The organism is Streptosporangium sp. NPDC050148 (assembly GCF_055586505.1).
This window is the reverse complement of sequence record NZ_JBVJIA010000025.1, coordinates 57,672-112,980: the sequence shown is the minus strand read 5'-3', so window position 1 is coordinate 112,980 and position 55,309 is coordinate 57,672. Positions and strand designations below refer to the sequence as shown.

Annotated in this window: 55 protein-coding genes, 2 tRNA genes and 1 other RNA gene (1 of these 58 running past the window's edge); 33 read left to right on the top strand and 25 right to left on the bottom strand. The window is 71.7% G+C overall.

What is annotated here, in order from left to right; all coding sequences use genetic code 11:
* Positions 1-1,133, top strand: the 3' portion of a protein-coding gene (locus tag ACZ6RT_RS26520; protein ID WP_399190286.1) for a glycosyltransferase family 87 protein. The gene continues 175 nt to the left of window position 1, outside the view; only the last 1,133 of its 1,308 coding nucleotides appear in the window; the start codon falls outside the window, past its left edge; it ends in the stop codon at positions 1,131-1,133.
* Positions 1,134-1,335: 202 nt separating this feature from the next.
* Positions 1,336-2,475 (top strand): hypothetical protein, encoded by a 1,140-nt coding sequence (locus tag ACZ6RT_RS26515; protein WP_399190285.1) that lies wholly within the window; start codon positions 1,336-1,338, stop codon positions 2,473-2,475.
* 109 nt (positions 2,476-2,584) lie between these two features.
* Here the strand turns inward: ACZ6RT_RS26515 and ACZ6RT_RS26510 are convergent, their stop codons facing one another.
* Positions 2,585-3,343 (bottom strand): deoxyribonuclease IV, encoded by a 759-nt coding sequence (locus ACZ6RT_RS26510; RefSeq protein ID WP_399190284.1) that lies wholly within the window; start codon positions 3,341-3,343, stop codon positions 2,585-2,587.
* 93 nt (positions 3,344-3,436) lie between these two features.
* On the opposite strand from ACZ6RT_RS26510, the gene ACZ6RT_RS26505 reads away from it, so the two are divergent.
* The gene (locus tag ACZ6RT_RS26505; protein ID WP_399190283.1) at positions 3,437-3,619 is read left to right on the top strand and encodes a hypothetical protein; all 183 of its coding nucleotides are present in this window, start codon (positions 3,437-3,439) and stop codon (positions 3,617-3,619) included.
* Positions 3,620-3,659: 40 nt separating this feature from the next.
* On the opposite strand, the gene ACZ6RT_RS26500 is transcribed toward ACZ6RT_RS26505, so the two are convergent.
* Entirely contained in the window at positions 3,660-3,977 is a 318-nt protein-coding gene (locus ACZ6RT_RS26500) for a hypothetical protein (protein WP_399190282.1), read from the bottom strand.
* A gap of 214 nt (positions 3,978-4,191) precedes the next feature.
* Between ACZ6RT_RS26500 and rpsF the strand changes: the two genes are divergently transcribed.
* The 7 genes from rpsF to ACZ6RT_RS26465 all read left to right on the top strand — a co-directional run bounded on the left by rpsF (position 4,192) and on the right by ACZ6RT_RS26465 (position 8,821).
* On the top strand, positions 4,192-4,482 hold the full coding sequence (gene rpsF / locus ACZ6RT_RS26495) for a 30S ribosomal protein S6 (protein WP_030919721.1): 291 nt from the start codon (positions 4,192-4,194) through the stop codon (positions 4,480-4,482).
* 76 nt (positions 4,483-4,558) lie between these two features.
* The gene (locus ACZ6RT_RS26490) at positions 4,559-5,128 is read left to right on the top strand and encodes a single-stranded DNA-binding protein (protein WP_399190280.1); all 570 of its coding nucleotides are present in this window, start codon (positions 4,559-4,561) and stop codon (positions 5,126-5,128) included.
* A gap of 100 nt (positions 5,129-5,228) precedes the next feature.
* Complete coding sequence (rpsR, locus tag ACZ6RT_RS26485) at positions 5,229-5,465, top strand: 30S ribosomal protein S18 (RefSeq protein WP_344892480.1); 237 nt, start codon at positions 5,229-5,231, stop codon at positions 5,463-5,465.
* A 14-nt stretch (positions 5,466-5,479) separates the two neighbouring features.
* A complete protein-coding gene (gene rplI, locus ACZ6RT_RS26480) occupies positions 5,480-5,926 on the top strand; it encodes a 50S ribosomal protein L9 (protein ID WP_399190277.1) in 447 nt (148 codons plus the stop codon).
* 256 nt (positions 5,927-6,182) lie between these two features.
* Complete coding sequence (locus ACZ6RT_RS26475) at positions 6,183-7,076, top strand: ABC transporter substrate-binding protein (RefSeq protein WP_470156810.1); 894 nt, start codon at positions 6,183-6,185, stop codon at positions 7,074-7,076.
* 31 nt (positions 7,077-7,107) lie between these two features.
* On the top strand, positions 7,108-7,974 hold the full coding sequence (locus ACZ6RT_RS26470) for an amino acid ABC transporter permease (RefSeq protein WP_399190273.1): 867 nt from the start codon (positions 7,108-7,110) through the stop codon (positions 7,972-7,974).
* Positions 7,975-8,077: 103 nt separating this feature from the next.
* A complete protein-coding gene (locus ACZ6RT_RS26465) occupies positions 8,078-8,821 on the top strand; it encodes an amino acid ABC transporter ATP-binding protein (protein ID WP_399190271.1) in 744 nt (247 codons plus the stop codon).
* A 171-nt stretch (positions 8,822-8,992) separates the two neighbouring features.
* Here the strand turns inward: ACZ6RT_RS26465 and ACZ6RT_RS26460 are convergent, their stop codons facing one another.
* Both ACZ6RT_RS26460 and ACZ6RT_RS26455 read right to left on the bottom strand, forming a co-directional pair.
* Positions 8,993-10,798, bottom strand: a complete 1,806-nt coding sequence (locus ACZ6RT_RS26460; RefSeq protein ID WP_470156808.1) for an APC family permease — start codon at positions 10,796-10,798, stop codon at positions 8,993-8,995.
* A gap of 398 nt (positions 10,799-11,196) precedes the next feature.
* Positions 11,197-12,465 (bottom strand): MATE family efflux transporter, encoded by a 1,269-nt coding sequence (locus tag ACZ6RT_RS26455; protein ID WP_399190622.1) that lies wholly within the window; start codon positions 12,463-12,465, stop codon positions 11,197-11,199.
* A 607-nt stretch (positions 12,466-13,072) separates the two neighbouring features.
* Between ACZ6RT_RS26455 and dnaB the strand changes: the two genes are divergently transcribed.
* Positions 13,073-15,802 carry a replicative DNA helicase gene (dnaB, locus tag ACZ6RT_RS26450; RefSeq protein ID WP_470156806.1) on the top strand — a complete coding sequence of 910 codons (2,730 nt, stop codon included), beginning with the start codon at positions 13,073-13,075 and terminating at the stop codon, positions 15,800-15,802.
* A 52-nt stretch (positions 15,803-15,854) separates the two neighbouring features.
* Here dnaB and ACZ6RT_RS26445 read toward each other — a convergent pair whose 3' ends face one another.
* Both ACZ6RT_RS26445 and ACZ6RT_RS26440 read right to left on the bottom strand, forming a co-directional pair.
* Positions 15,855-16,361 (bottom strand): alpha/beta hydrolase, encoded by a 507-nt coding sequence (locus tag ACZ6RT_RS26445; protein ID WP_470156804.1) that lies wholly within the window; start codon positions 16,359-16,361, stop codon positions 15,855-15,857.
* Positions 16,319-17,284, bottom strand: coding sequence for an alpha/beta hydrolase (locus tag ACZ6RT_RS26440; RefSeq protein ID WP_470156803.1), 966 nt, complete (start codon positions 17,282-17,284; stop codon positions 16,319-16,321). The genes ACZ6RT_RS26445 and ACZ6RT_RS26440 overlap by 43 nt, the downstream gene beginning before the upstream one ends.
* Before the next feature lie 289 nt (positions 17,285-17,573).
* Between ACZ6RT_RS26440 and ACZ6RT_RS26435 the strand changes: the two genes are divergently transcribed.
* Positions 17,574-18,170 carry an NADPH-dependent FMN reductase gene (locus ACZ6RT_RS26435; RefSeq protein ID WP_470156801.1) on the top strand — a complete coding sequence of 199 codons (597 nt, stop codon included), beginning with the start codon at positions 17,574-17,576 and terminating at the stop codon, positions 18,168-18,170.
* Between the two features lie 26 nt (positions 18,171-18,196).
* Here the strand turns inward: ACZ6RT_RS26435 and ACZ6RT_RS26430 are convergent, their stop codons facing one another.
* Positions 18,197-19,129, bottom strand: a complete 933-nt coding sequence (locus tag ACZ6RT_RS26430; protein ID WP_470156799.1) for an NADP-dependent oxidoreductase — start codon at positions 19,127-19,129, stop codon at positions 18,197-18,199.
* A gap of 94 nt (positions 19,130-19,223) precedes the next feature.
* Between ACZ6RT_RS26430 and ACZ6RT_RS26425 the strand changes: the two genes are divergently transcribed.
* Positions 19,224-19,640 carry a winged helix-turn-helix transcriptional regulator gene (locus tag ACZ6RT_RS26425; protein WP_470156797.1) on the top strand — a complete coding sequence of 139 codons (417 nt, stop codon included), beginning with the start codon at positions 19,224-19,226 and terminating at the stop codon, positions 19,638-19,640.
* 142 nt (positions 19,641-19,782) lie between these two features.
* Here ACZ6RT_RS26425 and ACZ6RT_RS26420 read toward each other — a convergent pair whose 3' ends face one another.
* From ACZ6RT_RS26420 to ACZ6RT_RS26400, 5 genes are all read right to left on the bottom strand, one after another.
* Positions 19,783-20,499 (bottom strand): anti-sigma factor family protein, encoded by a 717-nt coding sequence (locus ACZ6RT_RS26420; protein ID WP_470156795.1) that lies wholly within the window; start codon positions 20,497-20,499, stop codon positions 19,783-19,785.
* Entirely contained in the window at positions 20,496-20,804 is a 309-nt protein-coding gene (locus tag ACZ6RT_RS26415) for a sigma factor-like helix-turn-helix DNA-binding protein (RefSeq protein ID WP_470156793.1), read from the bottom strand. Before ACZ6RT_RS26415 ends, ACZ6RT_RS26420 begins: the two co-directional genes overlap by 4 nt.
* 420 nt (positions 20,805-21,224) lie before the next feature.
* A complete protein-coding gene (locus ACZ6RT_RS26410) occupies positions 21,225-21,944 on the bottom strand; it encodes a metallophosphoesterase (protein WP_399190257.1) in 720 nt (239 codons plus the stop codon).
* Between the two features lie 443 nt (positions 21,945-22,387).
* Positions 22,388-23,125 (bottom strand): ABC transporter permease, encoded by a 738-nt coding sequence (locus ACZ6RT_RS26405; RefSeq protein ID WP_470156791.1) that lies wholly within the window; start codon positions 23,123-23,125, stop codon positions 22,388-22,390.
* A complete protein-coding gene (locus ACZ6RT_RS26400; RefSeq protein ID WP_399190253.1) occupies positions 23,122-24,021 on the bottom strand; it encodes an ABC transporter ATP-binding protein in 900 nt (299 codons plus the stop codon). Before ACZ6RT_RS26400 ends, ACZ6RT_RS26405 begins: the two co-directional genes overlap by 4 nt.
* A gap of 155 nt (positions 24,022-24,176) precedes the next feature.
* Between ACZ6RT_RS26400 and ACZ6RT_RS26395 the strand changes: the two genes are divergently transcribed.
* From ACZ6RT_RS26395 to dnaN, 3 genes are all read left to right on the top strand, one after another.
* Positions 24,177-25,706, top strand: coding sequence for a sensor histidine kinase (locus ACZ6RT_RS26395; protein ID WP_399190251.1), 1,530 nt, complete (start codon positions 24,177-24,179; stop codon positions 25,704-25,706).
* Entirely contained in the window at positions 25,703-26,362 is a 660-nt protein-coding gene (locus ACZ6RT_RS26390; protein ID WP_399190249.1) for a response regulator, read from the top strand. Before ACZ6RT_RS26395 ends, ACZ6RT_RS26390 begins: the two co-directional genes overlap by 4 nt.
* A 122-nt stretch (positions 26,363-26,484) precedes the next feature.
* Positions 26,485-27,585: a DNA polymerase III subunit beta gene (gene dnaN / locus ACZ6RT_RS26385; protein ID WP_399190247.1), complete on the top strand. Its 1,101-nt coding sequence runs from the start codon at positions 26,485-26,487 to the stop codon at positions 27,583-27,585.
* Between the two features lie 295 nt (positions 27,586-27,880).
* On the opposite strand, the gene ACZ6RT_RS26380 is transcribed toward dnaN, so the two are convergent.
* The 5 genes from ACZ6RT_RS26380 to upp form a co-directional block, all read right to left on the bottom strand.
* Positions 27,881-28,582: a FadR/GntR family transcriptional regulator gene (locus tag ACZ6RT_RS26380; protein WP_344892540.1), complete on the bottom strand. Its 702-nt coding sequence runs from the start codon at positions 28,580-28,582 to the stop codon at positions 27,881-27,883.
* Positions 28,583-28,689: 107 nt separating this feature from the next.
* Positions 28,690-30,036 carry a helix-turn-helix domain-containing protein gene (locus tag ACZ6RT_RS26375; protein WP_470156787.1) on the bottom strand — a complete coding sequence of 449 codons (1,347 nt, stop codon included), beginning with the start codon at positions 30,034-30,036 and terminating at the stop codon, positions 28,690-28,692.
* Positions 30,037-30,194: 158 nt separating this feature from the next.
* Positions 30,195-30,725 carry a PH domain-containing protein gene (locus ACZ6RT_RS26370; protein ID WP_399190243.1) on the bottom strand — a complete coding sequence of 177 codons (531 nt, stop codon included), beginning with the start codon at positions 30,723-30,725 and terminating at the stop codon, positions 30,195-30,197.
* Between the two features lie 379 nt (positions 30,726-31,104).
* Positions 31,105-31,335, bottom strand: a complete 231-nt coding sequence (locus ACZ6RT_RS26365; protein WP_344892548.1) for a hypothetical protein — start codon at positions 31,333-31,335, stop codon at positions 31,105-31,107.
* A 294-nt stretch (positions 31,336-31,629) separates the two neighbouring features.
* Positions 31,630-32,268 (bottom strand): uracil phosphoribosyltransferase, encoded by a 639-nt coding sequence (gene upp / locus ACZ6RT_RS26360; RefSeq protein WP_344892551.1) that lies wholly within the window; start codon positions 32,266-32,268, stop codon positions 31,630-31,632.
* A gap of 188 nt (positions 32,269-32,456) precedes the next feature.
* Here upp and ACZ6RT_RS26355 point away from each other — a divergent pair, with 188 nt between their 5' ends.
* The 4 genes from ACZ6RT_RS26355 to ACZ6RT_RS26340 all read left to right on the top strand — a co-directional run bounded on the left by ACZ6RT_RS26355 (position 32,457) and on the right by ACZ6RT_RS26340 (position 34,135).
* Positions 32,457-32,966, top strand: a complete 510-nt coding sequence (locus ACZ6RT_RS26355; RefSeq protein ID WP_362798659.1) for a tRNA adenosine deaminase-associated protein — start codon at positions 32,457-32,459, stop codon at positions 32,964-32,966.
* A 16-nt stretch (positions 32,967-32,982) separates the two neighbouring features.
* On the top strand, positions 32,983-33,474 hold the full coding sequence (locus ACZ6RT_RS26350; protein ID WP_399190240.1) for a tRNA adenosine deaminase-associated protein: 492 nt from the start codon (positions 32,983-32,985) through the stop codon (positions 33,472-33,474).
* Positions 33,475-33,541: 67 nt separating this feature from the next.
* A complete protein-coding gene (tadA, locus tag ACZ6RT_RS26345; RefSeq protein ID WP_399190238.1) occupies positions 33,542-34,021 on the top strand; it encodes a tRNA adenosine(34) deaminase TadA in 480 nt (159 codons plus the stop codon).
* 24 nt (positions 34,022-34,045) lie between these two features.
* Positions 34,046-34,135: transfer RNA gene (locus ACZ6RT_RS26340), tRNA-Ser, on the top strand.
* Positions 34,136-34,263: 128 nt separating this feature from the next.
* Here the strand turns inward: ACZ6RT_RS26340 and ACZ6RT_RS26335 are convergent.
* Together ACZ6RT_RS26335 and ypfJ are read right to left on the bottom strand one after the other, a co-directional pair.
* Positions 34,264-34,566 (bottom strand): type II toxin-antitoxin system VapB family antitoxin, encoded by a 303-nt coding sequence (locus ACZ6RT_RS26335; protein WP_344892560.1) that lies wholly within the window; start codon positions 34,564-34,566, stop codon positions 34,264-34,266.
* 67 nt (positions 34,567-34,633) lie between these two features.
* A complete protein-coding gene (gene ypfJ, locus ACZ6RT_RS26330) occupies positions 34,634-35,503 on the bottom strand; it encodes a KPN_02809 family neutral zinc metallopeptidase (protein ID WP_470156783.1) in 870 nt (289 codons plus the stop codon).
* 277 nt (positions 35,504-35,780) lie between these two features.
* Here ypfJ and ACZ6RT_RS26325 point away from each other — a divergent pair, with 277 nt between their 5' ends.
* On the top strand, positions 35,781-36,305 hold the full coding sequence (locus ACZ6RT_RS26325) for an RICIN domain-containing protein (RefSeq protein ID WP_399190234.1): 525 nt from the start codon (positions 35,781-35,783) through the stop codon (positions 36,303-36,305).
* 143 nt (positions 36,306-36,448) lie between these two features.
* On the opposite strand, the gene ACZ6RT_RS26320 is transcribed toward ACZ6RT_RS26325, so the two are convergent.
* A tRNA-Ser gene (locus ACZ6RT_RS26320) sits at positions 36,449-36,537 on the bottom strand.
* An 83-nt stretch (positions 36,538-36,620) separates the two neighbouring features.
* On the opposite strand from ACZ6RT_RS26320, the gene ffs reads away from it, so the two are divergent.
* An RNA gene (ffs, locus tag ACZ6RT_RS26315) (signal recognition particle sRNA small type) lies at positions 36,621-36,716 on the top strand.
* Positions 36,717-36,745: 29 nt separating this feature from the next.
* Positions 36,746-39,070 (top strand): DNA polymerase III subunit gamma and tau, encoded by a 2,325-nt coding sequence (locus tag ACZ6RT_RS26310; protein ID WP_470156781.1) that lies wholly within the window; start codon positions 36,746-36,748, stop codon positions 39,068-39,070.
* A gap of 181 nt (positions 39,071-39,251) precedes the next feature.
* Here ACZ6RT_RS26310 and ACZ6RT_RS26305 read toward each other — a convergent pair whose 3' ends face one another.
* Positions 39,252-40,790, bottom strand: coding sequence for a helix-turn-helix domain-containing protein (locus ACZ6RT_RS26305; protein WP_470156780.1), 1,539 nt, complete (start codon positions 40,788-40,790; stop codon positions 39,252-39,254).
* Positions 40,791-41,137: 347 nt separating this feature from the next.
* Here ACZ6RT_RS26305 and ACZ6RT_RS26300 point away from each other — a divergent pair, with 347 nt between their 5' ends.
* From ACZ6RT_RS26300 to ACZ6RT_RS26280, 5 genes are all read left to right on the top strand, one after another.
* Complete coding sequence (locus tag ACZ6RT_RS26300; protein ID WP_344892575.1) at positions 41,138-41,491, top strand: YbaB/EbfC family nucleoid-associated protein; 354 nt, start codon at positions 41,138-41,140, stop codon at positions 41,489-41,491.
* Positions 41,492-41,494: 3 nt separating this feature from the next.
* Positions 41,495-42,094 carry a recombination mediator RecR gene (recR, locus tag ACZ6RT_RS26295; protein ID WP_399190228.1) on the top strand — a complete coding sequence of 200 codons (600 nt, stop codon included), beginning with the start codon at positions 41,495-41,497 and terminating at the stop codon, positions 42,092-42,094.
* Positions 42,087-42,620, top strand: coding sequence for a DUF5063 domain-containing protein (locus ACZ6RT_RS26290; protein ID WP_344892581.1), 534 nt, complete (start codon positions 42,087-42,089; stop codon positions 42,618-42,620). The genes recR and ACZ6RT_RS26290 overlap by 8 nt, the downstream gene beginning before the upstream one ends.
* A gap of 91 nt (positions 42,621-42,711) precedes the next feature.
* Entirely contained in the window at positions 42,712-43,986 is a 1,275-nt protein-coding gene (locus ACZ6RT_RS26285; protein ID WP_399190226.1) for an aspartate kinase, read from the top strand.
* Positions 43,983-45,050, top strand: a complete 1,068-nt coding sequence (locus tag ACZ6RT_RS26280) for an aspartate-semialdehyde dehydrogenase (protein WP_399190224.1) — start codon at positions 43,983-43,985, stop codon at positions 45,048-45,050. Before ACZ6RT_RS26285 ends, ACZ6RT_RS26280 begins: the two co-directional genes overlap by 4 nt.
* A gap of 94 nt (positions 45,051-45,144) precedes the next feature.
* Here ACZ6RT_RS26280 and ACZ6RT_RS26275 read toward each other — a convergent pair whose 3' ends face one another.
* Positions 45,145-46,278 (bottom strand): hypothetical protein, encoded by a 1,134-nt coding sequence (locus ACZ6RT_RS26275; RefSeq protein ID WP_470156777.1) that lies wholly within the window; start codon positions 46,276-46,278, stop codon positions 45,145-45,147.
* Between the two features lie 821 nt (positions 46,279-47,099).
* Here ACZ6RT_RS26275 and ACZ6RT_RS26270 point away from each other — a divergent pair.
* Positions 47,100-47,720: a TetR family transcriptional regulator gene (locus tag ACZ6RT_RS26270; RefSeq protein ID WP_344892593.1), complete on the top strand. Its 621-nt coding sequence runs from the start codon at positions 47,100-47,102 to the stop codon at positions 47,718-47,720.
* An 80-nt stretch (positions 47,721-47,800) separates the two neighbouring features.
* A complete protein-coding gene (locus ACZ6RT_RS26265; RefSeq protein WP_399190218.1) occupies positions 47,801-48,568 on the top strand; it encodes a bestrophin-like domain in 768 nt (255 codons plus the stop codon).
* 66 nt (positions 48,569-48,634) lie between these two features.
* On the opposite strand, the gene ACZ6RT_RS26260 is transcribed toward ACZ6RT_RS26265, so the two are convergent.
* On the bottom strand, positions 48,635-48,889 hold the full coding sequence (locus ACZ6RT_RS26260; protein WP_470156775.1) for a hypothetical protein: 255 nt from the start codon (positions 48,887-48,889) through the stop codon (positions 48,635-48,637).
* A 1,276-nt stretch (positions 48,890-50,165) separates the two neighbouring features.
* Between ACZ6RT_RS26260 and ACZ6RT_RS26255 the strand changes: the two genes are divergently transcribed.
* The 3 genes from ACZ6RT_RS26255 (at position 50,166) to ACZ6RT_RS26245 (ending at position 53,143) form a co-directional block, all read left to right on the top strand.
* Positions 50,166-51,134, top strand: a complete 969-nt coding sequence (locus ACZ6RT_RS26255) for an LLM class F420-dependent oxidoreductase (protein ID WP_470156773.1) — start codon at positions 50,166-50,168, stop codon at positions 51,132-51,134.
* 13 nt (positions 51,135-51,147) lie between these two features.
* Positions 51,148-52,554 (top strand): amidase, encoded by a 1,407-nt coding sequence (locus ACZ6RT_RS26250; RefSeq protein WP_470156830.1) that lies wholly within the window; start codon positions 51,148-51,150, stop codon positions 52,552-52,554.
* 238 nt (positions 52,555-52,792) lie between these two features.
* On the top strand, positions 52,793-53,143 hold the full coding sequence (locus ACZ6RT_RS26245) for a YkvA family protein (protein ID WP_399190212.1): 351 nt from the start codon (positions 52,793-52,795) through the stop codon (positions 53,141-53,143).
* Here ACZ6RT_RS26245 and ACZ6RT_RS26240 read toward each other — a convergent pair.
* Positions 53,124-54,320 carry an amidohydrolase family protein gene (locus ACZ6RT_RS26240; RefSeq protein ID WP_399190210.1) on the bottom strand — a complete coding sequence of 399 codons (1,197 nt, stop codon included), beginning with the start codon at positions 54,318-54,320 and terminating at the stop codon, positions 53,124-53,126. The genes ACZ6RT_RS26245 and ACZ6RT_RS26240 overlap by 20 nt on opposite strands.
* A 256-nt stretch (positions 54,321-54,576) precedes the next feature.
* A complete protein-coding gene (locus ACZ6RT_RS26235; RefSeq protein ID WP_470156828.1) occupies positions 54,577-55,200 on the bottom strand; it encodes a tyrosine-protein phosphatase in 624 nt (207 codons plus the stop codon).
* Positions 55,201-55,309 lie beyond the last annotated feature (109 nt).

The window sequence follows — 55,309 nt, the reverse complement described above, 5'->3', positions numbered from 1 at the left end:
GCTACACCGACATCTATCCCCTGTGGTGGAACGAGAAGCTCAACGAGGGCAAGGTCCCCTACTTCGACTACCCGGTCGAGTACCCCGTCGGCATCGGCGGGATCATGGAGTTCTTCCGCCGGATCGTGAGCTCCATGGGCGATCCCGGGACGGCGTTCTACGACCTCACCGTGGTCCTGATGGCGATCTGCCTGGTCGTCGGCGTGCTGCTGATGGCCACGCTGGCCGGCCCGGCCCGGCGCTGGGACGCCCTCTGGTACGCCCTGGCGCCCGCGCTGATCCTCACCGCGTACATCAACTGGGACCTGGCGGCCAACGCCCTCGCCCTGGGCGCGCTGCTGGCCTGGTCGAAGCGGAGGCAGTGGCTGGCGGGCGTCCTGCTGGGCCTGGCGATCGCCACGAAGTTCTACCCGCTGATGTTCCTCGGCCCGCTCTTCCTGCTCACGCTGCGCACCGGCAGGTGGAAGCCGTTCCTGCAGACGCTCGCCGGCGTCGTGGGCGCCTGGCTCGTGGTCAACGTGCCGATCATGGTCTTCGCCTTCGACGGCTGGAAGCGGTTCTACGTCTTCAGCCAGGAACGCCCGGCCGACTGGGGCTCGATCTGGTACTTCTTCCAGCAGAAGCAGTGGCCGGTCCTGGGCGACGGTGAGCTCCTGGACAAGCTGGGCGTCGTCTCGCTGGCCGCGTTCTGCCTGGCCATCGCGGTGATCTCGCTGTCGGCCAGGACGCGTCCCCGGCTGATGCAGCTCTGCTTCCTCACGCTGGCGGCGTTCATGCTGACCAACAAGGTCTGGTCGCCGCAGTACGTGCTCTGGCTGATCCCCTTCGCGGTCCTGGCCAGGCCGGGCTGGAAGCCGATCGCGCTGTGGCAGCTCGCCGAGTGCTGGTACTTCTTCGCGATCTGGCTCTACCTGGTGGGCATCCAGCCCGGCAACGAGGCCCTGGGCATCGCCGGTGACACGTACTTCACCGCGGTGTGGGGGCGCGTGATCACCATCCTGATCATGATGGGGTTCGTGGTGCGGGACATCCTCGTCCCGGAGGGAGACGTGATCCGCGAGGACGGGAGCGACGACCGGGCGGGCGGCGTCTTCGACGGGGCGCCCGACCGCTTCAGGCTCGCGCTCTCCTAGCGTCGGCGGCCCGTGGCCCCGGGCCGTGCCACTCACGGGCCGGGGCCCGCGGGCTGTGCGGCTCACGGGTCGCGGCCCGGGGCTCACCGCCCGCGGCCCAGGGTGGCGGGCGATCCGCCCGGGCCCGTGACGGGCCAGGTGATCCTTCCGATGGCCGCCGGGTCTGGCAGCGAGACCGGGTGATCCGCGACAATTCCACCTTGTGACCACTCCTGCCGAGGTGACCACCCCCGTCGAGCCCCCGCGCGACACCGCGACGGAGGGGCTGCTGCTCTGGCTGGCCTCCCGCGTGGGGATCATCGCCCTGGTCGTCGTCGGGACGCAGGCGATGATGGAGGGGGACGCCGTCCCGCGACCCTTCCTGGAGCGCTGGCGCAACTGGGACGCCAACCTCCTCGTCACCATCGCCGAGCACGGCTACGACGGCGTTCCGGGCGCCGAACCCGACAGGGGACTGCCCGCCTTCTTCCCGGGGATGCCCCTGATGCTCCGCGCGGTGCACCTGCTGGTGGGCGACTGGACGGTCGCCGGGCTGCTGATCTCGTTCGCGGCCGGGGCGGTCGCGATGATGGCGCTGGCCAGGCTGGCCGAGTTCGAGGGGCGCCCCGGGACCGGGTGGCGCGCGGTGCTGGCGCTGCTGCTCTGGCCGATGGCGGTGTTCCTGTTCGCGGGCTACAGCGAGTCGCTCTTCCTGGCCTTCGCCCTGCCGGCCTGGCTCGCGGCGCGCCAGGGCCGCTGGCCGCTGGCCGCCGTCCTGGCCGCGGGCGCCTCCTGCGCGCGCATCACCGGCCTGTTCCTGGCCTGCGCGCTGATCGTGGAGTTCTTCGCCCGGCGGCAGCCCGTACGGCGGGCCGGGTGGCTGCTGCTCCCGTTCGTGCCGCTGGCCCTGTACTCCGCCTACCAGTACTCCCGTACCGGCGACTGGCTGGCCTGGAAGACCGCGCAGGAGGCCGGCTGGGGACGGCACATGGTCTGGCCCTGGGAATCGCTGATGACGACGTGGAACGCGGCCATGGGCGAGGGCAGGGTCGCCTGGGCGTTCCGGCTGGAGATCGCCGGGGCGCTCGTCGGGATCGTGCTCGTGCTGGTCCTGCTCCTGATGCGCAGGTGGAGCGAGTTCGTGTACGTGGGGCTCCAGGTGGGCGCCCTGCTCTGCTCCGCCTACTACCTGTCGGTCCCGCGCTCGGCGCTGCTGTGGTGGCCGCTCTTCATCCTGATCGCCAGGGCGGGCAACGGCCCGGCGCCGTGGAGAAAATGGGTCATCGTCGTCTACGCCCTGCTGGTGGGGCCGCTGATGGCCCTCAACACCCTGATCTTCGTCGACGGTGCCTGGGTGGGCTGACCTGGGGCGGAGCGGCGCGGCGGGAACCCTTACCCATTCGTGGGGAGAAGTAATCCCATGAAGTTATCCACAGGCTGTGGATCGTCCGCCGCGCCGTTCACGCGTCCGTCTACAGTTTCGACCTGAGGAAGGCGATGTCCTGGGCCTGGCCGTCGGCCGGAGTCTCCACCACGATCGGCGCGCCGGCGGCCCGGCACACCCCCAGGATCAGCTCTGGGTCGATCGTGCCCGCGCCCAGGCTCGCGTGCCGGTCGGCTCCCGAGTCGAAGGCGTCCCGCGAGTCGTTGCAGTGGATCAGGTCGATGCGGCCGGTGATCGCCATGATCCGCTCGACCACGTCCGCCAGGTCCTCCCCGCCCGCGTGGGCATGGCAGGTGTCGAGACAGAAGCCCACGTCGAAGCCGTCCAGCGCGTCCCAGAGCCGGCTGATGCGCTCCAGTTTGCGTGCCATCGCGTTGCCGCCGCCGGCGGTGTTCTCGATGAGCACCGGGACGTCGTGCCCCTCCAGGCGCTCGAACACCTTGCGCCAGTTGTCGAAGCCCGTCTGCGGGTCGTCACCGGCCCCGACGTGCCCGCCGTGCACGATCAGCCCGCGCGCGCCCAGCTCGGCCGCGGCCGCCAGGTGCGCGCCGAGCAGCTTGCGGCTGGGGATGCGGACCCGGTTGTTGGCGGTCGCGACGTTGATCACGTACGGGGCGTGCACGTAGACCGCCACGTCCGAGTCCTTGATCTGCCTGGTCCCCTCGCCGATGACCGGGCCCTTCCAGCCCTGCGGGTCGCCGAGGAAGAACTGCACGACCTCGGCGCCTCGCGCCCTGGCGTGCGCCAGCGGATCGTCTTGATCGACATGAGCTCCGATAAGCGGCATGTATCCGAGAGTAGCCGTTTCAACGCCCGGGGCCGGGGCAGTCGCAGGGCGCGCCCCACCGCCCGCCCCCACGGGCCAGAACGAGGAGTTCACATGGCTTACCGTCGCCGAGGGATCAGTCTCGTCTTCCTCATCTACGTCCTGATCGGCCTGTACGTCGCCTGGGTGTACGACTACATCACGCCCGCCCTGCTCAAGGACATCGCCGAGGCACTGCTCGCGATCCTCCTGTGGTTCCTGGTGCTGCTGGGCGTGGACCTGCACCTGGGCACCTGACCGACCGATCGCCGGTGTGGCCTCGGCCGCCGTCGGGGCGTCACGGGAGGAAGCCCCCGTGGTGGACGCCGAAGGCCACACCGACGAACGAGGCGACGATTCCCACGATGTTCAGCGCGCGCTCCGGCCTGGTCGCCGAGACGTACTGCGAGTACAGCCCCACGCCGAACCCCAGCGCCCCCGCCCACGAGGCGAGGACGTGCATGGCCGGGAGGAACCCGGCCGCGAAGGCGGCCAGCCCGCACACGACCGTGACGACGCTGAGCGCGTTCTCCACGGTGTGCGGCCGTCCGTCGCTGTTCAGGGTGAACCGGAAGCGCCCCTGCCGGGCGGGACCGAACACATGAGGCATGGTCATCGCCTCCTCTTTCTCACCCCGGGACGTGCCCGGCGAGGCGACGGGCCAACCCCCGCCGGACTGGTAGGCTGACACGGCTACGTCGAACGGGTGTGTTATCGCCCACCCTCCACCCCGGACGCCGAAATGGGCGCCAGGGGTGCGGTACGTCAGCGTCCTCCTGTCACGACACCGTGTCGTGACCGCAACAGTCCAGAGGAGGTTGGAAGTCAGCATGCGCCGTTACGAAGTGATGGTCATCCTTGACCCCTCGCTCGATGAGCGTACGGTCGCCCCTTCCCTCGACCAGTTCCTCACGGTCGTCCGCAACGACGGCGGAACCGTGGAGAAGGTCGACGTGTGGGGCCGCCGCAGGCTCTCCTACGACATCGCGAAGAAGCCCGAAGGCATCTACGCCGTCATCGACCTGAGCGCCGAGCCGGCCACCGTCAAGGAGCTCGACCGGCAGATGAACCTCAACGAGGGAATCCTGCGGACCAAGGTCCTGCGCCCGGACGTGCACTAAACCCCGGCTTTTGTCGGACGGCAGCCGTACTCTGAGCCGATAACCAGCGAAGGCCGCAGGAAGGGCAGCGCTAGCCATGGCAGCAGGCGACACCACGATCACCATCGTCGGCAACCTCGTCGACGATCCCGAGCTGCGCTTCACCCCAACGGGGCAAGCGGTGGCCCGGTTCCGCATCGCGTCCACTCCGAGGTTCCTCGACAAGACGACCAACGAGTGGAAGGACGGCGAAGGCCTGTTCCTGACCTGCAACGTGTGGCGGCAGGCGGCGGAGAACGTCGCCGAGAGCCTGCAGCGCGGCATGCGGGTCATCGTCCAGGGACGGCTGCGCCAGAGGTCTTACGAGACCAAGGAAGGCGAGAAGCGCACCGTCTACGAGGTGGAGGTCGACGAGGTCGGCCCCTCCCTGAGGAACGCGACCGCCAAGGTCAACAAGACCGCCCGTCAGGGCGGTGGCGGTGGCGGCGGTTTCGGCGGCGGCCCGGCCAACGACCCGTGGGCCTCCGCGGCGCCCGCCGCACCGCAAGGTGGCGGCTTCGGCGGCGGCGGTGGCAACAACTACGGGGGCGGCGGCCAGCAGCAGGGCGGCCAGCAGGGTGGCGGCGGCTTCGGCGGCGGCGACTTCAGCGACGAACCGCCCTTCTAGCCAGACTCCTGCGGGGCGGCCCCGATCGCGCCCCGCACCCCGGTCCATATCCGCAGCGACCATTCCCGCCTGAAGGCGGGGCTCTGAAAGGAGCACCACGATGGCCAAGCCGGCATTGCGCAAGCCCAAGAAGAAGGTTTGCCTGTTCTGCCACGACAAGATCTCCTACGTCGACTACAAGGACACGGGGCTGCTTCGGAAGTTCATCTCCGACCGCGGCAAGATCCGTGCCCGCCGGGTGACGGGCAACTGCACCCAGCACCAGCGTGACGTGGCGACCGCTATCAAGAACGCTCGTGAGATGGCGCTCCTGCCGTACATGAGCACCGCGCGTTAAGGGAGGTCGGACAGATGAAGCTCATTCTCACCAGTGAGGTCACCGGCCTCGGCACGCCCGGTGACATCGTCGAGGTCAAGAGCGGCTACGGCCGCAACTACCTGCTCCCCCGCGGCTTCGCGATCCTGTGGACGCGCGGCGGCGAGAAGCAGATCGCCTCGATCAAGAAGGCTCGTGACGCCCGCGAGATCCGCGACCTCGGCACCGCCAAGGAGGTCGCGGGCCAGCTCCAGGCCCTCAAGGTGCAGCTGAAGACGAAGGCCGGCGAGTCCGGCCGTCTGTTCGGCTCCATCACCACGGGCGACGTCGCCGAGGCCGTCAAGGCCGCCGGTGGCCCCCTGCTCGACCGCCGCCGCATCGAGATCGCTCCCGCGATCAAGAGCCTCGGCACCCACCGGGTCAGCGTCAAGCTGCACCCGGAGGTCTCCGCCTCCCTCGACGTCGAGGTCGTCGCGGCCTGACCTGCCTTACCTGACACGGGCCCTCTTCCCCGACGGGGAGAGGGCCCGTGCCCGTTCCGGGACCGCCCGTGCCCGTTCCGGGACCGCCCGTGCCGTCCAGAACCGCCATGTTCCTGTCCGGGACCGTCCATGCCGTTCGAAGGCCGCGCCGTGTCCTCCGCGGGAGCGCTCCGCCACCTCCGGTGCACCCCTGTCGTCCCAGGTCATCGCGGATACGTACAATTCGGGGGTCGCTGATTCATCTGGAGGTCATGTCATGGTCCGTCCCTCGACGCTGTTCGCCCTCGGCGCCCTCGCGGCGGCCGTGGTGGGCTGTGCGCCGGCCTCGGAAACGACCCAGGCGAGCCCCTCGGCCCAGGGTGCCACCGGGACGGCCTCACCCGGGACCGGAGCCGGAGCGTGCGCCAAGGAGAGCCTGCCGCTGAAGACCCCCGGCAAGCTGACCATCGGCACCGACAAGCCCGCCTACGAGCCGTGGTTCGCCGACGACGACCCGTCCAACGGCAAGGGGTTCGAGAGCGCGGTGGCCTACGCCATCGCGGACCGGCTGGGCTTCGCCGCCGGTGACGTCACCTGGGCGACGGTGAAGTTCGACTCCGCGTTCGCCCCCGGCGCCAAGCAGTTCGACTTCGACCTCAACCAGGTCTCGGTGACCCCCGACCGGGCCAAGGTGGTCGATTTCAGCAAGGGCTACTACACGGTCAAGCAGGCCGTGGTCGCGCTGGACGGCTCCAAGGTCGCCTCCGCCACCGACCTGGCGGGCCTGAAGGACGCCAAGATCGGTGTTCAGGTCGGCACCACCTCGCTGCAGGCGGTCAAGGACGTCATCCGTCCCTCGGCCGACCCCAACGTCTACAACGAGCAGATCGACGCCGTGAACGCGCTGAAGAACAAGCAGGTCGACGCCGTGGTGGTGGACCTGCCCACGGCCTTCTACGTGACCGCGGCCCAGGTCGACAACTCCAGGATCGTCGGTCAGTTCGGCACCGCCTCCGGCGTTCCCGAGGTCTTCGGCGCGGTCTTCGAGAAGGGCAGCCCGCTGGTGGGCTGCGTGGACGGGGCGATCGAGGAGCTGGTCACGTCCGGTGAGCTGGCGAAGATCGAGACCCGGTGGCTCGGTTCCGCCGCGGGTGCCCCGGAGCTGAAGTGACGTCACGCCCCCGCACGACCGACGACGTCCGATGAGGAACGACGAACGCCTGCAGGTGCCGGACGGCTGGACCAAGAGCGACCGTCAGATCGAGCGGGAACGGCTGCGCAGGCGGTCGTCGCTGCGCTCCGGCTCCGTCGCGACGGTCTCGACCGTCCTGGTGATCGTCCTGCTCGCCTGGCTCTTCACCACCTCTCCGGGATGGCCGCGGGTACGGGAGACGTTCTTCGACTCCGGCCAGTTCCTGGAGGCGCTGCCGGACGTGCTGAGCGGCTTCCTGCTCAACATCAAGATCTTCCTGATCGCCGAGCCGCTGATCCTCGTCGTGGGGCTGCTGGTCGCGCTGATCCGCAACCTGCAGGCCCCGGTGTTCTTCCCGCTGCGCGCCCTGGCGGTGCTCTACACCGACATCTTCCGCGGGATCCCCACGATCCTGATCATCTACCTCGTGGGGTTCGGCCTGCCCGCGCTCGACCTGCAGGGCACGCCGACGGACCTGGCGACGCTGGGCATCATCGCGCTCACCCTCTCCTACGGCGCGTACGTGGCGGAGGTCTTCCGGGCCGGCATCGAGTCGGTGCACCCCAGCCAGCGCGCCGCCGCCCGTTCCCTGGGGCTGAGCCACGGCCAGACCATGCGTTACGTGGTGGTGCCGCAGGCGGCGCGACGGGTGGTGCCGCCGCTGCTCAACGACTTCGTCTCGCTGCAGAAGGACACCGCGCTCGTCGCCACCATCGGCCCGCTGGAGGCGCTGCGGCAGGCGCAGATCCACGCGGCCAGCACCTTCAACTACACGCCCTACCTGGTGGCGGCACTGCTGTTCATCCTGCTCACGATCCCGATGGCGCGCTTCACCGACTACCTGGCGGCGCGTTCGCAGCGGCGGCGGAGCCAGTGAGCGGGCGGATCGGCGGCCAGGGCGGTCAGGGCGGTCAGGGCGGTCAGGGCGGTCAGGGCGGTCACGGCCGGGTGTGCCGCCCGGTGACGGCGGAGGAGGGGTCATGAGCCTGCTGAGCGTCGAGGGCCTGTGGAAGAACTACCGCGGTCACAGCGTGCTGCGCGGCATCGACCTGAAGGTCGAACCGCATGAGGTGGTCTGCCTGATCGGGGCGTCCGGATCGGGCAAGTCCACGCTGTTGCGCTGCGTGAACCTGCTGGAGACCGTCGACGACGGCACGATCCTCCTGGACGGCGAGGAGATCACCGACGCCCGGGCCGACCCGGACGAGGTGCGCAAGCGGATGGGCATCGTCTTCCAGGCGTTCAACCTGTTCCCGCACATGACCGTGCTGGACAACATCACCCTGTCGCCCCGCAAGGTGCACCGCGTGGGCAGGCGGGAGGCCGAGCGGCAGGCCAGGGAGCTGCTGGACAGGTTCGGCCTGGCGGACAAGGCGGGCGCCTACCCCGACCAGCTCTCCGGCGGCCAGCAGCAGCGCGCCGCCATCATCCGGGCCCTGGCCACCAGGCCGCGCCTGATGCTGCTGGACGAGGTCACCTCGGCGCTGGACCCGGCGCTGGTCAGGGAGGTGCTGGAGATCATCAGGGAGCTCAAGGCGGGCGGGATGACCATGATCCTGACCACCCACGAGATGGGTTTCTGCCGCGAGATCGCCGACACCGTCTGCTTCCTGGACGGTGGCGTGCTGCTGGAGCGCGGCACTCCCGAGCAGATCTTCACCGCTCCCCGGCAGGCCCGCACCAGGGAGTTCGTGCAGACGGTGCTCGAGGCCGGGCGCATGTGAGCCGCCCGGCGTCCCTGTGCCGCCGGGTGCCCTGCCGCCCTCGTACCCTTTCGTGCCTGTGCGGGGGCCGCGCGGGGTGCACGGACTGAGGAAAGGGCCCGCCGAGGGCCCACGAGGGCCCCCTCCCGGGGAGAGGGAGCCCTCTGCGCTGCATCAGCCTTCTGCGCCGCGTCAGCGGCGGTGCCTGCCCCGGGAACCGCCGGGCGGTCCGTAGGGTCCGGGAGGCCCGTAGGGGCCCGGCGATCCGTACGGACCAGGGGGCGTGGGAGGACCCGAAGGCCCCGAAGGTCCGTAGGGTCCCGGACCACCGGGCTGGGGGTAGGGGCCGGAACCCCCGGGCGGTCCGTAGGGACCGGAGCCCCCGGGCGGCCCGTAGGGCCCGGGCGGTCCGTAGGGCCCGGGAGACCCGTAGGGCCCGGGTCCGCCGGTGCCGGGTCCGCCGGGGCCGGAGCGATCGGACGGGCCGGGAGGGTCGAAGGGTCCCCGGCGGGAGCGGTCATCGGGCGGCTCGGGCGGCGCGGGCGGTGTCTGCGACAGCTCGGCCAGCACGCTGTTGCGCCTGCCGTACACCAGGTAGACCAGCACGCCGAAGGCCATCCAGATGATGTAGTACAGCCAGGTGATGAGCTGGAGGTTCACCATCAGCCACAGGCAGGCGAGGATCGAGGCGATCGGCACGCCCGGGGAGAGCGGCGTGCGGAACCCGCGGGGCAGGTCCGGCATCGTCCTGCGCATCCTGAGCACCCCCGCGGCCACCGCGATGAACACGAACAGGGCGCCGATCACGACCAGCGGTTCGAGGGTGAGCACGTTCACGAACTGGGCCAGCAGGATCGCCAGGAAGCCGATGATCAGCGTGGCCCGCGTCGGGCTGTGGTAACTGCGGTTGATCTTGGAGAGCGAGCGGGGGATCAGCCCGTCGCGGGCCATGGAGAACAGCACACGGGTCAGGCCGACGAGCAGCACCAGGATCACGGTGGTGAGGCCGAGCACGGCCCCGATGTTGATGATGTGCACCATGAAGCCCTCGCCGGCGCTGCGGAAGGCGTTGGCGAGCGGCGCGTCCTTGTTGATCTCGTCGTACGGGGTCATGCCGACCATCACCACGGCGACCGAGATGTACAGGACCGTGGTGATCACCAGGCTGCGGATGATGCCCTTCGGCATCGAGCGGGGGGCGTCCTCGGCCTCCTCGGCTCCGGTGGCCACGACGTCGAAGCCGATGTAGGCGAAGGTGATGACCGCCGAGGCGGCGAAGATGCCGAACCAGCCGAAGGCGCCCGTCTGGCCGAAGATGATCCCGAGGACCGGGGAGTCCATGGTGTCCGCCGCCTTGGCCGCGGGCGCCGCCGGCACCGGGATGGCCGCGAGGTTGTTCTGGTCGAAGTGCAGGGCACCGACCACGATGACCGCGCCGATGGCGAGCAGCTTGGCCACCACGATGATCCACAGTGCGCGGAGGCCGACGCGGGCGCCCAGGGCCACCACGGCCGTCAGGACCACCAGGATGAACAGCGTGAAGAGGTCGAACCCCTCGGGCTGGCCGACCACCCCGGAGATCAGGTCCGGGAAGGTCACGCCGAAGTCGGTCAGCATCTGGGCGGCGTAGAGCGACCACGCGCGGGCCACCACCGAGGTGGCCAGCAGCAGCTCCATCACCAGGGACCAGCCCACCACCCAGGCCCACACCTCGCCGAAGATGACGTAGGTGAAGGTGTAGGCACTTCCCGAGCTCGGCATGGCCGAGGACAGTTCCGCGAAGCAGAAGGCCACGAGCAGGGTGGTGATTCCGGCGATCATGAAGGAGAGGATCACGCCCGGCCCGGCCATGGACGCCGCCTGACGGCCCGCGAGGCTGAAGATGCCCGCGCCGATCATGACACCGAGGCCGAGGACGATGAGGTCCTTCCTGCGGTAGGCGGTGGGCAGGCCGTGGCGCGCGCCGGTCCACCGGCCGGTGGCATGGCTCGGTGGCATACGGCGGACTATCGACAGGGAAGGACCTTCGGGCACGATGTGACCAATCGTGGTGGGTGAATAACCCATATTGCCGGACTTGTTTCACAGTGCCGTAGGAGAGTTCCGCTGGACAAGGGCTATCCGGTTACGTGGTGGACACCACAGTGTCACGCATGGATCACCCGGCCTGTGGGCACCGGCCGTCACGGGCGCATCACCCGCCGATCCGGTCACCGCGAATCGGCCCGCATCCCCTTGTGGAACGGGGAAACCGGGCGACGCTCCCTCCGGTCGGCGGAGTCACGCCCGCCCGGACCCCACCCCGGCACGATTTCCGGCCCGGCTCAGGTCCGGCTTTCGGCCAGAAGTCCGTACGCCGTCCGGCACGGTTCCCGGTCGGCCCGTGCGGTGCCCGGTCAGCCGCCCACCACCAGCCATGCCGTCCCGTACGCCCGGACCGACAGGGTCACCAGCCGGGCGGCCATCCACAGGCCGAGCGCCAGCCAGAGCGCCACCAGGCCACCGCCGCCCAGGTCCACCAGGTACGCGGCGGGCAGGTAGGCGAGCGTCGTCCATATCCCGGCCCAGGCGAGGTAGCGCCGGTCCCCGGCACCGATGAGCACCCCGTCCAGCACGAACACCACCCCGGCGACCGGCTGCAGGGCGGCCACCACCCAGAGCGGGCCGAGCAGGTGTGCCGACACCGCGGGCCCCGCGTCGAACAGGCCGGGCACGAACGGCCGGGCGGCCACCACGGCGAGCCCGAGCACCACGCCCGAGCCGACACCCCAGAGCACCATCCGCCAGGTCGCCCCGCGCACCCCCGCCACGTCGCCCGCGCCCAGGGCGCGGCCGGTGATCGCCTGCCCGGCGATCGCGATGGCGTCCAGGGCGAACGCCAGCAGGGTCCAGATCCTGGCGGCGATCGTGTGCGCCTCGATCTGGTCCTCTCCCATGCGGGTGGCCGCGGCGGCCGCGATGGCCAGCACCAGTTGCAGGCAGGCCGTACGGACGACCAGGGCGATCCCGGCCGAGCCCGCGGCGCGCACGCCCGCCAGGTCGGGACGCAGCGGGGCGCGGTGCCGGACGAGGATCAGGCCGAGATAGACGGCGGCGGCGAGCGACTGGGCCAGTACCGTGCCCCAGGCCGAGCCCGCGATGCCCCAACCGAGTCCCAGCACGAACAGGACGTTGAGCCCGGCGTTGAGCAGGAAGGCGCCCACCGAGACCAGCAGCGGGGTGGTGGTGTCCTGCATGCCGCGCAACACGCCCGTGCCCGCCAGCACCAGCAGCATGGACGGGACGCCCAGCAGGCTGATCCGCAGATAGGTCACCGCCTGCCGGGCGAGCTCCCCCTCGGCGCCGATCAGCTGGACCAGCCAGGGGGCCAGCGGCCATACCACCAGGATGATCGCCACTCCGACCCCGGCGGCCAGCCAGAGGCCGTCCACACCCTGCCGCAGGGCACGGCCGGTCTCGCCCGCCCCGATCTGCCGGGCCACCGCCGCGGTCGTGCCGTAGGCCAGGAAGACGCAGAGCCCCACCAGGAAGCTCAGCACCGTGCTCGCCACGCCCAGGGCGCCGAGGGCGGGAGCGGGCAGGCGGCCGACGACGACGGTGTCGGTCAGCAGGAAGAGCGGTTCGGCCACCAGGGCTCCGAACGCGGGCAGTGCGAGCCGCAGGATCTGCCGGTCGTACTCGCGGTCCGGGGACCCCCCGGCCCGGTTCGCGTGTCCGGTGCCACCCGCGGGGCCGTCCTGTCCCGCGGGTTCGTCACGGCCCGCACGGCCGTCACGGCCCGCACGGCCGTCGCGGTCCGGGCTCTCGTCACCGTCCGGGCTCTCGTCATCGTCCGGGGGACCGGGACGACTCGGTCGGCCGTCACGGCCCGGCCGGCCGTCGCGGGCGGGACGACCTCGGCGGCCGGAGCGCCCGGGGCCAGAAGTAAGAGGCACGTATTTATTGTGCCCCTTACCCGCAGATGGATCACCGGCGGGAGGAAGCGGTCGGGTCCTGCCATCTGGGGCCACTCTCGGCGTGTCGCCCCAACTTTCTTTTCTCCACAGGCGGTGGATGACGTTTCCGCTGGTCACAGGGTTATCCACAGATGTGGACAAGAGTTATCCACAAGGCTGTCCCCAGGGCGCCCACACCCTGGGGGGAGAACTGCACAGCTTATCCACACCCCTGTCTACAGGCCGCGTTGCCAGCATGGCGCGGAGCGGCGAAACTGTCAGCCCGGTCGGCTACAAATAGAGATAACGCAACTGTGTTCGAAAGAGGGGGTGTGCGGTGAGCATCGCGGAGCCACCGGTCTTCCAGCCGGGATTCGAGCGCACCCCGCCGAACAACATCGAGGCCGAGCAGTCGGTCCTGGGCGGCATGCTGCTCTCCAAGGACGCCATCGCCGACGTGGTCGAGATCGTGCGATCCGACGACTTCTACCGGCCCGCCCACCAGATCATCTACGACATCATCACCGACCTCTACGGCCGCGGTGACCCCGCCGACGCCGTCACCATCTTCGACGAGCTGCAGAAACGGGGCGAGGTCGCCCGGATCGGCGGCGGCGCCTACCTGCACACGCTGACCGCCGTCGTGCCGACCGCGGCCAACGCCGGCTACTACGCGCGGATCGTCCGAGAGCAGGCCATCCTGCGCCGCCTCATCGAGGCCGGCACCCGCATCGTCTCCTACGGCTACGGGGGGCAGGACGAAGAGGTCGACGACCTGGTCGACCGCGCCCAGGCGGAGATCTACAAGGTCACCGAGCGCCGCACCTCCGAGGACTACGTCCCGCTGGCCGACATCATGCCGGGCGCCCTGGACGAGCTGGAGGCCATCGGCGGCCGGGGCGGTCAGATGGTCGGCGTCCCCACCGGCTTCCAGGATCTCGACGCGCTCACCAACGGCCTGCACCCCGGTCAGATGATCGTCGTCGCCGCCCGCCCCGCCATCGGCAAGGCGCTCGCCCTCGACACGCCGCTCCCCACCCCGGACGGCTGGACGACCATGGGCGAGGTGAGGCCGGGGGACCGGCTGATCGGCGCGGACGGCAGGCCGACCCGGGTGGTCGCGGCGACCGGCGTGATGCACGGGCGCCCCTGCTACGAGGTGGAGTTCGACGACGGCACGGTGATCGTCGCCGACGCGCAGCACCAGTGGCGGACACTGAGCGCCCCCGGGACCGGCGTCTCCGGGACCGCTGTCTTCGGGACCGCTGTCTCCGAGGCCGGCGTCTCCGGGACCGCCGCTCACCGGAGCGTCACCGCGCACCAGGCCGTCGCGCGTCCGGGCGCCGTCGCCTTCCGGGCCGCCGACGCGCACCAGAGCGTCGTCACGACGGAGGAGATCGCCCGTACGCTGCGCGCCACCTCGACCGGCGGGCGGTCGGAGCACGCGGTCGCCGTCGCCGCCGCGTTCGACCTGCCCGAACGGGATCTGCCGTTCTCTCCCTACGCGCTCGGGGTCGGGCTCGGCGTCCGGCTCGGTGCCACCGCGAACGGTCGTCCCGGGGCCGCTGAGGGCGCCGGCACCGCCGATGGGAAGGCAGGCCGCATCGGGGGCACCGGCCCGGGCCGTGACATCGGCGAGGTCACCGGCCGAGACGTCGGCAGGAACGCCATGGACGCCCGGAACACCACGGACCCCCGGAACACCATGGGCGCCCGGAACGCCACGGACGTCGGGAACACCACGGATCCCCGGAACGCCGGTGAGGGCGACGGCCCGTGGCCGGTCGCGCTCGACCCGGAGATCGTCCTCAACCTGGAGGCCGAGGAGTCGTGGATCGCCGCCGAGGGCCCGGATGACTCGCCCGGCCGCGCCCCCGGCCGGCCCGGCGACGCCTTCGACGGCCTTCCCGGAACCCTCGCGACGACCGGTCTCCTCGGTGTCCTCGGCCAGGAGCGCATTCCCGGGACGTACCTGCGGGCCTCCCGCGAGCAGCGGCGCGCCCTGCTGGCGGGTCTCCTCGACACCCGGGGCCACGTCGACCCCGACGGCCGGATCCGGCTCTCGATCACCGGTGACGGGCTCGCCCGGGACGCCTTCGAGCTGGTCCTGAGCCTCGGCCACCTGGCGACCATGACGGCACCGGTCACCGGGGACGGCGACGCCGGTCCCCACGGCCACCACGTGATCGACTTCATGGCGTCCGACAAGGTGTTCCGGCTGCCCGACAAGGCCGTCCGGCAGGTGACCGGCGCCGGTGCGACGACCGAGGTCCGCCGGATCGTCGACGTCCGGCCGGTGCCCTCGCGGCCGGTGAGGTGCGTGGAGGTCGACGCCGCCGACCACATGTACCTCGCCGGACGGACGTGCGTCCCCACCCACAACAGCACGCTCGGGCTGGACTTCGCCCGGTCCGCCGCGATCAAGCACGGCATGACGACCGTGGTGTTCTCCCTGGAGATGTCGCGCAACGAGATCACCATGCGTCTGCTGTCGGCCGAGGCGCGGGTGGCGCTGCACGCCATGCGCTCGGGCACGATGACCGACGACGACTGGGCCAAGCTGGCCCGGCGGATGGGCGAGGTCGCCGAGGCGCCGCTGTTCATCGACGACTCGCCCAACATGTCGATGATGGAGATCAGGGCCAAGTGCCGCCGACTCAAGCAGCGCAACGACCTGCGGTTCGTCATCATCGACTACCTGCAGCTGATGTCCTCGCCCAAGAAGACCGAGAGCCGTCAGAACGAGGTCTCCGAGATCTCCCGGGCCATCAAGCTCCTCGCCAAGGAGCTGGAGGTTCCGGTGATCGCGATCTCCCAGCTCAACCGTGGTCCCGAGCAGCGGACCGACAAGAGGCCCATGGTCAGCGACCTGCGCGAGTCCGGAAGCATCGAGCAGGACGCGGACATGGTCATCCTGCTGCACCGGGAGGACGCCTACGAGCGCGAGTCGCCCCGGGCCGGAGAGGCCGACCTGATCGTGGCCAAGCACCGTAACGGCCCCACCGCCACGGTCACCGTGGCGTTCCAGGGCCACTACAGCCGCTTCGTCGACATGGCGCCCCACTAGGAGACGGCCGCAGGGCTTCGAGCCGCGTGCCGCCTCCTCCCGGTGGCCGCCTCTAGTGGACCGTCAGGTGACCGTACGCGGACAGGGCCGTGGCCAGGTCGCCTGGCTCGCCACGGAGCGTGGCGTCCAGGAAGACGGCGGTGGCCGCCGCCGTGAGGCGCGGCCCGGCGGTCCGGCCCATGGAGCCGACGAGCGAGGGCAGGGGCGGCAGGTAGAGCGGGGCGTCGGTGAAGGTGAGGTGGGCCGAGCCGGGGACGGTGAGCCGGTAGCCCGTCGCCGTGCTGAGCCGGAGCACCCCGGTGAGGCGGGAGACGTACTTCGCCTCCTCGCCCGGTCCGACGTCGTGGGTGAGCGCGAGCACGGGCTGGTGGAACGGCCGTGGCGCCGGATCGCGGGGGAAGCCGTCCAGGTTCACGACGGCCGCGAACCGGCGGTCCTGGCGGGCGGCCAGCAGGGCGGCGGCGCCGCCGAGGGAGTGACCGGTCGCCGCGACCCGGCGGGTGTCGAGCCGACCGGTCAGCGGACCCGGGATCTCGCCGCGGTCCAGCCGGTCGAGCATGGTGAGGACGAAGCCGAGGTCCGCGGCCCTGACCGCCGTCCACCCGGCCGCCGCCTGTCGTCCTCGGCCTGGTCGCCGGTGGCCGCGAGTCGGGTGCGGATCGTCCGGCCGCCGGCGAGGGTGACGACGGCCGAGTCGTAGGGGTGGTCGAGGGCCGCCACGACGTATCCGCGGCTGGCCAGGTCCTCGGCCCATGCGGTGTTCTGGGTCCGCACCCCTCCGAGCCCGGGCGAGAACAACACCACGGGGAACCGGCCGCCCGAGCCGGGGACCGGGGCGCCGGGCACCGCGTGGGTGCCGGCACGCGCCGCCTCGTCGAGCAGGAGACCCGGGATGCCGAGGTAGTCGGCCTCGCCGCGGGCGACGAGCCGCGCCTCCCGGGCCGTACGGCCGAGGTAGTGCGCCCGGGGGGCGCCCGGTGCGACGCCCTGCGCGGGATACCAGAGCTGGACGACGACGATCCGCCTGTCGTCGGGCCGGGACGTCGCGGCCTCCGCGCGGTCGGGGTCGGTCCACTGCGCGACGGTGGTCCCGACGGCGTAGGCGCCCGGTGGTTCCGGGAACACGGGCACGGGCAGCGCCCACGCCGCCACCGCGCCCGCGAGGACCAGGGCCAGGCACGCCGCCGACCCCGGCAGGGCAAGCCACCACGGTGCCCGCCACGTGGGTCGCCCGGCACGCCGTTTCAGGAGAGGGAGGGCGGTGAACGCCGACGCGGCGGCCCCCCCGGCGAGGACGAGGACGAGCTGCCAGCGGATCCCGAGCACGATCAGTGCGACCGCGGACACCGTGAGGACCGCCGCACCGGCCGTTGTGGAGAGCCGGCGCGCGCCGGGCGGCAGCCAGCGGGCCGACACCAGCACGACGGCTGCCACCAGGGCAGGAAGCTCGACGGGGGACAGGCCGAACACGGTCACAGGCATGTGAGCATCGTGGCGGAGAGGTCCTCGCCGGAGCATCGGCCCAATGTCCAGGGTCTGTGCCACCCCGGTATGACCTCTCCCGGCCGGGGGCTCGCGACCGGGACGGAGCCGTGCCGCCTCACGCGGGGCAGGGGCGGCCGTCCCGGGTGACAGGCCGCCGGTCGCCGGGCCGGATGAAAACCTCTCGGCGGCCCGCCTCTCCTCCTTGACCTGAACCAAGGTTCAGGTACGACCCTGTTCGCAGGGCGCCGTAAAGGATGCGGAGCGCCCCGACCGTCGGAGGATCCTCATGACCGAGCAGACCGTCAGACTCGCGGTGATCGTGGCCAGCGTCCGGGACGGGCGAATCGGCCCGACGGTCGCGAACTGGTTCGCCGACCAGGCCCGCCCGCGCCAGGATCTGGACGTGGACATCGTCGACCTGGCCGCCTTCCCGCTGCCGCTGGCGTTACCGGGCTTCGGCTCGGGGCCCGCCCCGGAGGCGGCCCGCACCCTTGAGTCCCTGACCCCGCGACTGGCCGCGGCCGACGCCTTCGTGGTCGTGACCCCCGAGTACAACCACAGCTTCCCCGCCTCGCTGAAGAACGCCATCGACTGGCACGACCGGCAGTGGCGTACCAAACCGGTCGGGTTCGTCTCCTACGGCGGCCTGTCCGGCGGCCTGAGGGCGGTCGAGCAGCTCCGCCTGGTCTTCGCGGAGCTGCACGCGGTGACCGTCCGCGACACCGTCAGCTTCCACGGCGTCTGGAGCCGGTTCGACGACGCCGGGGCCCCGACCAGCCCGCAGGAGTGCGAGGGCGCGGCCAAGGTCCTGCTGGACCAGCTCACCTGGTGGGCGCGGACGCTGCGCGACGGCAAGGCGGCGCGCCCGTACGCCGCCGCCTGATCCGGGGCCCGCCGTCCCGGCCGGGGTCAGGGGATCAGCACGATCTTCCCGGTGGTACGGCGGGCCGACAGCAGCTCGTGCGCCTTGGCCGCGTCGGTCAGCGGCAGCGTCTGGTCCACGTGGACCCTGAGCCCGCCCGCCTCCGCCAGGGCGGTCAGTCGCGACAGGTCGGGCGCGGAGGGGCGCACGCTCACCACCGCGAACCGTACGCCCAGCTCGGCGGCGCGTTCCGGGGTGAGGCCCGGGTCGCCGCCGATCGCGCTGACGAGCAGGCCGCCCGGCTTGAGGACGGCGACGGAGCGTTCCGCGTACTCCCCGCCGACCAGGTCGAACACCACGTCCACCGGCTCGATCTCCGCGGCGAAGTCGACGGCGGTGTAGTCGACGAGCGTGTCCGCGCCGAGTTCGCGCAGCAGGTCGTGCTTGGCGGCCCGCGCGGTGCCGATGACGTGCGCGCCCCGCGCCGCCGCGATCTGGACCGCCAGGTGGCCGACCCCGCCGGCGGCGGCGTGGACGAGCACCCGCTGTCCCTCGCCGACGCCGACGATGCCGACCAGTGCCTGCCAGGCGGTCAGCCCGGCCAGCGGGAGCCCGCCCGCCTCCGGCACGGAGAGGGCGGCGGGCCGGTGAACGATCTCGTCGTGCGAGGCGAGCACGTGGTCGGCGTACGCGTTCCCGGGTCCGGGGTAGGCGAGCAGGCCCAGCACCTCGTCGCCGGGGGCGAAGGCCGACACGCCGGGCCCGACGGACTCGACCGTGCCGGCGACCTCCCAGCCGAGGGTGAAGGGCGGATCGCCGAGCAGCGGGTAGGCGCCGGAGCGGACGGCGACGTCGACCGGGTTGACCCCGGTCGCCCCGACCTTGATCAGGACCTCGCCGTGGTCCGGCTCGGGCCGGTCGGTCTCGACGGTGACGAGCACGGACGGGTCGCCGAAGACGGACTGGGTGATGGCGCGCATCTGGGTCTCCTCTGTGGAACGGTTCGTTGCGGCAATCATCGGCCCGGCCGGTATGCCTTTGTAAGAAGGCACCTTTGAGGTATATAGGTACCTTATGGAAACCGCCTCCCGTCAGCGTGAACATGGCGCCGCCAACGCGTACCTCCGCAACTGCGGCTCCCGGAAGGTCCTGGAGGCGATCGCCAACAAGTGGACCTGCCTTCTGGTGGACGCCCTGCAGGGCGGTCCCGTCCGGTTCGGCGTGCTGCGCCGCAGGCTCGACGGGATCACCCAGAAGAGCCTCACCCAGACGCTGCGCACCATGGAGCGCGACGGAATGGTGATCCGCACCGTTTACCCGACGATCCCGCCTCGGGTGGAGTACGAGCTCAGCCCGCTGGGACACAGCGTGGTGCGGCTGATGGAGGGCATCAAGACCTGGTCCGAGGAGCACGTCCCCGAGATCATGACCGCTCGCGCCGCCTATGACCTGCGCGTCGACGAGGAGCCCGAGCCCGTCCGGTCGGCCTGAACCCCGCCTTGGAGAACGGGGGCGGGTCTTCGGAGCGGGGTCTTCGAGGCCGGGGCGGAGTCCTGGCCTGCCCGGCCTTCCCGGAGGAACCGGGCTCCGGAGGACCCCCTGAGGGCCGGGCCCGGGAGGCCGGGACGTCCGGTCAGACGGCGACGGTGAGCAGCGTGTCCCCGTCCGTCGTGCGCACCTCGAAGCGGGTTATCCCGGCGGGCTCCCAGGCGACCCCGCCGTGGACGTAGAGGGGGTCGGGGGAGCCGGGGACCCCGTACCCCTTCTCCGGCACCGCCCAGCCGGTGACCACCCGCCGCTCACCGGCGGTGGAGACGGCGATCAGCTCGCACTCCAGCGGGCCCTTGACGCCCTTGAGTTCGAGGACGGCGTGGGTGCCCCACCCCTTGGTCTCGATCACCAGCCCACCGGCGACCCCGGAGGCCCCGGTGCCCGCGAGCGGTACGCCGCCCCGGTAGGCGTGCTCGGCCGGTCCGGGCGCGGAGTGGCCGGCCGGGGCGCTCGTTCCCTCGGTGGAGAAGGCCGTTCCCGCGGCGATCCCGCCGGCCACCAGGGTCACCGCCGCGGCGGCACCGATCATGAACGTTCCACGGCGGGTACGCCGGTCGGTGACCTTGCGGTGACGCGGCAGGTCGATCACCTCGGCGCGCCTCCTGCCGCCGGGTGTCACGCCGCCGTCCCCCAGGCGTCCGACACCGGTCAGCGCGTCCGCCACCCCCGACAGTTCCCGCAGCTCCGCGGCACAGGCCGCGCAGGTGCGCAGGTGCGCCGAGAAGGCCGCCCGGTCGTCCTCCTCCAGCAGGCCGAGGGCGTACGCCCCCACGTCGGTGTGCTCCACCCGCGAGGTCATGCCGTCGCCCCTCTCTCCTCAAGGGCGGCGTGCAGCGCGCGCAGGGCCTGGTGGACCCGGGACTTCACCGTCGCGACCGGGACGCCCAGCGCCGCGGCGGCGTCGTTCACCGACCGGTTCCGCAGGACCGTCTGGTCGAGGATCTCGCGGTGGGCCGGGGAGAGCGAGGTGAGCGCGACCGTCACCTCGTCGGCGGGGAGGTCGACCGGCCGCAGGCGTCGGTGCCGGCTCCGCCGGTCGCCGGAGGGGACCGTGCTCGTGCCGGGACCCGCCGAGGCGGGCCTCCACCGGGCGTTCGCGATCACGTTCTGCCCTCCCGTTCCGGCCGCCGGACGATTCCGCTCTCGGCAGGCAGTACGGCGACGGGCCGGCATGGGTTCAAAGATCGTGCGAATTCGCGCCCTGTTCACCGGGCAAACGGGCACGAGAGGCGATTTCCCCCAACCGTCCGGCCGGGTGGGGACAGGGGGCGGTGCGAGCACGAAGGGGGGCGGACCGGCTCCGGGCCGGGGTGCGGGCCGTCCCCGCCCCTCACGGGACGGTGAGACCTCACGGTCCCCGTGAGACCTCATGCGCACCGGACGGAACCTCACAACCGGGCGGAACCTCACGGAACCCGGCAGACATGACGAAACCTGCGGGACCCGGCAGCGCATAACAAAACCTCACGGCCGGGCGGACCATCACGGAACCTGGCAGGACGTCACGGGACCGCGCGCAGAACCTCACAGGATCGGGCGGAAGTGCGTGACCAGACGGCCGCCGTCGAACACGTGCAGGACGATCTGCGGCGGCAGGTCGTAGTCGAGCGGGACCGGCGTGCTCAGCTCCTGGGCGAGCCGGAGCGTGGAGGTTACGCCGGGGGCGACCACGAGCGGCAGGCCCGCGAAGACGGTCCCTGCCGCGGTCTGGGCGTGCCCGGCGAGGACGGCCACCACCTGCGGATACTGCCGTACGATCCCCTCCAGCCGCTCCGGGTGGCGCAGCCGGATCGCGTCGGCGTACGGGAGGCCCAGGGAGACCGGCGGGTGGTGCATGCCCACGACGGCCGGGGTGTCCGGGGCCTCGCCGAGCACGCGGTGCAGCCAGCCGATCGTCTCGTCGTCCAGGAGGCCCTCCGGCCGGCCGGGCATGCTGGAGTCGCACAGTGCCACGGTCAGGCCGTTGAGACGCAGGACCTGGTTGATCGGGCCGTCGCCGTCCTCTTCGAGCATGACCTTGCGGAAGGCCGGGCGGACGTCGCGGTCACCCGGGCAGATGAGCGTCGGATGGCGCGTGGTCAGCAGCTCGCGCGCGATCTCGTACTCCTCGATCAGGCCGTTGCCGGCGATGTCGCCGGTCACCAGGACCGCGTCCAGTGTCCCAGGAAGGTTCTCCAGGTGCCGCATGACGGATCGGGCCCTGTCGATGCTGCGGGGAGAACCGTCGATGTGGACGTCACTCACGTGCGCCAGGATCAGCATCACCCAAGAGTGACATAACCATCTCCCCGCCGTCCGGCATCCCGCGCGGAGGGCACGGTCGCGCCGGGTGACCGGCCCCGGCACGCTCTCCCGCCCGGACCCGGGACCCGCCCGATCGTGCGGACGGTCATGCGGCAGGTCGTGCGTCCGGTCGTGCGGACGGTCGTGCGCCCGCTCGTACGGACGCGCCGGGGCGGACCGGTCCCCGCCACCGGACGACCGCGGAGACGGCAGGAAGACTGTGACGAGGAAGCCGTGGCCCGCCCTTGCCCCTGCAAAGGACGGATCACGGCGATCCTGTGCGCGTACGCGTACGCGGCCACAGCGGCCACAGCGGCCGCAGAGGTCGTGGAAAGTGGAAAGTCGTAGCGGTCACGCCGGTCACCCCGGTGGGCGGTCACTCCGGCCCGGCCGCCGTGGGCCCGTCACTCCCACCGGAAGAACCGCGCGGCCAGCGCGCCGGTGACCAGCAGGGTCACCGCCATCACCACCAGGTGCAGCATCTGCGGCGTCTGCCCGGCCCAGGTGGCGCGGAGCGCGTCGGCGAACGGTGCCATCGGCAGGAAGTCCCCGATCCTGCGCAGGAGGTCGGGCATCAGTTCCCGGGGGACCCACATGCCGGCCATGAACATCAGCGGGAACATCAGCAGCGACCCGATGGCGGGAGCGGACTTGGCGTTCGGCGCCAGGGCGGTGATCAGCAGGCCCACCCCGAACAGCGAGGCCGTGCCGAGCACGAACACGCCCGCGAAGGCCAGCGGGCTCTGCGGCAGGACCGAACCGAGGACCAGGTGGCCGAGGACGATGAGCAGGACGGTGGCGGCGATCGCCACCACGAGGTTGTTGACCACCTGGGCGACCAGCAGCCGGACCGGGCTGACCGGGGTGGTGGACATCCGGCGCAGCACGCCGGTCTCCCGGTAGCTCACCAGCACTCCCGGCAGGACGGTGAACGCCATCGTCACCACGGCCAGGATCACCATCATGCCCGGCAGCTGGGTGTCGATGGCCCGCTGGCCGCCCAGGTCGGGGTTGACCTCCTGCATGGCCGGGATGCTGCTGCCCAGTCCCAGCAGGAGCGCGAGCGGCAGCAGGATCGCGAAGACCACGGCGGCCGGTTCCCGCAGCAGGAGCCTGGCCTCGATCAGCAGCATTTTCCTCATGAGGAGATCTTCTTTCCGGTCAGGCCGAGGAAGGCGTCGTCGAGCGTCGTCCGCTCCACGCGCAGGTCGATGGGGGTGACGCCCGCGCCGGCCAGGCCGGTCGCGATCGCGAGCAGCAGGTTCCCGGTCCCGGTGACCGTCACCTGCTCGCCGCTGCGGCTCACCGTGACGACCTCGGGCAGGTCGCGCAGCACGGCGTCGTCGAGCGGGCCGGTGAGCCGGAACCTGACGATCTGCCGGCCGTCGACCCGGGCGATCAGGCCCGAGGGGCTGTCCACCGCGACGACCCGGCCCGCGTCGAACAGCGCGAGCCGGTCGCAGAGCCGTTCGGCCTCCTCCATGAAGTGGGTGACCAGCAGGATCGTCACGCCGCTGTCGCGGACCTGCTCGATGAGCTCCCAGGTGTCCCGCCGGGCCTGCGGGTCCAGGCCGGTGGTGAGCTCGTCCAGGATCGCCACGCGGGGCCTGCCGATCAGCGCCAGCGCGATCGAGAGCCGCTGCTGCTGGCCGCCGGAGAGCTTGCCGTAGGGGGTGTCGCGCTTGGCGGAGAGCCCGACCCGCTCGAGCAGCTCGCCCCAGTCCGCGGGGGTGCGGTAGAAGGAGGCGTACAGGTCGAGCGCCTCCCGCACCTTGATCTTCTCCGGCAGGGTGGAGCTCTGCAGCTGGACGCCCAGCTGCTCCTTGAGCGCGGCGCCGGTGAGACCGCCGAGGACGCTCACCGTGCCGGAGTCGGGGACGCGCAGGCCGGCGACGCACTCCACGGTGGTCGTCTTGCCGGCGCCGTTGGGGCCGAGGACTCCGAAGATCTCGCCCTCGTCCACGGTGAACGAGACGTCGTCCACCGCCAAGTGATCGCGGTACCGCTTGCGGAGGTCGTTGACCTCGATGACCTTCATGCCGACGACGCTAGAAGCGCGGCGGGCCGCGGAGAATCGGGCTGGGCACCCGCCCGGGTCGGGTCAGGCATCCGCCCGGGGTGGGGTTACCTCCACCCCCCGGCGGCGCGCGGCCCCACTGGGAACGCCGGGCCTCATGGCCGACACTTGGGGACATGAGGACGTACGCGGTTGCGGTCGGCAGGGCACTGACGCTCGGAGTGATGGCCCTGGCGGACGTGGTGATGGTGGCCCTGATGCTGATCGGGGTCGTGCTGGCGTTCGGATTGGGCCTGGTCTTCCTCTTCCCGCCGCTGGCCCAGGCGATGAGGTGCCGCACGGGCCAGGTCAGGAAGCTGAACGCCGAGTGGCTCGGGATCGGGATACCGGCCCCGTACCTGCCGGAGCCGCTGCCGGTGCGGCCCCAGCCCGACGGCTGGTACCGGCACGACCGCCAGCTGTACAAGACGGGCCGCTGGCCCGACTGGAACAACCGCTGGCAGTGGCTGGTCGGCGACACGGCCACCTGGCGGGACGGTCTGTGGCTGTTCCTCAGCCCGCTGGCCGGCGTCTTCCTGCTGCTCCCCCTCGCGCTGGCCGGATGCGCCGTGCTCGCCGCCGGGTCCCAGGACTCGCCCGTGTGGCCGGTGGCCCTGGGGTGCGCCGCCGTCGTGGCACTGGCCGCCGTCCCCCACCTGCTGCGCGGGTACGCCTGGTGGAACCTCCTGCTGCTCTCCCCCACGGCCGAGTCGGTGCTCACCGGGCAGGTCCAGCGCCTCGACCAGGCCCGCCTGGCCACGGTCGACTCCCAGGCGTCCGAGCTGCGGCGGATCGAGCGCGACCTGCACGACGGCGCGCAGGCCCGGCTGGTGGCGATCGGCATGACGCTCGGCGCGGTCGAGGAGCTCATGGACAAGGACCCGGCGGCGGCCAAGGCGCTGCTGGCCAAGTCCAGGGAGGCCTCCTCCACCGCGCTGGTCGAGCTGCGCGACCTGGTCAAGGGCATCCACCCGCCGGTGCTGGCCGAGCGCGGTCTCGGCGACGCGGTCCGCGCGCTGGCGATGGACAGCCCGCTCAAGGTCGCGGTCACCGTGGACCTGGACACCCGCCCGGACTCGCCCGTGGAGTCGGCCGCCTACTTCTCGATCAGCGAGCTCCTCACCAACGCGGCCCGGCACGGCGGTGCCGAACGGGTGTGGATCGACATCAGCGGGCACGGCCACGCGCTGCGCGTCGTCGTCACCGACGACGGCTCGGGGGGCGCCGACCCCGCGCGGGGAAGCGGCCTGCGCGGCATCGAGCGCAGGCTCGCGGCCTTCGACGGGGTGCTCGCGGTCAACAGCCCGCAGGGCGGACCGACCACCGCCACCTTCGACCTGCCCAACGCGCTCGCCGAGAAGTACCCGGCCGTCAAGCCGCCCCTGCCGCGCGGCAAGATGGTCATCGTCGGGCTCGGCTGGGGGCTCGGCTGGCTCCCGCTCTTCCCGCAGGGCATGGTGGCGGCGATCATGAAGATCATCGACATCGAGAACCGCAGCTGGTTCCTCGCGCTCTACCTGCCCGGTCCGCTGCAGTGGCCGCTGATCGTCTTCAACATCATGCTGGGCCTGTCCATGTACGCCGCGGCCATGCTCGTCCCCCTCCAGCATGCCCGCCGCATCCGGCTGGCCGAGGTCGCGCCGACTCGCCTATGGTTGGGGCGGTGAGCCCCCGAGTCGTCATCGCCGAGGACCTCTACCTGCTGCGCGACGGCCTGGTGCACCTGCTCCAGGCGCACGGCTTCGAGGTGGTCGCGGCCGTCGAGTCCGGGCCCGAGCTGCTGCGGGCGCTGCTCGACCTGCGGCCCGACGTGGCCGTGGTCGACGTGCGCCTGCCGCCCACGTTCACCGACGAGGGGCTCCAGGCCGCGCTGACGGCCCGCCGCGCCGTCCCCGGCCTGCCGGTGCTGGTGCTGTCCCAGCACGTCGAGCAGCTGTACGCGCGCGAGCTGCTGGCCGACGGCTCGGGCGCGATCGGCTACCTGCTCAAGGACCGGGTCTTCAACGCCGAGCAGTTCGTCGACGCGGTCCGCCGGGTCGCCGCAGGAGGCACCGCGATGGACCCCGAGGTCATCGCCAAGCTGCTGGCCAGCACCGCCCGCCACGAGCCGCTCGGCGCGCTGACGCCGCGCGAGCGCGAGGTGCTGGAGCTCATGGCCGAGGGCCGCTCCAACGCGGCCATCTCCCAGCGCCTGTTCCTCAGCGAGAGCGCGGTCGGCAAGCACACGGCCGGTATCTTCACCAAGCTCGACCTGGCCCCCTCCGACGACGACAACCGTCGCGTCCTGGCCGTCCTGACCTATCTCAACGCCGCGCGCGGCTGACCGCCCCCGTCCCGTCCTCCTCCGGCCCCCGCGACCCCTGACGTTTCGTCGGTGGCAGCGGATAACGTGCTGCATGTACGGCTTCCGTGTGGGATCGCCGTTCGGGACGGAGGGGTGATCAGGTGAAGTTCCGGGTGAACCGTGATGTCCTGGCCGACGCGGTGGCCTGGGTGGCCAGGGCGCTGCCGAGCCGGCCGACGCTGCCCGTCCTGTCGGGCCTGCTGCTGGAGGCCGACGAGGAGGATCTCGTGATCTCGGCCTTCGACTACGACGTCTCCGCCCGCGTCTCGATCGAGGCGGTCGTGGCCGAGCCCGGCCGGGCGCTGATCCCGGGCCGGATCCTCGCCGAGATCACGCGCAGCCTGCCGGGTGAGGCGGTGGAGGTCGTCACCGACGCCTCCGAGGCGGTCCTGACCTGCGGCAGCGCCGAGTTCGGCCTGCTGACCATGCCGGTGGAGGACTTCCCGGCCCTCCCGCAGATGCCGCCGAGGATCGGCGCGGTCGGCGGCGGGATCTTCGCCACCGCGGTCGGCCAGGTGGCCCCCGCGGCCAGCCGGGACGAGTCCCTTCCCATGCTGACCGGCATCCGGGTCGACATCTCCGGCGAGGGCGTGACCATGGCCGCCACCGACCGCTACCGCATCGCGGCCAGGGAGTTCGACTGGCGGCCCGAGCGGCCGGACGTCACGGCCGCCGCCATGGTGCCCGCGCGGGTGCTCGTCGACGTGGCCAGGTCGCTGCGGGACGGCGAGGTGTCGATGGCGTTGGGCGACGGCATCGCCGGTTTCGAGAGCGTCGGCCGGAGCACCACGGTCCGCCTGCTCGACGAGCAGTTCATCGACTACCGCTCGCGGCTGACCGACGACTGGTCGATCCGGGCCGACATGCGGACGGCCCCGTTCATCGAAGCGATCAAGCGGGTCGCGCTGGTCGCCGAGCGCAACACCGCGATCCGGCTCTCCTTCGAGCAGGGACAGGTCCTGATCCAGGCGGGCGGCGGGGACATCGGCCGCGGCACCGAGGTCGTCGAGGCCGAGCTGTCCGGTGACGACCTCCAGATCGCCTTCCAGTCCCAGTTCCTGCTGGACGGCCTGAGCGGGGTCGAGACCGAGTTCGTCCGGCTGAACATGGAGTCACCGAGCCGGCCCGCGCTGATCACCGAGGTTCCCGGCGACGCCGCGCCCGCCTTCCGCTACCTCGTGATGTCCCTGCGCCTGACCTGAGGGACGCCCGATCCGGAGCAGACCCGGAGGCGCCCGACGAGACGCGCCGACCTTCCGCTCCCTCGTGCACTCTCGTGACCGGCGTTCCCGCGCCCGAACCCTCGGTGACCTCACGCGGCACCCACAACAGCACACGCGTGCACTCTCGTGACCGGCGTCCCCGCGCCCGAACCGGGGAACGAGACGGGCAGGCCCTCCGCCACCTTGTGATCGGTGAGACGCCCGACGAGACGCGACCGCCGCCGGGACGCGGGGCCGGACAGGCCCCCGCGCCACGACGGCGGGACGGAACGGGTCAGGCGGAGAGTTCCTGCTCCTCGGTCAGGGCGATCAGGATGTGCTCCATGCACGCGTGCCCGGCGTGCTCGGCCGCGGCGGCGTCACCGGCCGAGATGGCGCGGGCGATCGCGTCGTGGGGGATGTACGTGCTGTTCAGGGTGCTGCTCAGCGAGGTGCCCGCCGCGGTGATGCTGGCGCGCAGCGCCGCGGAGAAGTCCTCGTACAGGTCGATCAGCACCATGTTGTGCGTGGCGCGGACGACCGCGATGTGGAAGGCCAGGTCGGCCTCGACGAACGCGTTCGGTTCACCCCGCTCCCAGGCGCGGTCCCGCTCGGCCAGCGCCGCCTCGATCAGCAGGATGTCGGCCTCGGTGCGCCGGGTGGCCGCCAGCCGCGCGGCCTCCACCTCCAGGGCGCGCCGTACCTCCAGGATCTCCAGCTGCTCGGCGGTGCGCAGGCGCCGCAGCATGGCCCCGGACAGCTCGCTGGTGGCCCGGACATAGGTGCCGTCACCCTGACGGCACTCCAGCAGGCCCGCGTGGGTCAGCGCGCGCACCGCCTCGCGTACGGTGTTGCGGCCGACCCCGAGCTGCTCGGCGAGGACGGTCTCGGTGGGAATCTTTGCGTGCATCGGCCAGGAATCAGAAGTGATCTGCTCCTTGAGTTGGTCGATCACTTGGTCGACGAGGGATGCTCGCTGCGCAGTACGCAGACTCACCGTCCGCCTCCTCCTGGGAAACCAGTCATCCTACGAATCAATGACTGGTAGACCCTAGTTATTCCGGAGGCGCAAGAACAAACTGGAACCCCTCAAACGAGACCGCCTCACCGGACCAGGGCCGGATCGACCGTCACGCCCACCATCGTCTCGCGCACTCCGGCGGCCTCGAGAGCCCTACGATACGCGGCGGCCTGATCGTCACCCGCACCGACCTCGCCATAGAGGTCACCGAGGGCTCGCCAGACCCGCGCGGCCTCCCGATCGGGGCTGGAAGGTCCGGGCCGGACCTCCTCCAGCATCCGCCGGGCGGCCTCCAGCGCGGCCGGAACACCGCTCCGGTCGTGGCCGAGGGTGATCCGGGCCAGGATCAGCTGCGCGGTCGCGGCGGTGACGCCCCCGCGGCCGTCCAGCATGCCGAGGGCGCTCTCGGCGAGCGAGACCGCGCCCGCGGTGTCGCCCGTCCCCAGCCGCACCTGGGCGAGCACGACCAGGCTCTCGACCCGCTCCCGGACGCGTTCGGGGAAGACCGAGAAGACCTTGCTCGCGGAGGTCGCCAGCCGGTCGGCATCGTCCAGCGGACCGCCGGCGCGGGTGGTCTGACGCACCCAGTGCATCGCGACGAGGGCGAGCTGGGCGGCCATCCGCGCCGGGCGCCCGGTGGCGATCGCGTCGTCGGCCAGGCGGACGGCCAGGGCCGAGTCCTCACCGTCGGAGGCGACGACGCTCGCCCGCCACAGGGCGTGGATCTCCGCGGAACGGTTGACCGCGGCCGGGACGCCGTTGACCGCGAGAACGTGCCGGACGTACGACATGGCGGCCTCGCCGGCCACCGGGGCCTCCATCAGGCAGGCGGCCAGCTCGACGGCCAGCTCCCCGTGCGCCAGCGGCAGCCTCACGACCTCGGCGAGCGCGTGGGCGGCCAGGTCGTGGGCGCGCAGGGTGTCCCCGGCGCGCTGGTAGCAGCGGCTCAGCGCCACGACCAACGGCAGGTCGGCCAGGCGCTCCGGGTGGGCGACGGCCTCCCGGCGCAGCCACTCGAACGCCTCCACCGCCGGGCCGAGCAGCCCCTGGATCTCCAGTGCCCGAGCCTGGCCGAGCCGCGCGTGCGCGGCCAGCATGGCGTTCTCCTCGCCGGCGACCTTGACGATCTCACCGAACCGGTCGGCCGCGACGGCCGGGTCGCCGTGCAGCAGCTCCAGCTCGGCGTGGCGCAGGCCCAGTTCCGTGTCGACGCGCTGGCGCGGCTCGATCCCGTGCAGCAGGAACTCGGTGGTGCATCCCAGGCGTTCGGCCAGCAGGCGTGCGACCACGGGGGTCGGCGTCCGCTTGCCCGACTCGATGAGGGAGACGTAACTGTCGGAAAGGTCGGGCCCGGCGAGCTGGGCCTGGGACATGCGTCTGCTCAGTCTCAGGCCGCGGACGCGGTCACCTATGGTTCCCTGACTCGGCATCTGATCTCTCAGGGCGGGGGATGGTCAACGTCCTGGCCATGATGACACGAAGCGGCCGAAGCCGGTAACCCCACGTGAAAAATCCTTACCAGAAAGTGTCGGCGATCAAACAGCATTGCTGTCATCACGGACATTGCTGCCATCAGGGACATAAGCCCTTAATCATCCGAGTCATTACCTCCCGGGAAGAGCATCTGGCAGACCTCCAGGTAGAGCGTCTCCGGGTAGGGGATGTAATTCACCCGCGACAGTGCCTGGTCCTGACCGGCCGACTCCAGAACGAACTCGCCGTACCCCAGCATTCGGCCGAGGATCGAGCGCTGGAAACTCATGTCGGTGACCTTGGCGAGCGGCATCATGTCGACCTTGCGGGTGATCAGGCCGGTGGTGAGCAGCATCCGCTTGGAGGTGACGACGAAGTAGTCGACCGACCACTCGGCGACCTTCCACACGAAGCGGATCAGCAGCAGCAGCCAGGCCCACCAGACGACGACGAGCACGCCACCGCCGCCCTGGTCGCCGAACCACTTGCTCAGCAGTCCGGCGAGGATCAGGCCGCCGAAGACCTCGGCGACCGCGCGAAGCAGCACGGCCGGGTGGCGCCGCACCATGATGACCTGGTGTTCGTGGGGGAGCAGGTAGCGGTTGACCGACGAGGGAGCGGAGTCCCCGTGGGTCACGAGCCTCATGAGAGATGTGAGACGAACTGGGCCAATGAATCGGCCGCTGTGTAAACCGTGTCCATGGCACCCCTCACGGCGTTGGCTGCGTCATCCGGTCGTGTGAACAGGAAAAACGCCACGAAACCGACAGCGCTATACGATAGAACCTTCTTGACCTGCACCTTGGCCTCCTACTACCACTCACCCACTGCACCCGTCGTATACATTACCCAGGGCCATGCCGCGGTAAAGCGCATCGGCTCATCCGGTCTCACACCGGCCGTGACAATCCCGTAACCGGCCCCGTGGGGCGCCCGTGGACCCTCGCCCCCGTGTCGCGCGTTCATCCCGGTCTCCCGCGATCCCCGCGTCCGCGATCTCCGTCATCGGCACCGCGACGGCGCCGTCACCCGCGCTCGCTCGCGACCAGCGCGAGAACCTCGAGGTGCTTGCGGGCGATCCGCTCGACCAGCGCCGGATGGGCGTGGCCGACCACCTCCAGCGCTCCGTAGTGAGCCGCCTCTATGCAGCGGGTCACCGTGGAGGCCGGATGGATCTTCGAGAACTCGTCCCTCAGCGCGGCGCTGAAGTCCGCGTACGGGTCCGGCTCGGTGGCCGGGATGATTCGCTCGCTCATGGTTCTCCCTGGTGTGCGCCCGCGGCCTCGGCGGACCGGGGACACAGAAGAGATGTCTTCGCCACGCTTCGTACCCGGTCGGCGACCTGCTGTAACCGGCGAGAGATAGAGGAACCGTCCATCAGGGGAAAGGAACGGCCCGGGAAACGTCAGGACATCACAACGTCCGGCCGTCCGGGCGCGGGAGGCGTCACCGGGACGCGTCAGCGGGAAGGAGGGGGGACGGCCGCGCCGGGCCGTGCCGCGGAACCCGGGCCGGCCGTGAAGGCGTCGATCCCGCGAAGGGTGAGGGGGTCAGACCACGCCGTACAGGCGGTCCCCGGCGTCGCCCAGGCCGGGGACGATGTAGCCGTGCTCGTTGAGCCGCTCGTCCAGGGCCGCGGTCACCAGGCGGATCGGCCTGCCGGTCCCGGCGAAGGCCTCGTCCAGGTGGGCGATGCCCTCGGGCGCGGCCAGCAGGCAGAGCGCGGTCACGTCGTCGGCGCCCCGGTCGAAGAGGAACCGGATCGCGGCGGCCAGGGTGCCCCCGGTGGCCAGCATCGGGTCCAGCACGTACACCTGCCGTCCCGACAGGTCGTCGGGCAGCCGGGTGGCGTAGGTCTGCGCCTGCAGCGTGGACTCGTCGCGGATCATCCCGAGGAAGCCGACCTCGGCCGTGGGCAGCAACCGGGTCATGCCCTCCAGCATCCCCAGCCCCGCCCGCAGGATCGGGACCACCAGCGGGTACGGCTGCGCCAGCCGCACCCCCGTGGCCGGGGCCACCGGGGTCCGCACCGACAGCTCGGTGACGCGGACCTGCCTGGTCGCCTCGTAGGCCAGCAGGGTGACCAGCTCGTCGACGAGACGCCGGAACGTGGGCGAGTCCGTGGTGACGTCCCGCAGCGCGGTCAGCTTGTGGGCCACCAGGGGGTGGTCGACGACCAGGGTTTCCATGGTGGCCAAAGGTATCCTGGGCCGGTGACCGGCGACGAGCCGGGTTCCCCGGCACGCGTCCGGCGGGTGTCCGTTCGACATCACCCGCTCACTCGGATTTGATCACAATTTGGTCGGAGAGGCCCACGGGGGTGTCCCGCTTCTGAAAGCATTGACCTCCGTAGAGAAAGCATTCGGTGGGGATGGCCATGTCAGACGAAGACTCGCTGGACTTTGCCATCGTGATCTACCGCGAGGACGACCGCTGGGAAGCGGAGATGCTCCCGGTGGCGCTCACATCCGACCTCGAGGGTCTCATCCACGCCCTTCGCCAGCAGCCGAGCATGAGCGGCACGATTGGCCTGGTCGCCGTTGGGGATGAGTTCTTCGTGGCGCTACGGGTGTTCGGCGAGAGGGTCGAGGTCTTCCTCTCCGACATCGCCGCGTCCTGGGACTTCCCGCTCGCTCAGCAGGCGCTGGAGTACCTGGACGTGCCGGTCCCCGACGAGGACGAGCTCGACGCGATCCTCCAGGACGAGGAGACGGCCCTCCCCGCGGGCGACCTCTCGATCTTCGCGGACCTCGGTCTCGACGAGATGGAGCTGGGCATCCTGTCCGGGGACATCGACCTCCTGCCCGAGGACGTCCTGTCCAGCATCGCCGCGCGGCTGGGGTTCTCCGAGCCGTTCGAGCGCGCCATCGACTCTGTGTTCGGTTGAACCCGGGAGATCGGCCATGCCCTCCACACCATCCGGCAACAGTGTGTTCTCCGCAGCCTTCGTCCGCACGGCGGACGGCTGGAACGGCGCGGAGGTCGACCTCGGCGAGGCGGAACTCGTCGACGACCTCGGCGACGCCGTCCAGGAGCACCTGGGGCTCACCGGCGACGAGCTGGCGCTGCTCTGCGTGGAGGTGGAGGACGAGTGGTTCGCGATCGTCCGCTACCAGGGTGACCTGGAGCCGCGCGCGTTCCTGTCCGACGTCCACGCCGGGCTCTCCGACGGCCTGGGCGAGCTGCTGACCGAGCTCGCCGGGGTGGCGGTCGACAAGGACACCCCCGACCTGGGCGTACGGCCCGCGGGCGACTTCGAGCTCCTGGAGGACCTCGGCCTGAGCTCCGACGAGCTCGTCGAGCTCAGCATGGAGGAGGGCGCGCTCCCCGGGGACACGCTCTCGGTGATCGCCGAGCGGCTGGCCTTCGCGGACGAGCTCGACCGGCTGCGGTGACGACACCCGCGGCGGGCGCGGCGGCCGGGACGCCGGTCGCCCTTCCGGCCGTCCCGCCGGACGCGTGATGACCGGCGAGGCGCCCGCCGGGTACGCGCGGCAGATGCGGGTCGCCCTGGAGCGGGCCGCCGAGGCCGGGGCCCGCGGCGAGGTGCCCGTCGGCGCGGTCGTCCTCGGCCCGGACGGCTCGGTGCTCGCGGGCGCGGGGAACGACAGGGAGACCTCGGTCGATCCCACCGCGCACGCCGAGATCCTCGCCCTGCGTCAGGCCGCGCGGGCACGCGGACAGTGGCGGCTGACCGGCTGCACGCTGGTGGTCACGCTGGAGCCCTGCACCATGTGCGCGGGGGCCGCCGTGCTGGCCCGGGTCGACCGCGTCGTCTACGGCGCCGAGGACGCCAAGGCGGGTGCGGCCGGTTCGCTCTGGGACGTGCTCAGGGACCGTCGCCTCAACCACCGCCCCGAGGTCCTCGGAGGCGTCCTGGCCGAGGAGTGCGCATCGGTTCTCACCGGGTTCTTCACCGCTCGCCGGATGCGCGAGCAATAGCGGTTATCCGGTAAGCTGCTCCGCGGTGGAGTCGCCTAGTGGCCGAGGGCGCACGCCTCGAAAGCGTGTGATGGGGCAACCTATCCGTGGGTTCAAATCCCACCTCCACCGCCACACGAGAAGGGCCCCCGCGAACGCGGGGGCCCTTCGTCGTCTGCGCGCCTCTCGATACAGGCCCGTGCCCTCCGGTGCAGACCCGGGCCGCCTCCGGCGAAGACTCCCCCGTGCCCTCCGGTGAGGGCTCAGCCCTGCTCGGGCAGGTCCAGGACGCGGGCGTGCAGGACCGAGCGCTGGTGCAGGGCCGAGCGCAGGGCTCGGTGCAGGCCGTCCTCCAGGTACAGCTCGCCGCGCCACTGCACCACGTGCGGGAACAGGTCGCCGTAGAACGTGGAGTCCTTGGCCAGCAGGGAGTGCAGGTCGAGCACCGCTTTCGTGGTGATCAACGTGTCGAGCCGGACCTGCCGGGGCGGTATCTGCGCCCACTCTCGGTGCGAGAGGCCGTGCGCGGGATAGGGCCGTTCATCGCCGATCAGCTTGAAGATCACAGTACGTAGTTTAGGAGAGAATCCCGCCCTTCGCCCTGCCGGCCTCGCATCCCAGCTCGCGGGGCCCTCAGATGCTCCCGGCGAAGGTGTCGCACTTGGCGGGGTCTCCGCCCTCGTAACCGGTGGTGAACCACTTGACGCGCTGCGCCGAGGTCCCGTGGGTGAAGCCCTCGGGGTTGACCCGGCCCTGGGTCCGCTCCTGGATGCTGTCGTCACCCACGGCCGACGCGGCGCTGAGCGCCTCCTCGATGTCCGTCTTCGTGAACGGCTTCTCGAACAGGCCGGTCTCGTAGGCGTTCTTGGCCCAGGCCCCCGCGTAGCAGTCCGCCTGCAGCTCCAGCCGGACCGAGGCGCTCTGGGGTCCCTGCTGGTCGCCCTGCTGCGCCTTGGCGTTCGTGCCGAGCAGGTTCTGCACGTGGTGGCCGTACTCGTGCCCGATGACGTACGCCTGGGCGAACGGGCCGCCCTTGGCGCCGAACTTGCTCTCCAGCTCCTTGAAGAAGCTGAGGTCGAGGTAGACCTGGCGGTCGGCCGGGCAGTAGAACGGCCCGACCGCGGAGTCGGCGTCCCCGCAGGCGGTGCTGACCTGTCCGGAGAACATCACGGTCTTGGCCGGCTCGTACCCCTGGACGGCCTTGGGCCAGTACTCCTGGATGCTGTTGACGACGCCGACCACCCGGCACTCCTCGTTCTGGTCGGCGTCCTGTCCGGTCTTGCACTGGGCGGACAGGTCGGTGCTCGGGCCCACGGCCGCGGGTTCGCCGCCACCGCCGCCGCCGGTGATGCCTCCGAGGTCGACCCCGAACACCAGCGCCACGATGAGCGCGATGATCCCGGCCGCGCCACCGCCGACGGCCAGGCCACCACCGGGGATCCTGCCCCTGCCGCGACTCTCGACCTGCGAGTTGTCCAGCTGGACATCGTCCTTGAAATCCATCGCCCGACGTCCCTTCGATCCGCTTGGGGCGCTTCCCCTGCCCTGAGAAAGGCCTGACATGCCGGATGGGGGATGAGTGGCCTGCCGTCTTATGTACCCCTTTATGATGATTAGTCCCAAAATCGGGATTGCTCGCTCCCTCGCCCCGCGACCCCGGGTCGGAAGGTCGACGTGGAGTGCCGGAGCACGCGACGTGTCGCTCACCGACGGTGATTGATCGACCACGATTCGTTATGAGAACGTGATCGAGTTCTGTCGATCTTTCCTGGGAGGAACCATGTCGCTCACCTGTCGTCTGCTGTCCGGCGCGGCCGCCGTCATCGCCGCGAGCACGGTCACCGTCCTGCCCGCGGCGGCGGCCGCGCCCGTCGGCCGCACCGTGGCGGGACCCGCCGTGTGCCTGGACGCCAGCAACGCCCGGACCAATCTCACCCACGTCTACCTGTGGGAATGCCTGGGCAACACCAACCAGAAGTTCGTGATCGACAACGGCACGATCAAGGTTGAGGACACCCTGGCCTCCGCCACCCCGATGTGCCTCGACGCCAGCAACGCCCGGACCAATCTCACCAAGGTCTACCTGTGGCAGTGCCAGAACAACAACACCAACCAGATCTGGGTCGTCAGGAAGGGAGAGATCGCCCTCAAGGACACTCTCGCCTCCGCCACCCCGATGTGCCTGGACGTCAGCAACGCCCGGACCAATCTCACCAAGGCCTACCTGTGGCAGTGTCTGAGCAACACCAACCAGAAGTTCGTGATCGACGACGGTCTGATCAAGGTCAAGGACACCCTGGCCTGACCGCGCGGGAGCCGTCTGCGGCCGTCGCTCCGGAAGAGGCGCCGCACGGGAGCGAAAAGCCCTCCGAACAGGCCGACCGAGACCCTGACGCACGAAAGCCCGCTCCGAGGTGGAGCGGGCTTTCGCGTTACGACTGGTGACGCTGGCGGAGGATAGGAGATTCGAACTCCTGAGGGGTTGCCCCCAACACGCTTTCCAAGCGTGCGCCCTAGGCCAACTAGGCGAATCCTCCGTCGAGAAGCTTACCCAACTTTCGGGGTGCACGGACCATCGATTTTCCGACACCGACCACTCGAATCTGAGGTTAGACTGGGGGCCGACCCCTCGCGCGGCGTCATCCTGTGAACCTCCCCAGGGCCGGAAGGCAGCAAGGATAAGCGGGCTCTGGCGGGTGTGCGAGGGGTCTCTTCGTTTCAGGCCCCTCCAGGTGGGATCGCCGCATGAGTCTTGCGCTGTACCGCAAGTACCGGCCCGGGACCTTCGCCGAGGTCAAGGGCCAGGAACACGTCACCGAGCCGCTGCGCCAGGCTCTGCGCAGCGGACGGATCAACCACGCCTACCTGTTCAGCGGACCTCGCGGGTGCGGCAAGACGTCCAGCGCGCGCATCCTGGCCCGCTCGCTGAACTGCGAGCAGGGCCCGACCCCCGACCCGTGCGGGCAGTGCGAGTCCTGCGTGGCCCTGGCGCCCACCGGTCCCGGCCACCTCGACGTCATCGAGATCGACGCCGCCTCGCACGGAGGCGTGGACGACGCGCGCGACCTGCGCGAGCGGGCCTTCTTCGCACCGGTGTCGTCACGCTTCAAGATCTACATCATCGACGAGGCGCACATGGTGACCCGGGAGGGGTTCAACGCGCTGCTCAAGCTCGTCGAGGAGCCCCCGCCGCACCTGAAGTTCGTCTTCGCCACCACCGAACCCGAGAAGGTCATCGGGACGATCAAGTCCCGGACCCACCACTACCCGTTCCGGCTGATCCCGCCGGCCGCGCTGCGCACGCTCATGGAGGAGATCCTCACCTCCGAGAAGGTCCCCTTCGAGCCCGCCGCGCTCCCGCTGGTGGTGCGGGCCGGTGCAGGTTCGGCCCGCGACTCGCTCTCGATCCTGGACCAGCTGTACGCCGGGTCCGACGAGGCGGGCATCACCTACGCCCGCGCGGTCTCCCTGCTCGGCTACACCGACGGCGACCTGCTCGACGACGTGGTCGCGGCCTTCGCCGCCCGTGACGGCGCGCGCGCCTTCCAGGTGGTGAACCGGGTGATCGAGGGCGGTCACGACCCGCGCCGGTTCGCCATGGACCTGCTGGAGCGCTTCCGCGACCTGGTGATCCTGGCCAACGTGCCCGAGGCGGCCACCAGCGGGCTGCTCGACAGGCCCGCGGACGAGCTGGAGCGCCTCCAGGAACAGGCGGGCTCGATGGGCCCGGCCGAGCTGACCCGCGCCGCGGAGATCCTCAACACCGGCCTGACCGAGATGCGCGGGGCCGCCTCGCCCCGGCTGCTGCTCGAACTCATGTGCGCCAGGATCCTGCTCCCCGGGGCCGCCGAGGGCGAGGCCGCGCTGCTCGCCCGGGTGGAACGGCTGGAACAGGGCGGGATCGCCGCCTCGGCCGGCCCCGCGATCTCGCGGGCCCCCGTCGCTCCCGCGGCCTCCGCCGTCACGCGGGCACCGGCTCCGCGGGCCGTGACCCCGGCGTCCGCACCTGCGGTCCAGACACCCGCGCCCCCGGTCCAGACGGCGCCCCCGCCGCAGCCGTCGCAGGCGCCCGCGGCCACGGCGCCCGTCCCCGACCAGGGCGCGGGCGGTGCGGACGACGACTGGCCCGAGACGGTCCGGCCCGGCGCGGCCCAGGAACAGGCGGCCCAGGAACCGCAGGCCCGGCCCCCCGTCCAGCAGCCCGCCGGCGCGGTGGCGGACACCGCCGACGAGGCCGGGCCGTCGGGGCCGTCCGGGCCCGCCCCGGGTGCCGTCCCGGACTCCGCCACCGGAACGGTGCAGCAGGCGTGGCCCCAGGTGCTGGCCGCGCTCAAGCGGCGCAGCATCGTCGTGTGGGCCAACGTCAACACCAACGCGCAGATCGCCGGGGTCGAGGGCAACATCGTCACCCTGGGGTTCACCCAGGTCGGCGCCATGAGGAACTTCACCGGCGGCGGCAAGGACGCGGTCGTCGCGGAGGTCCTGAAGGAGGTCCTCGGCGGCACCTGGAAGGTCGAGGCCGTCGTCGGCGGCGGTCCCGCCCCGTCGGCCGGGGGACGCGCACCGGCCCCGCGCCGGCCCTCCCCCCCGCCGGTCACCCCTCAGCCCGCCCCGTCCCAGCCCGCACCGCCCCGCCCGGACGCCCCCCAGCAGCCCGCGGACCGGCAGCGGGCACCGCAGCCGCCGCAGGCCCCCGCCGAGGCACCGCCCGCGGCGGTACGGGAGGCGCCCGCCCGGCCGGTCTCGCCCCCCACGGACGAGTCCTGGCCGGACGAGCCGATGCCGGAGGACCCCGGATCGCCTCCCCCGCCCGGTCCCGGGCTGGCCGCCGCCCGGTCGGCGGCCAAGGCCGCGGCGCAGACCGGCCCCAGGGCGCCGGGCAAGAACGGCGCCAAGGCCGCGGCCTGGCCGGACGCCGTGCCCGGCCGCGCCTCGCGCGGCACCGCCCCCGACGCCGACGAGGTCGACCCGCTGAACGACGCGGACGCCGACGTCGACGCGCTGACCGGCATGGCCCTCATCCAGCGCGAGCTCGGTGGCCAGATCATCGAGGAGATCGACCACACCTGAGGGCCCCGGCGCCCTCCCCGGAACACCGGGCCTCTCCCGGGAAGGCCGGGCACCGCCTCCGCGGCCGTCTGTGCCGTCCGTGGCCGTCCGTGGCCGTCCGTGTCGTCCGTGGCCGTCCGTGCCGTCCGTGGCCGTCCGTGCCGTCCGTGCCGTCCGTGGCCGTCCGTGTCGTCCGTGGCCGTCAGGGTGGGCCGGCGTCGCCGATACGGATCCCGGCGGCCACCGCGCGGTGATCGTGACGGGGCAGCATGGCGACGAGACGCTCCAGGATCTGGACGTCGTTCCTGCCGCGCTCGGTCTCGGCGTACGCCCACAGGGCGTCCGGCCCGCCCCACCGCAGCAGGCGGGCCCGTACCTGACCCTCCAGCTCCTCGCGCTCGCGGCGCAGCGCGGGCACCTCGGAGCGCGGCAGCAGGGGGCCGCGGTAGGCCCGCGCGACCGCGGTGGTCTCGTCCGTCGTGAGAAGCCGCTTGAGCTCCACGAAGTCGGCCTCGACCGCGCAGTCCAGCCGGTAGGGCTTGGCCACGATGGCGCGGCCGAGCTGCGCGCGCAGGCGATGGATCTCGGCGCGCGCGGTCACCGGGTTCCCGGCGTCGCCGTACAGGTGGAAGGAGAGCTGGTCGGCCGTCATCCCGCCGGGGTTGAGGACGAGCATCGCGAGGATCTCGGCGTGACGCAGGGAGAGCGGCAGGCGCGTCCCGTCCAGGTACGCCGAGGGGTGGTCGGCACCGAGGAAGGACAGGGTCAGCACGGGGGGGGGGCGGCCCCGGCCCGCCAGACGCAGCAGGAAACCGCCGTCGCCGAGCGCCTCCAGGAAGGCGCTCCGCCCGTCGGGCAGCACCACCCGGTCACCCGTCTCCGGCGGCAGGACGCGGTGGCCCGCCCACTGCAGCGCGTCGTCGCCGGCGATGATCCGCCCGGTCGCGGTGACCAGGGCCCCCGGCTCGCCGCGCAGCGCGCTCAGGTGCCTGTCGTGGCGGCGCCTGAGCCGCTGGTCGCGTTCGAGCATGCGCAGCGTGAGCCGGCTCTCGGCCAGCCGGGCGGTGGCCTCGACGAGCGCGACGCTCGCCGGGCGCATGGCCCGCGTCATGCCGCTGACGTCGACGCAGCCCAGCGGTTCGCCGCTGTCCGGATCGATGATCGGCGCGGCCGAGCAGGACCAGACGTGCAGCGCCCTGACCAGGTGCTCGGCCGAGAAGACGTAGAGGGGGCGCCGGGCCGCCAGCGCGGTGCCCAGACCGTTGGTGCCGATCGCGCTCTCGCTCCAGTCGAAACCCGCGGACAGCCCCACCTCGTCGGCACGTGCCATCGTCCGGTGGCTCCCGTCGCGCCAGAGCACCCTGCCGGCGGCGTCGGTGACGAGCAGGATCTGGTCGTCGGCCGTGACGGCCTCCAGGAGGGTCTCGGTGATCACCGGCAGCAGCCTGCTCATCGGATGCGCGGAGCGGACCTGCCGGATGTCCTCGCCCTCGAAGGCGAGCGGGGCCGATCCGGCCTCGGGGTCGATGCCGGCCGCCAGGCAGCGCCGCCAGGAGGCGGAGATCACCCCTCTGGGCCGCTGGTCCGTCGTGCCGTCCTGCGGCCCCCGCCCCGTCCCCCTGCCCGCCTGCTCGTCCGCCCGCGCCCGGGCGGCCATCGCGGCCTCGTGCAGGCGCCGCAGCCGCGCCGCGTAGGAGTCGGGTCCGGCCGTCTGGACGGCTCTCGGATGGCCGTCGCCCACACATCCCCCCTGGAAAAGCCGATGGTCCCCCCGGAACAAGCCGATGGCCGAAGCATCGGTGCTCCGGCGCGCGCCCGCAACCGTTTCGGCCGAACAGGGCGTGCGAAGGGTGAGTGAACGATCGCAACGTGTGTGCAACGTGCGACCCGTTAGCTTTCTGATCGCGCGTCGCCGTGTGCGGCCGCTCCGGCGGCGCGCCGTCGGGTCCCGGACGTCTGGAGGGGGGCCGGGGCCCGACAGAGGTTTATCCTCTCCTCCCCGGGAAGGCGTGTGGCCTCCAGTACAACACCGGGCCCGGACCCCGTAGGCTCGTGACGACCGATGCCACGGACGAGGAGCACACCACGGTGAACCCAGGGGATGTCAACCTGCAGCAGCTGCTGGAGCAGGCACAGCTCATGCAGCAGCAGCTTGTGAGCGCCCAGCAGGAGCTGAACGACGCGGAGGTCCAGGGGACCGCGGGCGGCGGCCTGGTGGTGGCCACCGTCAACGGCGGGGGCGAGCTGCTCGAACTCAAGATCAGTGCCGAGGCCGTCGATCCCGGCGATCCGCAGGAGACGGCCGACACCATCGCCGACCTGGTCATCGCCGCCATCCGTGACGCCGTGCGCGCCGCGGCCGACCTTCAGCAGGAGAAGCTCGGTCCCCTGGCACAGGGGCTGGGCGGTGGGAGCGGGCTCGGCCAGCTTCCCGGGTTCTAGGTCATGTACGAAGGGGTCGTCCAGAACCTGATCGACGAGCTGGGCATGCTGCCGGGCGTCGGTCCCAAGAGCGCGCAGCGCATCGCGTTCCACCTGCTGGCCGCGGAACCGGCCGACGTGAAACGGCTCGCGCACGCCCTGCTGGAGGTCAAGGACAAGGTCCGTTTCTGCCGGGTCTGCGGCAACGTCGCCGCGGAGGAGGAGTGCCGGATCTGCCGCGACACCAGGCGCGATCTCCACGTGATCTGCGTCGTCGAGGAGTCCAAGGACGTGGTGGCCATCGAGAAGACCCGCGAGTTCCGGGGTCGCTACCACGTGCTCGGCGGGGCGATCAGCCCGATCGACGGCATCGGCCCCGACGACCTGAACATCCGGGAGCTCATGACCCGCCTGGCGGACGGCCAGGTCACCGAGCTGATCCTCGCCACCGACCCCAACCTCGAGGGGGAGGCGACGGCGACCTACCTCGCCCGTCTGGTCAAGCCGATGGGACTGAAAGTGACACGACTGGCCAGCGGTCTGCCGGTAGGCGGTGACCTCGAGTACGCCGACGAGGTCACCTTGGGCCGCGCTTTCGAAGGAAGGAGGCTCCTCGATGTCTGACGACCCCTGGAGCGCTCTCGCGGAACGGATCGCCGAGCACGCGGAGAACTACATCGACGGCCTGACCCGCCTGGCGGGCGGCGAGGGCGGTGACGCCATCCTGCCGCTGCTGCTGGTGGAGGTCGGCCAGGTCAGCTCGGCCGGGGCACAGCTCGGAGCGAGCCGGGACGTCATCCTGTCGGGCAACTGGGAACCGCACCTGGGCGAGGACCCGGACGTCGACGCCGTCCGCACGGCGCTCGCCGAGCGGCTGGGCCCCGTCGACGACTACGCCGAGGTCTTCGACCCGTACAAGGACACCGTGGTCACCCCCTACCGCCTCTCCGACGACCTGACGGCGGTGGCCGCCGACCTGCTGCACGGCCTGCGGCACTACAAGGCCGGCCGTCCGCTGGAGGCCCTGTGGTGGTGGCAGTACTCCTACTTCAACACCTGGGGCAACCACGCCGGAGCGGCGATGCGGGCACTCCAGGCGCTTGTCGCCCATACGCGCCTGGACGTGGCCGAGGAGCGCACAACCGTCTGATCGTCCACATGCTGGGCTAAATCACGAGCCCCCCGGTAGGGCGCCAGTAGACTGTGAGCTCCACAGCCCTAGATTGCTTCGGAGACATCTCGTGGCGCTCGTTGTTCAGAAGTACGGTGGTTCGTCCGTCGCCGACGCGTCCTGCATCAAGAGGGTCGCCCAGCGGATCGTCGCGACGAAAAAAGCCGGCAACGACGTCGTGGTGATCGTCTCGGCCATGGGCGACACCACGGACGAACTGCTCGACCTCGCCCAGCAGGTCTCACCGCTGCCCCCGGGCCGCGAGCTCGACATGCTGCTCACCTCGGGCGAGCGCATCTCGATGGCCCTGCTGGCGATGGCCATCGCCAACCTCGGCCAGGAGGCGCGCTCCTTCACCGGGTCCCAGGCCGGCGTGATCACCGACTCCTCGCACGGCCGCGCGCGCATCATCGACGTGACGCCCGGCCGGATCCGCGGGGCGCTCGACAACGGCCAGATCGCGATCGTGGCCGGGTTCCAGGGCGTCTCCCAGGACACCAAGGACATCACCACCCTCGGCAGGGGCGGCTCCGACACCACCGCGGTCGCCCTGGCCGCCGCCCTGGAAGCCGACGTGTGCGAGATCTACACCGACGTGGACGGCGTCTTCACCGCCGATCCCCGCATCGTCCCGGCGGCCCGTAAGATCCCCAGGATCTCCTACGACGAGATGATGGAGATGGCGGCCTGCGGGGCGAAGATCCTGCACCTGCGCTGCGTCGAGTACGCTCGCCGCTTCGGCCTGCCGATCCACGTCAGAAGCTCGTTCAGCAGCAAGGAAGGCACGTGGGTCGTCTCCGACCCCGACAGCGAAGGAAAAGAGATGGAGCAGCCGATCATCTCCGGCGTCGCGCACGACCGGAGCGAGGCCAAGATCACTGTTGTCGGGGTGCCCGACAAGGTCGGTGAGGCTGCGACGATCTTCAAAACGCTCGCCGACGCCGAGGTCAACATCGACATGATCGTGCAGAACGTGTCGGCGGCCACGACCGGCAGGACGGACATCTCCTTCACGCTGCCCACCAGCGACGGCTCGACGGCGCTCACCGCACTGAAGAAGATCCAGGAGCGCATCGGCTTCGAGTCGCTGCTCTTCGACGACCAGATCGGCAAGGTCTCGCTGATCGGCGCGGGCATGCGCTCGCACCCCGGCGTGACCGCGATGTTCTTCGCCGCCCTCGCCGACGCGGGGGTGAACATCGAGATGATCTCCACCTCGGAGATCCGCATCTCGGTGATCGTCGGACAGGACGACGTGGACACGGCGGTCGGCGCCGCGCACCGCGCGTTCGACCTCGACGCCGACCAGGTGGAAGCCGTGATCTACGGAGGTACCGGACGATGAGCCGCAAGCCGACCCTCGCCCTGATCGGCGCCACCGGTGCCGTCGGCACCGTGATGCGCGACATCATCTCCAGCCGCGACGACGTGTACGGCGAGATCAGGCTCGTCGCGTCCGCCCGCTCGGCCGGCAAGGTCCTGCGGGTCCGCGACGAGGACGTCGTCGTCCAGGAGCTGACCCCCGAGGTCTTCGACGGCGTCGACATCGCGATCTTCGACGTGCCGGACGAGGTCTCCGCGACGTGGGTGCCGATCGCCGCCGGACGCGGCGCCGTCGTCATCGACAAGTCCGGCACCTTCCGGATGAACCCCGAGGTCCCCCTGGTGGTGCCGGAGGTCAACCCGGAGGCGGCCCGGACGCGGCCCCTGGGGATCATCTCCACCCCCAACTGCACGACCCTGTCGATGATGGCCGCGATGGGCGCCCTGCACGAGCAGTACGGCCTGAACGCGCTGGTCGTCGCCTCCTACCAGGCGGTCTCGGGCGCGGGCGTGGCCGGTTCGGCCCGCCTCTACGACGAGGTCGAGGCGCTGGCGGGCGACCGGACGGTCGGGCAGAGCGCCGGGGACGTGCGCAAGGCCCTGCAGAACAGGCTGGGGGACGCCGAGTCGCCCTTCCCGGCGCCGGTGGCGTTCAACGTCGTGCCGTGGGCGGGCTCGCTCAAGGAGGACGGCTGGGCGTCGGAGGAGCTCAAGCTCCGCAACGAGTCGCGGAAGATCCTCGGGATCGCCGACCTGAAGGTCTCGGCGACCTGCGTCCGCGTCCCCGTGATCACCACCCACTCGCTGGCCGTGCACGCGACCTTCGAGCGGGAGATCACGGTCGCCGACGCCCACCGGATCCTGGAGGCCGCCCCGACCGTGGTCGTGATGGACGACCCGGCCAACGGCGTCTTCCCGACCCCGGCGGACGTGGTCGGCACCGACCCCACCTACGTGGGCCGGATCCGCCAGGCGCTCGACTTCCCCAACACGCTCGACCTGTTCGTCTGCGGCGACAACCTCCGCAAGGGCGCGGCCCTGAACGCGGCGGAGATCGCCGAGCTGGTCGCGGCCGAGTTCGCGTGACCTCCCGGCCGTGCGGCGGCACCCGGCGCCGCCGCACGGCCCTCGCGTGAGGCGCGGCTCGCGGGACCGACGGGCCGGCGCGGGGCGGCGCGGGTCAGCGGAACAGGATGTCCCAGTGATCCGCCTCGCGGGCGTACAGGGGCTCTGACGCTCCCTCCTCGCCGTACAGGCGTGCTCCGTCGCCCCGGACCCCCTGCTTCGGGTGGTTCTTTTTGATGTACCGGTTGATGCAGGCGTTGGGCTTGATGTCCAGCTTGTAACCGGCGAAGTGGCTGTACGGTCCCGGGGCGTGGCCCACCTCGGTGCCTCCGGTGACCACCAGGCGGCAGCCGCTACGGCGCTTCAGGTCGATGGCGCTGGAGATGGTGCCGCTCCGCACGGCCTGCAACGAGGTGCAGTTGCGCCCCTGGCGGTTCGAGCACCCCCCTGAGGAGGTCCAGCGCAGGCCCGCCTGTCGCAGCAGCTGCTCGGCATCGGTCTGCTGGAGCCTCAGGGAACGCTGCCGCTGGACCTGCTGCGCCTCGGAGGCCTGGGCCTCGGCCGGTTTCCCGGCGGCCTGAGCGGGTTTCCCGGCGGCCGTGGCCGCGGTGGTCCCGGCGACCTTCCCGGTGGTCTTCGTGGTGGCCGCGCCGGTGGTCTTCGCGGCGACCTTCCCGGTGGCCGCGCCGGAGGTCTTCCCGGTGGTCTTTGCGGTGGCCGCGCCGGTGATCTTCGCGGTGGTCTTCGCGGCGACCGCGCCGGTGGTCTTCGCGGTGGTCGCGCCGGAGGTCTTCTCGGAGGTCTTCCCGGGGACCTTCGCGGTGGTCTTCCCGGCGCTCTTCGTGGCGCTCTTTCCGGTGGCCTTCGCGGTGGCCTTGTCGGCGCTCTTCGCGGTGGTCTTGCCGGGGGCCTTCCCGGCGGCGGGCGCCTTCCCGGCGGCGGGCGGTTCCTTCACCGTGACCGCGGGGGGCGGGGCCGCGGCCGGCTCGCCCTGCCGTGCCCGGGGCGCCTGGGCCTGCGCGGCGACCGGGACGACGGCCGGTCGTCGTTGCGACGGGGTGGTCCCCGCGGGCGGCGTGCCCTTGGCGGCCGTCCGCCGGTCGGGTGCGGTCGTGCCGGAGGGCGCCTGTTCGCGCGGTGCCTGTTTCGCGACCGGGGGAACCTTCCGTTCCGGCGAGGAGGTCTTCGGCGCTCCGCCGCCCGCGCGCGGCGCGGCCCCGTCGCTGCCGGGCCCGCTCGTCCGGGCCACCGGTTTGGACTGTCTCGTCCGGCCGGGACGATCCGGCCGGTTCGACCGGTCCCGGCGGTTCCGTGCCGATGTCCGGGGAACCGCGAGGGAGGACACGGCCTCTCCCTTCAGCTCTCCGTGCCGGACGGCCGCCTGGCGGTACAGTTCCGATGACCGGTGCCGGGCGACCTTCCACGGGCCGGTCGCGTACGGCGCGACGGACAGCGGTCCGCGGGCGTCCGCCGTGCCCGAGGCCGGGCGGCCCCGGGCCACGGTGCTGTCCGGCGCGTGTCGGCTCTCCGCGTTCGCGTCCGCGTCGGGGGTCGACGCGATGACGGCTATCTGCAGAGCGAGCAGTGTTCCCGTGATGAACCGGGTAGCCCGCCGTCTACAGGGACGTATCCCCATTTATGTATCCCTTGTCGCGGGAGCCCTTCCACCAGATGGATCAATCCCACTTCCGAAGCCGGATGATCCCTCCCGAAGAGCGAATTTTGCCCGGTAATGGCGATCATCGTGCGGGTTGATGACCTGGTGAGGCCGCAGGCGCAAAGGATCCGGGGCGACGGGGGATGCCGGGGGGCGGGGAGTGCGGGGACGGGGCGGGCGTGGCGGGCAGAGGGTGACGTGGCAATCACCGATATCAGTGGCGGGGGCGATGTGACGCGCTTAGGGTCGTTCACAAGGGCTTCTCCCGGATGGCACAGGACGGATGACCTAGGGTTCGTCCCGTGGAGAGATCAGCCGAGCCCGTCTGCCAGCGTTGACCGACAGGTGACAAGCGCCCTATGACCGAGCCGACCCCGAGAACCCGTGGATCAGACAGGACCCGTGAGGTCATCGTGGAGACGGCCCTGCGGCTCTTTCGCGAGCGAGGGTACGAGGCGACCACGATGCGGGCCATCGCCGCCGAGGCCGGAGTGTCGGTGGGCAACGCCTACTACTACTTCGCCTCCAAGGAGATCCTGGTCCAGTCGTACTACGACCGGGCGCAGACCGAGCACGAGGCCGCGTGCGAGAAGCTCCTGGCCACCGAGCGCAGGTTCGCCGCGCGGCTGGAAGGGGTGCTGCGGGAGTGGGTACGGGTCTCCGAGCCGTACCACGAGTTCGCGGTGAAGTTCTTCAAGCACGCCGCCGAGCCGGACAATCCGCTCAACCCGTTCAGCGCCGAGTCCTCGCCCTCCAGGGAGGCGTCGATCGGGATCTACCGGCGGGTCGTGGAGGGCTCCTCCGACCGCATCGACGCCGAGCTCAGGGCGGAGCTGCCAGAACTGCTCTGGCTGATGTCGATGGGCGTCGTGCTGTTCTGGGTGCACGACCACTCCGAGGGATGCCGCAGGACGTACCGCCTCATAGAGCTCACCGTGCCGCTGGTCGACCGCCTGGTCGGACTCTCGCACCTGCCCGGCCTGCGCGGGGTCGCACGTGACTTCATCGCGGGGCTCCACGAACTTCGCGAGTGAATCCGGGGAGAACCCAGGAAGAACCGTATCCGACTGATTACCCTGAGTGGTCGGTTCGATGACGGGTTCAAGGGAGTCCCATGGGTTGGGTAGCCGTGCTGGTGGTTCTGTCCGTCGCGCTCACGCTGATCGCATTCCGCGTTCTCAGGAGAAAGGGCCGGGAGGACGAGGAGCACGGGGCGTCGTCCGTCGGCTTCTCGGCCAACCTCGCCCTCGCCGTCTACCTGCTGGTGCTGGCCTACGCGGCCGTCCTGTGCAGGGACGGCCTGTCGGTCACGGAGGCCGACGTGCAGGCCGAGGCCGAGAGCCTCACCGAGATGTACTGGGCGGTGGCGCCCATTCCCGAGGCCGCGCCCGTCAGGACGCAGATACGGCAGTACACCGCGCAGAGCATCGATCTCGACTGGCCGCTCATGGCCGGGAAGACCATGTCCCCCATCCCCGGGCAGACGCTCGCCGAAGCGCGGACCACGCTGCTCCGGCTCCGGCCGGTCGGCGACGAGGGCAGGAACCTGCAGCAGGACGCGCTCGACAGGGTCTCCGAGATCTCGCACGCCCGGATCATCAGGGGTGACGACGCGGGCACCGGTCTGGAGAGCATCTTCGTGATCTCACTGATCGTCTCCGGCCTGCTGGTGATCGCCCTGCCCTGGACGCTCGGGGTGCGGCCCTCGTCCTCGTCGATCATCGCCGATGTGGTGCGGGTGAGCGTGGTCGTCATCGGCGTGTGCTTCATCATCCTGATCAGCCACCCGTTCAGCGGTCTCGGCGCCGTCGGGCCCGACGCCTTCCAGGCCGCGCAGCGGGAGTACGACCACATCGACGGGCGCTTCCCGGCCCAGCCGTGACCGGACGTGCCCCGCGCTCTCCGGGCCCGCGGGAGGATCGTCTCCTCCCGCGGGCCCGGCCGGGTGTTACCTGTGGGTTCTGCCGTTGAGGGCGGCGACGGCGGTCACCGAGATCACGCCGGTGAACATGACCACCAGCACCAGCGTGCGGTCGGTGCCCTTGCGCCGCGCGGCATAGCGGTCCAGCACCAGCCGCTGCCGTACCAGAGGGGGCAGCGAAGGCGTCCGGGCCGAGGGCCTGGGACGGGGTGTACGGGTCCTGGACGGCGTCGGGGTGGCGGAGGCGTCCGGAACGACCGAGACCGGCGCGGCCGGGGGCACGGGCCGGGACGGGACCGGCGCGGGTGAGGAGGATCGCGGAGGGGAGGAGGAGGGGGACGGGGAGGGCGCCGGCGGTGACGCCGTGGGAGGCCCCGGCTTCTGCTCGGGCTCCGGTTCGGGCTTCGGCTCGGTTTTCGGGCCGGTTTTCGGGTCGGGGACGAGGCCGGGCTTGAGGTCCGGCTTGGTGTCGGGGTCGGGGCCGGGCTTGGTGTCGAGGTCGGGTTCGGGGTCGGCTCCGCGGTCGGCTCGGGGGTCGAGGCCGGGGCCGGATGTGGGGGCGAGGTCCGGTTTCGGTGCGGCGACGGCCGGTCCGTTCACCGACGGCCGGTTCGCGACGGCGCCCTTCCCGGCCTGGTCCCTCCCGGTCGGGCCTTTCCTGGACAGGCCTTTCCCGGACAGGCCGGCCACCGGGTCCTTCAAGGGGTCGCCGACCAGGTCCTTGAGGCGACCGGCCGGTCGCGTTCTCCAGGGGGGACGTCCCTGCTCTCCGAGCCGGGTCGCGGCCGTTCCCGTCGGCGCGGGCGCGACGGGGTGGCCGGGTCCCGACCGCGTCCCGTGGGCGGTGGCGGACCGTTCAGGCCCCCCTTCCGTCCGGGACGGCCGCCGTCCGGCGTCCGGGTGCGAGAGGTCGCCCGCCACCCGCGACGACGCCCCGCGGTGGGCCGGTCTCATCCCCGCGCCCGCCTCCGTGCCCCGTCCGGGCCCGTGCCGTCCCGCCTCCCGCTCCCCGGCGGGCCCGGCGTCCGGACCGGGAGTGCCGTCCGGACCGGACGCGCTCCCCGGACCGGACGCGCTCCCCCGGGTGGGCGCCGAGAGCGGGGGCCCTCCGTGGCGCGGGGGCACCGCGACCGGCCGCCCGGCGTGCCCGGCCCGTCCGACGTACCGGGTGACCTGCGGGCGGGGTGGTCCGGTGCCGTCCCCGGCCCGGGAGACCGGGGCCGGGACAGCCGGGCCGGAAAGGGCCGTGGTCGAGAAGAGGGGGGCCGCCCCGGCCAGCAGGGGGACCGCCACGCAGGTCGCGAGACCGGCCGCGCTGAGCAGGCCACGCCGTTGGTTCCTCCGCCGATGCTTCATCACCCGACGTTTCTAACATCATACGGAGAGTGATGGGAGGGTAAGCGGCCGGTCCGTTCTCCGTATCGGATCGGTTGTCATACCGTCCGGTTGGTACGGTGATCCCCTTGACGTCCCCCGGAGCGGGTGCGGCAAGCTGGACCAGAATGTCGTTCTAGGGAGGCAGCTCCCGGACGGCGACCACCGACCGGGAGGCGGCACGATGACCACGGGCCCACGCTGGGGGATGACGATCCCCTTCTACGACCGTTCACTGGCCGACTCCAGGGACCTGGTCGGCGAGCTGCCGGGGCTCGGGTACACCGACGCCTGGTCCGCCGAGGTCAACGGCGTCGACGGCTTCGTGCCGCTGGCGATGACCGCAGAGTGGGCCCCCGGCCTGCGGCTCGGCAGCGCGATCGTCCCGGTCTCCACCCGCGGTCCCGGCCTGCTCGCCATGTCCGCGGCCACCCTCGCCGACCTCGCCCCCGAACGCTTCGTGCTGGGCATCGGGGCCTCCTCCCCGGCCATCGTGGAGCGCTGGAACGCCGGGGAGTTCGTCAAGCCCTTCGCCAGGACCCGGGACACGCTGCGGTTCCTGCGCAGCGCCCTGGCGGGCGAGAAGGTCACCGAGCGGTACGAGACGTTCGAGGTCAAGGGCTTCAGGCTGGAGCGGGCGCCCCGGATCCCCCCGAAGATCGTGCTGGCCGCGCTGCGCCCCCGGATGCTGCGCCTGGCCGCCGAGGAGGCCGACGGCGCGATCACCAACTGGCTCTCCCCGCAGGACGTGCAGAAGGTCCGGGCCGAGATCGGCCCGGAGACCGAGCTGATCGCCCGGCTGTTCGTGTGCGTCAGCGAGGACGCCGCGAAGGTGCGCGAGCTCGGCCGCAGGATGCTCGCGGGGTACCTCACCGTCCCGGTGTACGCGGCCTTCCACGACTGGCTGGGGCGCGGCGAGGTGCTGCGGCCGATGCACGAGGCCTGGGCGGCCGGTGACCGCCAGGCGGCGCTCAAGGCCATCCCGGACGAGGTCGTGGACGAGCTCATCGTGCACGGGGACGCCGCCACCTGCCGGGCCAGGATCCGGGAGTATGTGCGCAACGGCCTGAACACCCCCGTCCTCGCCCCCATCCCCGGCGGCGAGGTCTCGATCGCGCAGGCCGTACGAGATCTGGCCCCCGCGAAGGAGTGAGGCGTTGCACGAGGTGCTGAGGCTGGACGCGACCGGGCAGGCGCGCGCCGTACGGGAGGGGAAGGTCTCGGCGAGGGAGCTCGTCGAGGCGGCGATCGCCCGGATCGAGTCCCGTGACGGCGCCGTCAACGCGGTGGTGCACCGCAGGTTCGAGCGGGCCCTGAAGGAGGCGGACGACGTCGCGCCCGGCGCCCCCTTCGCGGGGGTGCCGACGCTGCTGAAGGACCTGGGCTGGGCCATGGAGGGGGAGCCCTACCGCGCGGGCTCGCGCGTCCTGGACGGGATGACGACCAGGCGGGACGGGTACGCGGTGGCCAAGCTGCGCCGGGCGGGCTTCGTCGTGCTGGGGCGCACCAACACCCCGGAGTTCGGGACCGCGATCACCACCGAACCGGTGGTCTCCGGTCCCACCCGCAATCCCCACGACCCGCGCTACAGCAGCGGGGGGTCCAGCGGCGGGTCCGCCGCCGCCGTGGCGGCGGGCATGGTCGCGGTGGCCGCGGCCAGCGACGGCGGCGGGTCCATCCGGATCCCGGCGAGCATGTGCGGGCTGGTGGGCCTCAAGCCGAGCAGGGGCCGCGTCAGCTCCGGTCCGTCGGCGGGCGAGCCCTGGGCGGGGTTCTCGGCCTCCGGCATGCTCTGCCGTACGGTCAGGGACGCCGCGGCGACCCTCGACGTGATCGCCGGGACGATGCCGGGCGACCCGTACGGCGCACCGGCCTGGCCGCGCCCGCTCGCCGAGGAGGTCGGCGCCGACCCCGGGCGGCTGCGGATCGGCTTCCTGACGGCGCACCCGGACGGGAGCGCCCCGCCCGACGCCGACCTGGTGGCCGCGGTCACCGGGGCCGCCCGGCTGCTGGAGGCGCTGGGCCACCACGTCGAGCCGGGAGGGCCTTCGGCGCTCGCCGACGAGGACTTCGCCCGGCACTTCGGCACGATCGTGGCCGCGCACGTGGCCGCCGACCTGGACGAGGTCGGACGCTGGCGCGGCAGGCCGGTGGAGCCGGAGGAGCTGGAGGAGCGCAACCGGATCCTGGGCGCGGCGGGCCGAGGGCTCGGGGTGGTCGGCTACCTGGCCTCCCGCGACTGGATCGACGCCTTCCGGCGGCGGATGGCCGCCTGGTGGGAGGCCCACGACCTGTTGCTCACGCCCTCCCTGGGGGTGGCGCCGTTCCGCCTGGGCTGGCTGCCGCCCGACGACGTCAGCACCGCGCCGGGCCGCACCCGCCGCGCGGTGGCGTTCACCTCGCCCGTCAACGCGACCGGGCAGCCCGCGATCTCGCTGCCGCTGCACCGCACCGCGGACGGCCTGCCGGTGGGCGTGCAGCTGGTCGCCGCCGCGGGGCGGGAGGACCTGCTCGTCCGGGTGGCAGCCCAGGTCGAGGCGGAGCGTCCCTTCGCGCACCCGGCGTCGGCCTGACGGGCAGCCCCGGTCACCTGACGGTGGCGTACCCCGTGCCGGCCTGTGACGAGGGCGCCCGACGCCGGTGCACCCGGCACCGGGCCGACGCGCGCCCGGTACCGGCCGGGCGGGCCGTTTCCCGGGGACGCCGCAGGTGACGCGCGCTCCGGGAACCCACCGGGAAAGTCACGCGTTATATCGTGAAATGGCGGGGTAGTACGCCGCCAGGCGAACGTGCTTCCAAGGAGGACTTCCCATGGTGAAGGCGGCGCGCGCGGCACAGGTGTGGCGGACGTACCGGAGTGTGTCGCAGCCGGGTTCCCCGGGGCTCGGCGACCGGCTCAAGGCCCTGCCCAGGATGATCGGCGCGGTCATGCACGGACAGTACCCGGGGATGAGCAAGGGCAAGCTGGCCATGATGGGCATGGGCGTGCTCTACATCCTCTCCCCGGTGGACGTCATCCCGGAGTTCTTCCTGCTCCTGGGGGTGGCCGACGACTTCGGGGTCTTCCTGTGGCTGATGGGCTCCCTGCTCGGCGAGGGCGGGCGCTACGTCGACTGGGAGCGCGAGCAGGTGCACCGGCAGGTCACAGTCGCTCCATCCTGAGCCAGGCCCGCGAGGGCAGCGGGTGGCCGAACAGGCGGGCGGCGTTGCCGTAGGCCACCCGGGCGATGTCGGCGGGCGGCAGGCTGCCCAGGTTCGTCGCGACGGCCTGCTGGGTGTCGGGCCAGGTGGAGTCGGAGTGCGGGTAGCCGCTCTCCAGCAGCACGTGCTCCAGCCCGACGGCCAGCCGCACGCCGGACAGCGCGTGGTCGTTGAGCGTGCCGAAGAAGAAGTTCCTGCGCAGGACCTCGCTGGGCTTGAGCCCGCCCTCCCACGAGGCCTCGCCCGCGACCGGGTGGTCGAGCGCGTAGTCGGCCCGCTCCGCCAGCATCGGCAGCCAGCCCACGCCCCCCTCGACGATGAGGATGCGCAGGGCGGGGAAGCGCAGCGGGATGCCCGACCAGAGCCAGTCGGCGCAGGCGAACATCGCGCTCGCCGGCATCAGCGTGGTGATCGCCTCGATCGGGGTGTCCGGTGACGGGACCGGTGCCCAGGAGCCCGCGCCGGCGTGCAGGCAGATCACGGTGCCGGTCTCCTCGCAGGCCTGGAAGAACGGGTCCCAGTGGTCGCCGTGGATGGACGGCAGGCGCAGCCGGGTGGGGAACTCCGGGAAGAGCACCGCCTTGAACCCGCGGGCCGCGTTGTCGCGGATCTCCTTCGCGGCCACCTCGGGGTCGGTCAGCCAGGGCAGCTGCAGGGCGATGATCCGCTCCGGGTAGGTGCCCGCCCAGACCTCCACGTGCCAGTCGTTCCACGCGCGCATGACCGACAGGCCCAGCTCCTGGTCGCGGGTCTTGGCGAAGACCATGCCGGCCTGCCCGGCCAGCATGCCGGGGAAGCAGAGCGCGGCCCAGACTCCGGCGCGGTCCATGTCCTCGATCCGGGCCTCGACGTCATGGCAACCGGGACGCATGTGCTCGAACCGGACCGGGTCCAGCGTCCACTGCTCGCGGGGCAGGCCGGCGCCCACGTCGAGCCCGGCGCACGGGTAAGTGGCCCCGCCGTAGCGCCAGACCTGGTGGCCGGAGTCGGTCTCGACCACCTTGGGGGCGAACTCGGCGTACTTCTCGGGCAGCCGGTCGTCGAACATGTCGGGCGGCTCGATCAGGTGGTCGTCGGCCGAGATGATCACATAGTCCCGCCGCCTCGGCTCGGGGTCGGGGAGCAGCGGCGTAGTCACGCGGTCAACCGTATGACGCTGGAATAACACTCATCAAGCCGCAAGGTCTCCGCTTGGTATCTCTGTCCTTCTCGCGAGGTCCCCGCGAGGTCCCCGCGAGGTCCCCGCGAGCCGCCCCGCCGCCCCGCCGGAGGTCCCCGCGAGCCGTCCCGCCGGGCCCGCCGGAGGTCCCCGGGACCACCGCACGCAGAAGGCGGCGGCCCCGGGGGGACGGGCCCGCCGGAGGGTGCTGCCCGTGGCGGGCCCTGATCGCGGACTACCCGGAGATCTCCCGGACATCCGGATCCTCCAGAAGATGCCTCCTGAGAGCGGGCGCGACACCGTCGTCCATCCCGAGGGCCCGCGCGCAATAGTCCGGCACCGGACCCAGCTCGGCCAGGAAAAGGCGCATCGCCTCGGCGGGCGCGTGGCCGTACCCGTCCCAGGGCAGCGGCTCGCCCGGGTGCTCGCGCTCCCAGTACGCGACCATCTGGGATCTGGCCAGCCCGGTCAGCGCGTAGTCGTCGACCACGTCCTCCTCGGGCACCCCCAGCAGCCGCAGGACCAGCGCGACGAGCACCCCCGTGCGGTCCTTGCCCGCGGCGCAGTGCACCACGACGGGCGCGTTGTCCGCGTCGGCGATGACCTCGAGCGCGGTGGCGAGCTCGGCCCGCCCGTCCCGGGACACCTCCAGGTAGCGGTCGGCGAAGAACCTGGCGATCCCGGCCTCGGGGCTGTAGTCGTCCCGGACGTTCCAGAACCGGTGCTCGACCGAGAGGTTGTGGTAGCGCGGGCCGTGCGGGGCCCGGCCGCGGCGCTCGATCTCCTCGGGGTGGCGCAGGTCGATCACGGTGCGCACGCCGAGCGCGTGGAAGCGGTCGAGGTCCTCGCCGGAGAGCAGGTGCAGGGAGGCGGACCGGTACAGCCGCCGCCCACGTCGCGGAAGTTGTGCAGCCGCGCGAACTCGATATGCCGGGTCACGCCCCCTAACCTATTCAACGGCGGGTGTC

Coding starts and splice junctions, on each gene's coding strand:
- ACZ6RT_RS26510 (WP_399190284.1), bottom strand. CDS start 3,343: ATGCCGCTTATCGGAGCTCATGTCGATCAAGACGATCCGCTGGCGCAC.
- ACZ6RT_RS26505 (WP_399190283.1), top strand. CDS start 3,437: ATGGCTTACCGTCGCCGAGGGATCAGTCTCGTCTTCCTCATCTACGTC.
- ACZ6RT_RS26500 (WP_399190282.1), bottom strand. CDS start 3,977: ATGACCATGCCTCATGTGTTCGGTCCCGCCCGGCAGGGGCGCTTCCGG.
- rpsF (WP_030919721.1), top strand. CDS start 4,192: ATGCGCCGTTACGAAGTGATGGTCATCCTTGACCCCTCGCTCGATGAG.
- ACZ6RT_RS26490 (WP_399190280.1), top strand. CDS start 4,559: ATGGCAGCAGGCGACACCACGATCACCATCGTCGGCAACCTCGTCGAC.
- rpsR (WP_344892480.1), top strand. CDS start 5,229: ATGGCCAAGCCGGCATTGCGCAAGCCCAAGAAGAAGGTTTGCCTGTTC.
- rplI (WP_399190277.1), top strand. CDS start 5,480: ATGAAGCTCATTCTCACCAGTGAGGTCACCGGCCTCGGCACGCCCGGT.
- ACZ6RT_RS26475 (WP_470156810.1), top strand. CDS start 6,183: ATGGTCCGTCCCTCGACGCTGTTCGCCCTCGGCGCCCTCGCGGCGGCC.
- ACZ6RT_RS26470 (WP_399190273.1), top strand. CDS start 7,108: ATGAGGAACGACGAACGCCTGCAGGTGCCGGACGGCTGGACCAAGAGC.
- ACZ6RT_RS26465 (WP_399190271.1), top strand. CDS start 8,078: ATGAGCCTGCTGAGCGTCGAGGGCCTGTGGAAGAACTACCGCGGTCAC.
- ACZ6RT_RS26460 (WP_470156808.1), bottom strand. CDS start 10,798: ATGCCACCGAGCCATGCCACCGGCCGGTGGACCGGCGCGCGCCACGGC.
- ACZ6RT_RS26445 (WP_470156804.1), bottom strand. CDS start 16,361: ATGCTCGACCGGCTGGACCGCGGCGAGATCCCGGGTCCGCTGACCGGT.
- ACZ6RT_RS26440 (WP_470156803.1), bottom strand. CDS start 17,284: ATGCCTGTGACCGTGTTCGGCCTGTCCCCCGTCGAGCTTCCTGCCCTG.
- ACZ6RT_RS26435 (WP_470156801.1), top strand. CDS start 17,574: ATGACCGAGCAGACCGTCAGACTCGCGGTGATCGTGGCCAGCGTCCGG.
- ACZ6RT_RS26430 (WP_470156799.1), bottom strand. CDS start 19,129: ATGCGCGCCATCACCCAGTCCGTCTTCGGCGACCCGTCCGTGCTCGTC.
- ACZ6RT_RS26425 (WP_470156797.1), top strand. CDS start 19,224: ATGGAAACCGCCTCCCGTCAGCGTGAACATGGCGCCGCCAACGCGTAC.
- ACZ6RT_RS26420 (WP_470156795.1), bottom strand. CDS start 20,499: ATGACCTCGCGGGTGGAGCACACCGACGTGGGGGCGTACGCCCTCGGC.
- ACZ6RT_RS26405 (WP_470156791.1), bottom strand. CDS start 23,125: ATGAGGAAAATGCTGCTGATCGAGGCCAGGCTCCTGCTGCGGGAACCG.
- ACZ6RT_RS26400 (WP_399190253.1), bottom strand. CDS start 24,021: ATGAAGGTCATCGAGGTCAACGACCTCCGCAAGCGGTACCGCGATCAC.
- ACZ6RT_RS26395 (WP_399190251.1), top strand. CDS start 24,177: ATGAGGACGTACGCGGTTGCGGTCGGCAGGGCACTGACGCTCGGAGTG.
- ACZ6RT_RS26375 (WP_470156787.1), bottom strand. CDS start 30,036: ATGCCGAGTCAGGGAACCATAGGTGACCGCGTCCGCGGCCTGAGACTG.
- ACZ6RT_RS26370 (WP_399190243.1), bottom strand. CDS start 30,725: ATGAGGCTCGTGACCCACGGGGACTCCGCTCCCTCGTCGGTCAACCGC.
- ACZ6RT_RS26365 (WP_344892548.1), bottom strand. CDS start 31,335: ATGAGCGAGCGAATCATCCCGGCCACCGAGCCGGACCCGTACGCGGAC.
- upp (WP_344892551.1), bottom strand. CDS start 32,268: ATGGAAACCCTGGTCGTCGACCACCCCCTGGTGGCCCACAAGCTGACC.
- ACZ6RT_RS26355 (WP_362798659.1), top strand. CDS start 32,457: ATGTCAGACGAAGACTCGCTGGACTTTGCCATCGTGATCTACCGCGAG.
- ACZ6RT_RS26350 (WP_399190240.1), top strand. CDS start 32,983: ATGCCCTCCACACCATCCGGCAACAGTGTGTTCTCCGCAGCCTTCGTC.
- tadA (WP_399190238.1), top strand. CDS start 33,542: ATGACCGGCGAGGCGCCCGCCGGGTACGCGCGGCAGATGCGGGTCGCC.
- ypfJ (WP_470156783.1), bottom strand. CDS start 35,503: ATGGATTTCAAGGACGATGTCCAGCTGGACAACTCGCAGGTCGAGAGT.
- ACZ6RT_RS26325 (WP_399190234.1), top strand. CDS start 35,781: ATGTCGCTCACCTGTCGTCTGCTGTCCGGCGCGGCCGCCGTCATCGCC.
- ACZ6RT_RS26310 (WP_470156781.1), top strand. CDS start 36,746: ATGAGTCTTGCGCTGTACCGCAAGTACCGGCCCGGGACCTTCGCCGAG.
- recR (WP_399190228.1), top strand. CDS start 41,495: ATGTACGAAGGGGTCGTCCAGAACCTGATCGACGAGCTGGGCATGCTG.
- ACZ6RT_RS26290 (WP_344892581.1), top strand. CDS start 42,087: ATGTCTGACGACCCCTGGAGCGCTCTCGCGGAACGGATCGCCGAGCAC.
- ACZ6RT_RS26280 (WP_399190224.1), top strand. CDS start 43,983: ATGAGCCGCAAGCCGACCCTCGCCCTGATCGGCGCCACCGGTGCCGTC.
- ACZ6RT_RS26265 (WP_399190218.1), top strand. CDS start 47,801: ATGGGTTGGGTAGCCGTGCTGGTGGTTCTGTCCGTCGCGCTCACGCTG.
- ACZ6RT_RS26255 (WP_470156773.1), top strand. CDS start 50,166: ATGACCACGGGCCCACGCTGGGGGATGACGATCCCCTTCTACGACCGT.
- ACZ6RT_RS26245 (WP_399190212.1), top strand. CDS start 52,793: ATGGTGAAGGCGGCGCGCGCGGCACAGGTGTGGCGGACGTACCGGAGT.